Source organism: bacterium, from assembly GCA_026708055.1.
Classification (GTDB): Bacteria; Actinomycetota; Acidimicrobiia; order Acidimicrobiales; family CATQHL01; genus VXNF01.
Genome location: JAPOVS010000043.1, coordinates 1 through 57,671, shown reverse-complemented (window position 1 = coordinate 57,671; position 57,671 = coordinate 1). Strand labels below are relative to the sequence as shown.

Below are 57,671 nucleotides of genomic sequence, written 5' to 3'. Positions count from 1 at the left end.
CCGGTCCGCGGCCTCAGAGGACACGGACACCTCCGCTGAACAGGTGCGGCGCCGTCTGGTCGACCTGCAGGAGGCGTTCGCCCTCTGGCCGTGCCACCGGGAGCAGGACCTGCGCCCGAAGTTGCGCGCACAGTCGAAGCTGTACTTCTCCGACCCGATCTACACGCAGCTCGCGCCGGGCGCCGAACCCGACGCAACCGTCCTCTCCGAGCAGCAACTCGGCCTCGCCCTCCTCCGGAACCTGGAGGCCGTAACGCCCGGCGGCCATCTCGGCTTCGACCGTGTGCTGCACCACCGCAGCCGCACAGGCAGCGAGATCGACTTCGTGGGGCGGGACTTCGGCGAAGCCGCCATCGAATCGAAATACATGGACGGCCGCTGGTTCGGATCGGCCAAGACCCTGCGGGCCTCCCGCTGGCAGGGCATCATCGCCACCCGCAGCGAACTGAACCTCGACCACCCCGACGTCACCGCCGTGCCCACCTCAATGCTCGCTTGGCTCCTCGACACCTGACCGGAGCAACGGCCGTCGCGAGAACCAACCCGTCTGCGGCCGATGACGTTCTCCCGCAGCTCCCAAGCTCACCGCACCAGAGGCCCCGTGGGGCAGACGCCGAGATCGAAGGGTTCGGGGCCGCGGCCACCACCGAGCATCTCGTCGAGCAGGCTTCCCACCTGCTGGACCAATGGGGCGAACAGGTGGCGGACCTGCGAAGCGACCACACCGCGCGGGTCCTGATCGAGCACCTGCCCGCGACGCCGATCCTCAGCGCAACCAACGTGTCCTCGCTGCTCGGTGTCAGCGAGCGCAGCGGACGCACCGCGCTCAGGGCCCTCGCCGACCGCGGCATTCTCACACCCCTCGCCAGCGTGCCCGCCGGGCACCCCGGAAGAACCCGGCCCCCCCACTGGTTCGCCGCCACCGATCTGCTCGATCTCCCGAGACCCTGAGCCTCGCCCCGAAGGCCCCGCACAGCCACACTCGGTAGGATTCCGCCATGGCGGACAAGCGCGAGGCCCACCTGGCGATGATCCAAGGGGTCATCAACCGCCTTGCGCAGAACTCGTTCTTGCTGAAGGGATGGAGCGTCCTGCTGATTTCCGCTCTACTGGCCGTCGCAGCCAGCAGTTCCGAGGACTGGATCCTGTCCGTGGCGTTCCTGCCGGCAGTGGCATTCTGGGGTCTCGACGGGTATTACCTCCGCCAGGAGAGGCTCTTCCGGAGGCTCTACGACCACGCCCGCCAAGCCGACGACGCCGACATCGACTATGACATGGACACGGGCCCCTTCCAAGCCGAGGTGAAGTGGCGGAGCGTCGTCGTCTCCCGCACGCTCTCGGCCTTCCACGGCACGCTCGTCGCGGCAGTCGTGATCGTCACCGTCATCGCGTTCACGCAAGGCTGAGCCATGGCCCGGAGAGTCTTCTTCAGCTTCGAGTACAGCGACGTCTGGCGGGTCAACCAAGTCCGCAATAGCTGGGCGACTCGAGGGATCGAGTCAGCTGGCTTCCTGGACAAGGCCGAATTCGAGTCCATCGAGAAGCAGGGGGACGCTGCCATCGCGCGATGGATCGATCAGCAACTGCACGGAACTTCGGTCACCGTCGTCCTCGTCGGCGCGTACACCTGTGCAAGCAGGTGGGTGAATTACGAGATCGAGGCGAGCAAGGCGAAGGGCAATGGACTACTGGGGATCGACATCAGCATGCTCCAGGACCAGTACGGATACACAACTTCTTGCTGTGGGCCGATTCCCTGCGGTTACAACTTCTACAACTGGAGCACCGATGACGGCTACAACAACCTTGGGCGCTGGGCCGATAGCGCTTATCTGTTCGCCAACCCGGATCCGTGGCAGTCTCCGGTCCAGCAATGGCCTCGATAGCAGGTGTCGCGCCTAAGGCCCGCCGGGGAGAACAGCCATCCAGCAGACGACTCCGATGTCCTCTTCGGTGATCGGTTGGCGAGGTTCGGGGAGGTCGACCTTGGTGAGCCCGTAGAAGGCGACCGCGTCGATGATTCGCCGGGCCGCCTCCATGGGGTCGATGGCCTTGGCGTCGAGTTCCCGCTTGATCGCTCCGAGGGCCTGACGGACGGCGCCGCTGCGCTCGATGCTGAGCGCCTCGTAGGCCTCGGCGCCCGGCAAGAAGGTCGCCGCGTCGGGGTCGGCAAGCAGTCCCAGCGCCCAGCCCTGAACGGCCCCCAGTGAGGCCCCGCCTTGCCCGGTCGGAGGTGCGTTGTGTTCCTCGAGGATCGACGCCGCCGCCGCCGACCAGGCCTCCTCCAAGCGGATCACCGGTGAGTCGGTGCCGGGGGCGAACCCCGGATCGATGCGGCGCAGGATCGCCGCCTCGGCAGACGTGATGTCGCCGTCGTCGGCGACGTAGCGCCAGTAGCGCTCCCCGTGGCGCGTCCGGCAGGCGAAGAAGATCCCTGACGGACCGACCGACGGCACTCCCGGCCCTTGCGCGAAAGCGGCACCCACGCCCCATGGGAGCGCGGCGGCGCGGTCGATCTCGCCCTCGGAGGCGGCGCGCTGCAACTCGGCCCGCAGTACTTCGGCGCTGAGAACCCGGCCGTCGGAGGACGGGTCGATGTCGTCGAGCAGGGACGCGTCAGCCCCGGCGAGGCGGGCGGCGTAGGTGCGGATCTCCTCCTCCACGTCGCCCGCGATCACTTCGACTTCCATCCCGTAGGGGCGGGCGGCGGTGATCTTGCGGCGGATGGCGATCTCGAGTCGGAGTATCAGCTACAGAACCCGCCGAGCCCACGCCGATCAGGGAGTTGCCGACTACCACGTTGCGGCCGAGGTAGGCCAGCGAGAGGCCGGGAACGAAAGACGCCAACCAGAGCGACATCGTGGCGATCTCGGCGCCCATGGGGCTGAGGTCCACGCCGAACACGCAGTGCTTGAGGACCAACCGTCGCAACAGCGCCACGTCGGTGACCGCCGCGCCGCCCCGGGCCTGCGCCCGGAGGCGGTCGAGGGCCTCCCGGATGGCCGGCAGGGGCGTCTCCCCCAGGAACGCCACGGCGCGGTCGGCCAGCGCCTCGGTCACCTGCACCAAGAAGTGGGCGCTGCCGCACGCCGGGTCGAGCACCGAGAAGTCGAGCAGCTCGGCGGCGGCGCGCCGAGGATCGGTGCGCGCCGTCTCGCGCACCGCCTCCAGATGCCTCTCGTAGGCGGGCACGACGGCTCGGTCCACGAGGTGGCGCACCAGGGATACCGGGGTGTAGTAGACGCCGCCCGCCTTGCGGCCGCCCTCGTTGGTCTGCCAGAGGAGCGAACCCTCCGAGACGTCCGGGGCCGCCTGCCCGGTCGGGGTCCCGTGGGAGGGCACCTCGCCGGACGGCGCCTCGGCTGTCGCCGGCACGTATCGATCCGCGCCAGCGTCGTAGTTGAGCGGGCGGTCCGCCACCGAGAGCCGCAGGCTCAGCAGCACCTCGTAGATGTGGCCGAGGTGGCCGATCTCCAAGGAGGCGTAGTCCAAGCCGCTCCCTTCGGTCGCGTCGCGCCCCACCGCCAGCAGCACCCCGGCGAAGTCCTGGTCGTTGAACTCCAGGCGCTCCAGCAGCGCCGCCCCCTCGAAGTCGTCGGCGGAGAACAGCGCCCCGTTGTAGGCGGGCACCCCCCAGGCCGGGTTCCCGAATCGCAGCGCCCGGACCAAGGTGGCGAAATTGGATCAGAGCGCAGTCGACTCCTCGCTCAACTTGTGACGAGTGCTGTGCGCCTCATCGATGAGAGTCGAGAGCGACCGACGGCGGTAGGTCTCGTTGTCCACCGGCAGGAAGAGCGAACTCTCGGCGTACAGGGTGAACAGGAGGCGGAACAGCAGAGTCAGTGAGGCTCGCTCCAGTTCGACCCGCTGGGCGTCGTCGCGCACGTCGACGCCGTTGCGGCTCGCCCACCGTTCCAGGCCGGCGGCGAGGGCAGGCAGCGCATCGGTGCGGATGGTCTCGTCGAGGCGGCGGTGGAGGCGGGCGCCGAAGGTCCGGGCCTCGGCCTGCAGCTCGCCGAAGCCGCCGTCGGCCAGGTAGGCGGGGGCCAGCAGCGCCAGGTAGGGCCGCCGGTCCTCCCCCAGCAGCGCGGCGTCGAGGTCCAGCCACTCGGCGGTCGTGGCCGACGGGTCGCAGTCGAACAGCCGGTAGCGGTTCCGGCAGGCCATGACGCCGTAGCGCACGCCGTGCCGGCGGCAGTCCCCCGCCAGAACACCCTCGGCCGGCCGGCCGATCTCGTCGAGGCGCACGAAATCCTCCGGGTTGGCCCAGGGGTGCACCACCGCCACCGGCCGGCCGTCGTGGTGGGCCAGCCAGCCGCGCTGCGGGAGGCGCTCGACCTCGTAGCCGAGCCCCGCGAGAACCGAACGCCAGTCCCCCTTGATCTGCAACGAGGCCACCGCCCGCTGCGCCGCCGGCCAGCGGTGCGCGTCCCTGCCGAAGCGGTCCTCCAGGCTGTGGCGTGTCAGGAGCCCCGAGGTGACCAAGCCTCTGCCTGCCAGGCGAACGACCTCGCCGGCGAGATGGCGGACGGCCCCCAAGGCCGTCATTCCCGCGGTCGCCTCGATGACAGCCGCCAGCCCGGCGCAGTCCACCGACCTGATCGGCTCGTTATGGGTCCGCGGGCCGAGAGTGCGGACGCTGCCCGTGTGTTCGTGGTCGTCGACGACGAGCAGGTACGCAAGGCCCTTGTTCTCGGCACGTTCCCGCCAGCGCGCCCGCAGGCTCCGCTCGCGGCCGTCGACGGCGATGGCCACCTCGATCCGGTTGACGGCGACCGCGCGGCTGACCCCCGAGGGCACCGGAGCCTCCCGGCCGACCCCGTACGCCACCAGCCGCTCGAGCAGTTCAGCAGCGTTCACAGCCCGGAACCTGACCCGCCGCCGACCAACCGCCGCAACCGCAGACATGCTTTCCCCTCCAAGACAGACAAGATCTGGGAGAAGCTGACATATACTGTAACGAGCTGAACTTGCCTTGACAACCAACGGAGCTCGGGCGGGCTCAAGTAGCGACCGGCCCGCGCGGCAGCTGACAGCATCACAACTCGATTATTCCCCGACTCGCGACCGAGAACGCGGCAATACAACCAGGGAGGTCGGGGCGGCGGACAACGCATCGCCAAACGCCCGCCTCGCCCTCACACTCCCCCGGCAGACGGCCGAGCGCCGAGGCGCCCTGCAAGCCCCAGGCTCCGACTATCCGACCCGCAGCCAGCGGGACAACTCCAGCGCTCGCGTCGGTCCAGCAAGCCCAGCAGGCAACGGCCAGACAGACCGCCGCGCGCAGGCGGGGCAGCCCACAAGTTCCTGTCTGTGCCCGCCGATCACTGGTCAGACCGCCGCGCGCAGGCGGGGCAGCCCTGGCACCCGGTTGAAGGTCTGTACTTGATTCTGTACAGTACAGTTGCCGAATCGACCGACGCCCGGGAGCGGCCCGATGACCCCACTCACCGAAGCCCGCAGCCGCCTCAGCGAGATCGTTGATGACGTGACCTCCACAGGTTCGACGTTCGTGATCTCCCGCCACGGACGGCCCACCGCGGTGATCCTCGGCCACGAGGAGTACGAATCGCTGGTCGAGACGCTTAATATCCTCGCGGATGAGGGAACGATGGCAGCCCTCGCCGAGGCCGAGCGCGACATCGCCGCCGGCGACGTGACCCCGCTGGACTGAGTTCGCCGTGCCCCAGCTGACGCGGCGCGCCAGGAAGGACCTCGAAGGCCTCCCGCCGGCGCTGAGCAGCAAGGCGCAAGAAATCATCCGACGGCTCGACGACGAGCCGAGCCTGGGGCACAAGCTACTCGGCCCCATGCAGGGCAAACGCTCGGCCCGACTCGGCAGATCTCATCGCATCATCTACAGCGCAGCCGGAGGCTCCGTGATCGTCCACACGATCGCGCACAGACGGGACGCCTACCGCTGATGCACCCGGAGTTCGCCGATCTCCCACAAGACCCGCGCGAGCGGGCGATCTTTCTGCGGGCGCTGCGCGAGTACAGCGAGAACTGCGAGCCACGCGAACTCACCCCTGACTGCCCGTAATCGACGCGGATCAGGTCCGGCGAGTGGGGTTGTGGAGAAGAGTGCATGGATCTCTTGGCGCGGTACGACGCTCCGGCGCCGAGCGAGGGCATCGACATTGGGGAAGGTCTCGTGGCGAGGCGCGAGCGACGCCCGCGCGCCCGGCGCGTTCCCAATCGGCCCGCCAAGGCATATGACGTCAGAGAGATCTATCTCAGCGACAAGGCCGACGGACCGCCTTCCTTGTGGCGACTGGCCAGCGTGCTGACCGGCCTCATCGAACTCATTCAGGAGCCACCGCCAGTGGACGCGGCGCAGGCGAGAGTTCGACTGGAGCAGATCAAGGAACTGATCCGCTGTGCCGAGAGCAGGGGGCTTGACCTGAACAGCCATCTCTTGTTCCACCTGCGGTTCTACACCGCATCGGCGGTGTTCCATCAACTCGTCGCCCACCGTGAAAGGGAATCGGGGCCATTCGCCGGTTCCGACCTCCGAGGTTGGCTGACCCTGGCCGACGAGCATCTGGGTCGAACCAGTTCGACAGGATCCGTCGCACCACTCAGTAGCGCCTGTCACGAACTCTCAACAGCGGTGAACTCTTGGGCGCTGGATGCGCAGAAGGACGACTTGCTTGGCTGGATCGGACCAGCCGTGCCGGTTGTGGAGCAATCCACGACAGCTGCGACGCGGACGCTGCGAGGCCGGCGACTACATCTTCGCTCGCCTGTCACCCCGAGGGCGGCCACTGCCGTCGGCACGGTAAACCGTCGAAGAACGGCTCGTCCGGCCGCCTTAGGCGGGTGTTATTGCTGGGAGCGCAGCCAGGGACGCATCTGCAGGTAGCTGAACCGGATCTTGCCGCGGCCGGCAGGTTCGATGGCCCCGGCGTCGATGAGGCGGCGCCGGTAGGTCTGCGCGTAGTTGGGCGATCTTCCGATGCGCCGCGCGACGCGGTTGGTCTCTGAGTCGGTCTCGTCGAGCGACATGGCCGACAGGAAGGCGCGGTCCATGTCCGACAGGCCGCTCCAGATCGGCTTGACGATCTGCTCGAGCAGTGCGTGATCGGCTTCGAGAGCGCCGGCTGCTGCGTGGATGGCGTTGATGTGGGCGGCGGGGGCCGCCATTTCCCAGCTGTGGTAACCGAGGAGCTGGATGGTGAAGGGGTGGCCGCCCGAGGCGCTGACGAGGTGTTCGAGTGCGTCGTCGTCGATGTGCCCGCCGGCGCGGCGGATCGGCCAGCTGAGCGCTGCCGCCGTGTGGTCGGGGCGCAGCGGAGTGAGCCGGGCGCGGGCGCAGCGCTGGAAGAAGGTCATGCCGCGGTCGGCGAGCAGCGTCTCATCGACCTCGGGCAGGGCAGCGCCGATGAACGCGACCGGCAGCAGCTCGCGGCGGGTGACGTGCTGCACAGTGACGGCAAGGTCAGTGGCCTCCTCGAGCGCGACGGCCTGCAGCTCGTCGACGGTCACCAGCAGCCCCGTGTCGCTGTCGGCGGCCAAGGCGGCCAGCGATGTGAGCGCGGAGCGCAGGTCGACGTCCGCCTGCGGGCCGGGGGGTTGCGGCGCCCACTCGACGCCGATGCCCATCAGCGAGACCGACGAGATCCGCAGCGGCGGAGTGGCCTCGCCAGCGTGCGCGAGATGCTGCAAGGCCGCGTTGGTGATCAGGCGGCACAGGCCGCGAACCGACGCCGACATCGAGATCACACGCCATCCCAACCGCAGCGCCGCGTCCTCGGCCTCGTTGAGCAGCACCGTCTTGCCCGAGCCGCGCACCCCGGTGATCAGCATGGTGTAGTCCGGGTGTGTCGGCCCCCGCTCGAAGGCACGCCCGAATCGGGCGACGACGTCGTCGCGGCCGGCCAGCATCGGCGGCGAGGTCCCGAACGTCGGCAGGAACGGGTTGCCCGCAGCCTCGGCGGCCCCCTCGCCGTTCATGACGGCGGGTAGACGCCGCTCGGCGGGCGGGCGCTGGGCGCATCGCGAAAGGGCACGGGTGCGTTCGCCATTCAGACCCCCGCCTCTGCTCTCGCTTGAACCACACTCGACAGCCTATCACAAGTTCTCATTTTTTGTTTAGTTATCACTACCAGGTTTGTGCTCACATCGCTCGCTGCCCCACAAATCGGCTGGCGCCGAGGGCGGTCAGCCGATCTCGTCTGGCATTTCGGCTTTGCGGCGAGCGACGTAGTCGCGTAGTTCGGCGTCGATGGCGTCGTCGATGGGGGGCGGCTCGTAGTCGGCCAGCATCTGCTTCCAGCGGGTGTTGGCCCGTTGGGCGGCGCTCAGGGAGCCCTCCTCGGCCCACTGCTCGTAGCTGTTGTGGTCCGCCAGTTCGGAGCGCCAGAAGGCCGTCTCGAAGTTGGCCAGCGTGTGCGGGTTGCCCAGGAAGTGGTCGCCGTGCGTGTTGCTGCGGAACGCCTCGAGGGCCAGGCCATTGTCGGACGTGTCCACGCCGCGGGCGAGCACGGACATGGCCCCGAGCTGATCGGCGTCCATGATCAGCTTCTCGTAGGACAGCGCCAGCCCGCCCTCCAACCAGCCGGCGGCGTGCAGCACGAAGTTCACGCCCGCCTGCAGCGTGGGCAGCAGCGTGTGCGCCGACTCGTAGGCGGCCTGGGCGTCGGGCGCCTTGGAGGAGGTGAACTGACCACCCGAGCGGAACGGCACTCCCACCCTCCGGGCCAGCGCGGCCATCACGTAGATGGCCTGGCCGGCCTCGGGCGTGCCGAAGGTGGGCGCACCGCTGGCCATCGACATGGTGGAGGCGAAGGTGCCGAAGACGACCGGGGCGCCGGGGCGCACCAGCTGCAGGTAGGCCATCCCCGACAGGGCCTCGGCCAGGGCCTGGGCGGAGAGGCCCGCCACGGTCACCGGCGACATCGCCCCGGCCAGGATGAACGGGCTGATCACGCAGGCCTGGTTGGCCCGGGCGTATTCGGTTGCCGCGCCCAGCATCGTGGCGTCCCAGCGCATCGGCGAGGAGGCGTTGATCAGCGAGGTCATGACCGTGCGGTCGGCGAGGTCGCCGCCGAAGGCGATCCGAGCCATCTCGACGGAGTCGGCGGCCCGCTCGGCGGCGGTCACCGAGCCCATGAACGGCTTGTCGCTGTGACGCAGGTGGGCGTAGATCATGTCGAGGTGCCGCTTGTTGACCGGCACGTCCACTGGCTCGCACACGGTGCCGCCGCTGTGGTGCAGGTGCGGCAGGGCATAGGTGAGCTTCACGGTGTTCTCGAAGTCCTCGAGCGTGGCGTAGCGCCGGCCCCGGTCCAGGTCGGTCACGAAGGGGGAGCCGTAGTTGGGGACGAAGACGGTGGTGTTGCCGCCGATGCGCACGTTTCGGGCCGGGTTGCGGGCGTGCTGGACGTAGACGGCCGGAGCGTTCTCCTGCACGATCCGCCGGCAGAGCCCGTGCGGGAAGCGCACCAACTCTCCGTCGACGTCCGCGCCGGCCTCTCGCCACAGCTCCAGCGCCAGGGGGAACTCCTGGAAGGCGATGCCCACCTCCCCCAGCAGGGTCTCCGCCGCCTCCTCGATGCGTACGAGGCCCTCTTCGTCGAGGATCTCCACCGGCGGCCCGGTGCGTTCGAGGTAGGGCACCGTCACCTGCGCTGTGGCGGCCTGCGTCGCCTGTCGGGCGGCCCGCCCGCCGCCCCTGCGTCTTCGTGGTTCGCTCATGGGTTCACCTGTCTCGCTGTCTGACGTGAGGAGATTGCTGTCCGATTCCCGCAGCGCAGTCCCACAGCGGGGCACTGGATTCCGGCCTACGCCGGAATGACGGCAACGCTCACGGATTCCGGCCCCGGATCAAGTCCGGGGCAGGCTCTTCGCCGGAATGACGGCGGGGGCGGCGGCGCGCTCCGGTCACTCCGGCCGGTTCGGCGTCGCCGGCCGGCGGGAGGTCGACCACCTGCTCCAGATGCGTCGTCGGCGCCGTCTCGTGCGGGAAGGCCATCGCCGCCACGAACAGTTCCTGGAAGCGCGGCTCGGTGGCGGTCTCGATCTTGACGATGCGCTCGCTGAGCTGTTCGATCTCGCCGCGCTGGGAGCGGGACAGCAGCAGCCGCGCCGCACCCGCGCCGGAGGCGTTTCCCACCGAGCGCACTCCGGCCACCGGCGCGTCGGGGACCAGGCCCAGAACCAGCGCGCGAACCGGATCGATGTGCGCTCCGAAGGCACCCGCCAGGCGGATGTCGTGCACCTCGGCCACTCCGGCGTGCTCGGTGAGGAGGTCGATGCCGGCCCGCAGAGCCGCCTTGGCCAACTGGATCGCCCGCACGTCGTTCTGGGTGATCCGCAGGGACACGGGCTCGCTCTGCAGCTCGTAGGCGAAGGTGCGCCCGTCGGCGATGATCCGGCGGGTGCGCTCGGCCAGGCGCCCCTGTACGACACCGTGGCGATCGATGATGCCGGCCAGGAACATCTCGGCGACGGCGTCGATGATGCCCGAGCCGCACAGTCCCGAGACCTGCAGCGATCCCAGTGCCTCGGCGAAACCCGCGTCGTCGGACCAGACGTCGCAACCGATCACCTTGAAACGGGGTTCGAGGCTGACCGGGTCGATGCGGACCCGCTCGATGGCGCCGGCGACAGCGCGCTGACCGCAGCTGATCTGGGCGCCCTCGAAGGCCGGCCCGGTGGGACTGGAGGCGGCGAAGACCCGCTCCCCGTCACCGAGCACGATCTCTGCGTTGGTGCCCACGTCCACGAGCAACTGCGGGTGCGCAACCCTGTGCGGACCCTCGGCGAGCGTGGCGGCAGCCGAATCGGCTCCCACGTGGCCGGCGATGCACGGAGCCACGTAGAGCGACGCGTACCGCAGCCCCAGCCCGACATCGGCCGCGGCGGCGCGCACGCTGCGGCGCTCGGCCAAGGTGAACGGGGCGGTGCCGAGCGGCGTCGGATCGAGCCCCAGGACGAGGTGGTGCATGATCGGATTCCCGACGACGACCGTGTCGTGGACATGGTCGGGGGACGCCGCCGCCTGCTCGCACAACTCGCCGACCAACTCGTCGAGCGCGCCCCGGACCGCCTCGGTCAGCGCCGCCGCCCCGCCGGGGTTCATCATGACGTAGGACACCCGGCTCATCAGGTCCTCGCCGAAGCGGATCTGCGGGTTCATGCGACCGGCGGTGGTAACGACCTCCCCGGTGGTCAGATCCAGGAGATAGCCGGCCAAGGTCGTGGACCCCACGTCGATGGCGATGCCCCGCGCCTCGTCGGAATATCCGGGGCGAACCGCCAGCAGCGTCTTGCGGTCGGCGACGACCGCGGTGACCGCCCCGTCGCCGGCGCGGACGGTCGCCTGCAGGTCCGCCAGCACGACCGGCGGCACGGCCACGTCGTGCAGTCCCCAGTCGTCCCCGAGTCCTGCGACGACCCGCTCGGCGTCGCTCACCTCCTCGCCGAGGACCGGCGGCGGCAACTCCAGGTAGTGCAGAGTGACCACCGGGTCCAGCACCACGTCGCCCAGGTCTATGGCCTTGCGTACGACGGGCCGCCGCACGGCGCTGGCGGCGGGAACGTCTATGACCACGTCCGCGTTCACGAGAGCCTGGCAGCCCAGCCGGTTGTCCCCCGTCAGCGGTCTGCGCCCTCGATAGTCGGCTTCGACGCTGCCGGGCGGCGACAGCGCCCCCGCGCTGACGGAGATCCCCCACTTGGCGTGGTGGCCGAGTGCCGGCACCACCTGGCAGCGGCCGCACAGGCCGCGCCCCCCGCACACCGAGTCCAGATCCACACCGCCGGCACGGGCGGCGTCCAGCACGCTGGTGCCCGCCGCCGCCGGAACCTCGATGCCCGACGGGGTGAACACCACGCGGTGCTCGCCGGTGCTACGTCCGCCCGTCACAGGACGTTCGGTCGCTGGAAGGCGCGCCTGTGCTCTCCGGCAGTGGATTCCGCCCCCGGATCAAGTCCGGGGCAGGCTCTCCGCCGGAATGACGTAGGAGAGGCGCACGAAGCCGGCCCGGCCACAGAAGGCGCCGTCGCGGTGGATTCCGGCCTCCGCCGGAATGACGAGTGAGCAGACAGCCGGACATGCCCGACCCTCGATTCCGGTCCCGGAGCAAGTCCGGGACAGGCTCTTCGCCGGAATGACGAGTGAGCAGACAGCCGGACATGCCCAACCCTCGATTCCAGTACCGGAGCAAGTCCGGGGCAGGCTCTTCGCCGGAATGACGGGTCGGGAGACCGCCGGATGTCCCGGATCATCGTCTCCGCCACCGGAGCGGGAAGCTCAGGCCGCGCTGCGCCGCCGCCCGCCCCGGCGCCGGGAGATCCCCGCGCCGAGCGCGCCCATCTCCCGGTGCGCGCCGATCCAGGCCATGCAGTCGCGGTCGTGACCGGCCAGCACGTCGGCCGCCATGACGGCGTTCTTCACCTCGGGGTGGAGCGGGTTCATGATCGCCGATGTCATCCCCGCGCCGATCGCCATGGAGAGGAAGGTGCCGGTGATCACGTGGCGGTTGGGCAGCCCGAAGCTGACGTTGCTGGCTCCGCAGGTGGTGTTGACCCGCAGCTCTTCCCGGAGACGTCGCACGAGGTGCAGCACCTGCCGGCCCGCCGTCCCGACGGCGCCGATCGGCATGACGAGCGGATCCACCACCACGTCGGAGTGGTGAATGCCATGGTCGGCGGCCCGCTCGACGATCCGCCGGGCCACCTCGAAGCGAACGTCGGGGTCCTCGCTGATGCCGGTCTCGTCGTTGGAGATCGCCACGACGGCGGCGCCGTGCCGTTGCACCAGGGGCAAGACCCGCTCCATCACCTCCTCCTCGCCGGTGACCGAGTTGATGAGCGGCTTGCCGTCGTACACGGTGATGGCCGCCTCCAGTGCCTCCACGATCGAGGAGTCGATGGAGAGCGGCACGTCGGTCACCTCCTGCACCAGCTTGATGGCCCGCGTCAGTAGTGCCGGCTCGTCGGCCAGCGGGATCCCGGCGTTGACGTCCAGCACGTGGGCACCGGCAACCACCTGGGCGACGGCGTCGGCCTCCACGCGACTGAAGTCGCCGGCCTTCATCTCCTCGGTCAGCAGCTTGCGCCCGGTGGGATTGATCCGCTCGCCGATCATCACGAAGGGACGTTCGAACCCGATCACGACTTCTCTGGTGCGGGAACTGATCACAGTCTCGGTCACGTCACTTCCTCCTGGTGCTGCATTCCTGGGGCCGGTTCGGCGCCGCCGGCCGGAGGCTCGGCGCGCTCGGGGTCCCACCCGCCGGTCGCCACGAAGGTCTCGAGGCGCTCGCGGGGGAAGGCCGCCTCCAACTCCGCGGCCACACGCAGGGCCGCACCCTCGGGATCGTCGCCGTCGACCGAGCGGGAGCTCCGCCGCCACTCACCGATGTATTGCGACGCCGAGGACATCCCCGCCACCATTGCGGCGTTGTCGATGGCCCGCTGGAAGCGGCGAGGCAGGATGCGCTGGACCCTCTGCTCACCCGAGCCCGCGTTCACCTGGGCGGGTATGTCGCGCCAGCTGATGACGACGAGGTCGCCGGCACCGTCGCGCCGACGCCGGCGGCGGCCGGCGGCCCGCTCACCCTGGGCCACCACGATCAGGCTGCCCGGACGGCGAGACTGTGCCCGGACCGTAGCGGCGCGGCCAGTCCGTCACAGCCCACCACGATCCGCTCGTAGCGCAGACCAAGGCTTGCCGCGGCATTGCGCGCCGCGGCATCCAGGGCGGCGTCGGTGTCCTGCACGAGATGCACTGCCCGCGTGTAGTGGCCGAAGTAGATGTCGCGCAGTTCGGGGTGGTCCGCAATGCCGAGTCCCTCCAGGATCAGGCGGTCGAAGTGCCGCACCAGGTAGTCCGTCAGGTAGAAGGTGCCGGGCTCCGCCTCCTGCAGGGCGGCGAAGGTCTCCGAGCCCGCGTACAGTTCGTAGCAATGGGCGCCGGGGAGCCGTTCAACCCCCTCCTCGGTACAGACCCGGTCCAGGAGGCCGCCGGTCCCGCAGTCCATGTAGCCCACGAGGATCGTGTCGTATGCGCCACGGGCCGCCCGCACCCGCCGGCGCACGGCCTCGGGAATCTGCTCGGGGCGGTTGTGCAGGCGGGCGGGCAGGCACTCGAAGTCCAACCCGTCCAGTTCGGCCGTGACCGCCGCGAGTTCGCGGGCCAGTGCCCCGCAGGCGATGACCAGGACCCGATCCCTCGCCGGGGCCGGTGCCCCGAGCCGGGTCATCGTCGCTCCGTCACCCGGCGGCGCGGCGCGCCGTCACGAGGTTCGTGGCCGTCTCCGCGGCGATGGCCGCATCGCGGCAGTAGGCGTCGGCCCCGATGGCCGCGCCGAACTCCTCGTTGAGGGGCGCCCCGCCCACGAGGACGATGACCTCGTCCCGCCGACCTTTCTCGACGAGCGTGTCGATGACGACCTTCATGTACGGCATGGTCGTCGTGAGCAGGGCCGACATGCCCAGGATGTCGGGCTTGTGCTCGTCGAGCGCAGCCAGGAACTCCTCCACGTCGGTGTTGATGCCCAGGTTGAACACCTCGAATCCGGCACCTTCCAGCATCATGGCTACGAGGTTCTTGCCGATGTCGTGGATGTCCCCCTTGACCGTGCCGATGACGACGCTGCCGATTGGCTCTGCCCCGGTCTCGGCCAACAGCGGCCGCAGGATGGCCATGCCGGCCTTCATGGCGTTGGCAGCCAGCAGCACCTCGGGCACGAAGAGGATGCCGTCACGGAAATCGATGCCGACGATGCGCATCCCCTCCACGAGGGCGTCGTTCAGGACCTTGTCCGCCGACCAGCCGCGTTCGAGCAGGATGTTCGTGCCCTCGGCGATCTCGTCGGCCAAGCCGTCGTAGAGGTCGTCGTGCATCTGGGCGCAGAGTTCCTCGTCACCCAGCGCTGACAGGTCCAGGTCGTCGGCGTCGTCGAAGTCGGCGTTCGCGGGCACATCACTCATGAGCGTGTCCTTTCAGAGCCAACCGCGGCACCCGCTGCGACGCTCCCGGCAATCGGTCCCGCCGGCGAGGAGCCACTGCAGGTTCCACCCTTCGTCCGGCCCAACTTGCGGTGCCGCGCCACTTCGGCACGAGCCGTCTTGATTCCGCATCGTGGACCGGAACCGTAATGCGGAACAAATCTAGCACAGGATTCCAGTTGGTACCACGGCAACGGCAGGGGTCCCCACGAGGCCCTCGGACGACCTCCGAGCGCGGGCGACGGAATCGGGAAAGGGCGTCGCTCAGGTGAAACGCGAGGGCAGGCGGATGGGGAAGACCTCGCGAATGCGGATGTCCGTCTCGGCACTCACATGGTCGGGGTAGTGCTCGGCGAGCACCTGCCGGGCGCGGTCGTGGGCAACCTGCAGCGCGCTCAGCCCGCCGGCGTCGCTCCAGTTCTCGGGCGACTCGCGGTCGCCGATGATCGGGTAGACGTACTCGGTCTGCATCAGCGCCAGGGTCTGCGCCGAGCCCAGAAAGTGCCCGGGTCCCGCGATCACCTCGGCGATGACGCCGGCCGACAGCGTTCCCTCGTCCACCTCGATGCCGCGGACCGTGCGGTTGATGGAGCCCAGCATGTCGTTGTCGATGACCAGTTGCTCGGGCGAACACGCCAGCAGGCTGGCCAGCATGCCGGCCGACTCGAAGATCAGATTGGCGCCGGCGTTTCCGGCCAGCCCGACGGTCAGGCCCTTCTCATAGCCGGACTGGGCGTCGGGCAGTTTCGAGTCGGTCATGCCGGCCGGCACTCCCGACGGCAGGCCCATCCAGTTGACCAACTGCGCGGCGGCCGCGTTCACCACCGCCTCCTCACCCGAACCGCCGCTCATGGCGCCCGTACGCAGGTCCGAGACGAAGGGCCACATGCCCATGATGCAGGGATGGCCCGGCCGCATGAGGTTGACGTTGCACAGCCCGGCGAGGCACTCGGCGAGGGCCTGCACGAGCGCGCCGGCCAGGGCGGCCGGCGCGGTGGCGCCCGCCTGGCCCGCCGACAGCAGCAGCACGGGCATCCCCGTCTCGACCTGAGCCACCATGCACCGGTTGGCCTCCTCGGCGAAGCGCATGGGAGGGACCACGAACGTGTTGTAGCCAACGACGAACGGGCGCTTGGCGAACTCGCCCGGCCCACCCAGCGCAAGGTCGAACATCTCGACGGACTCGTGCACGTGCTGCGGGTCGAACCATGCCGACCCGGAGGGTTTGGACGTCCCGATCAGGACCGCATAAGCCGTGGAGAGGTCGAGGTCACGGGGATCCTCCAGATCGCGCGCCACGCAGGTGCGCCCGAAGAAGTGGACGTGATCGAAGGAGTCCACCAGGCGGGCGCAGTCATAGACGTCGCTGATGGTCGAGGGGCGGAACCGGTTGGTCTCGTAGTCGTGGATCAGCACCGCCGCGCCCGCAGTCCCGTAGTGCACCCGGTTGCCGCCGACGTGGATCGACTTGTCGTCGTCGAAGCCGTGCCAGATCCACTCCTTGGCGGACCGCCGGATGCCTTCCTCGATCAAGGACCGCGGGTAGTGCAGGCGACCGTCGGCGTCCAGCCAACCTCCCGCACCGGTCACGACCTCGGTGAACTCCGGAATCGGCGTCCCCATCCCCACATCTTCCAGCAGCCCCAGCGCCGTGTCGTAGATCTGCTGCATGTCACTGTCGCTGAGCGGCGCGTAGCGGCCACCCGGCAGCCCTGGGCGCACCGGGCGGGCGTCCGCCGCCGGCGCCGCCTGGCGCTCGGCGATTCGCCCGGCTCGACCGCCGCTCCGGCGGCGGGGAGCTTCCCGAGGCTGTTCGGCCATCCGGCCTCCTTTCGAGGCTCTCGAGCCTCTCGGCGTGACGACTACGTCGCGGCTCTCACCCTCAAGATCGTGGTGCCCTGTTCTCGGGGTCGTAGGCGGCGGCCCCCAGCACGGTGGCGGTGCGGCGCTCGCCCAGCATCTCCAACTCGAAGCTGGACCCTGGCGTCTCGAACTCCGGGGCCACATAGATGAAGGCCAGGCTGGTGCCCACGGAGTGCCCGTAGGCGCCGCTGGTGGCGATGCCCATGATCTCGTCGCTCCCGGGGGCGTAGGCGGGCTCGTTGCCCCAGACGTCGTTGTCGCCCTCGCCGACGGTGCAGTAGACGAGCGCCCACTGCAGCGGCTCGGGCCCGTCGCGGCGCGCCAGCGTGGCCCGCTTGCCGATGAAGTCCTTGGAGAAGTCCACAAAGCGCTCGATGCGCGCCTCGATGGGCGTGATCTCGGTGGTGAGCTCCGCGCCCCAGGCCTTGTAGGCCTTCTCGATGCGCATCACGTTCATGGCGTAGCTGCCGTAGTGGACCATGCCGTGACCTTCGCCCGCCTCCAGGAGCGCCTCGTAGACCTCGGCCATCCGATCGATGGGACAGTGCAACTCCCAGCCCAACTCCCCCACGTAGGACACCCGCAGCGCCTTGACGGGAACCCCCGCCACCTCGATCTCCTGGGCGGTCAGCCAGCGGAACGACTCGTTGCCGAGATCGGCCGCGGTGAGGGGCGCCAGGACGTCCCGGGCCCGCGGGCCGGAGAGGCCGAGCAACGCCGTCTCGTCGGTGACGTCGTTGACCGTCACATCCTCGCCCGCCGCGACGTGTTGGGTCAGCCAGTCCCGGTCGTGGCTCTGGCCCATGATGGCCGAGGAGAGGTAGAAGCGCTCAGGGCCCAACCCGGTGATGGTCATCTCGCACTCGATGCCGCCGAGCTCGGTGAGCATGTGCACGAGCCGGATACCGCCTTGGCGCGGCAGGCGGTTGGCTGACAGGCGGTCCAGCAGGGCGCCGGCGTCGGCGCCGGTGACCTCGAACTTGGCGAAGGCTGTGAGGTCGGCGATTCCCACGCGCTCCCGCACGCCGCGCACCTCCGCGCCGACGGGCTCGAAGGCGTTCGAGCGGCGGTAGGAGTGCACCTCGGGGCTGCCGTCGGGCGAGAAGTACTGCGGGCGCTCCCAGCCGTAGACCTCCTGCCACTGCGCACCCAGGGCGTCGAAGTGCTTGTAGATCGGGGTCGTCTTCTGTGGCCGGCCCGCCGCCCGGTACTCGCCCGGTGGGCGCGGCTGGTACATCTCGTGATACTCGTCCAGGGACCTGTCGATGGTGTAGTGGGTGCGCGCCCCGGCGTAGTCGCCGTAGCGGCGCGGATCCATGCCCCGCACGTTGATCTCGGTCTGGCCGTGCACCATCCACTGCGCCAGGTACTTGCCGGCGCCAGGCCCCTGGGTCACCCCGATGGAGGCGCCGTTGCAGTGCCAGTAGTTCCGCAGGCCCGGCGCCGGCCCCATCAGGTAGCCGGCGTCAGGGGTATGGGTGATCGGGCCCGATACGACCTTGCGGATGCCGGCATCGCCGAAGGCGGGGATGCGCACCGCCGCCCACTCCAGGCACTCCTCGAGGCGGTCCAGGTCGGGGGGCGTGAGGTAGAAGTGCAGGTCCCAGTCCACGCCGTCGACGCCGTAGGGCTGCGAGTCCGACATCTCGTACGGCCCCACGAGCATCCCGTCCAGCTCGCTGCGCACGTACATCGACGCCCGGGGATCGCGTATCGTGGGGGGTTCGTAGCCCAGGTCCACCAGGGGCTGGATGCGCTCGGTCACCAGGTACTGATGGATCACCGAGACGATCGGCACGTCGAGGCCCACCATGGCGCCGAGTTGCGGGGCGTAGTGGCCGGCGGCGTTCACGACGTGCTCGCAGATGATGCGGTCGTTGTCGCAGATCACCTCCCAGCGGCCGTCGGGCAGCTGGTTCATGTCGGTGACGCGGGTGTGGCGGCGGATCTCCGCGCCGAGCCGGCGGGCGCCGCGGGCCATGGAGTTGGTGCAGCTCGACGGGTCGGCCCAGCCGTCGTTGGGGGTGTAGGCGCCGGAGACCACGTCGTCCAGGTTCAGCAGCGGGTGCAGCTCGGCGATCTCGGAGGGACCGATGATGTGGCACTCCACGCCGGCTTGGTGCAGCAGCCCCTGGGTGTAGCGATGCCAGTCCGCCTCCTCGGGCCGTCCCTTGCGGCAGAGACGGACGGTGCCGGGCTCGTGCCAGCCTGTGGCAAGGCCCGTCTCGGCCTCGATGCTGCGGTACAGCGACACCCCCACCTCGTGCACCTTGGCCAGGTTGAAGTCACTGGTGAAGTTGGGGATCATCCCGGCTGCGTGCCAGGTGGAGCCCGAGTTCAGCTCGCCCTTCTCCACGAGGATGGTGTCGGTCCAGCCCTCGTGCGCCAGGAAGTACAGCAGGGCCGCGCCCATGGCGCCGCCGCCGACGATCACGACCCGGATCTCGGTAGTCATCTCACCTCCGGCGCGGGCGGTAGAAACTCCGCAGCTGCGCCGTGGCCGGGACCCGCCGCCCGCCCACGTCGATCTCGAAGGCGGCCGCCGCCAGCCAGTCGGCAGTCACCTGGTCGGTGTGGTGCACGTAACCCATGGCGAGGCAGCGGTCCTCGAGGTAGCTCCAGGCGCCCGAGGTCGTGCACCCCACCACCGCGCCGTCTCGCAGGACCGGCTCGTCGTGGTAGACGAGCAGCTCGGGATCCTCGAGCCGGAACTGCACGAGGCGCTTCGTGCGGGGTAGCCCGCGCTGGGCTTCCAGCGCGGCCCGGCCGCAGAAGTCCGCCTGCTTGTCCCAGCCCACCGCGAACCCCAGCCCGGCCTCCGGAGGGGTGTCCGCCGGGGAGATGTCGTGGCCCCAGTGGCGGTATCCGGACTCGAGGCGCAGCGTGTTCATGGCGTGGTAGCCCGCGAGCGCCAACCCGTGCGGCTCGCCGGCGGCCACGAGGGCGTCGTGGACAGCCCCCGCCTCGGCGTTGGCGACGTACAGCTCCCAACCCAACTCGCCCACGTAGCTCATGCGGATCGCCAGCACCTCGACGCCGGCCACGTCGATGAACCGGGCGGCGGAGAACGGGAAGTCCTCGTCCGCCAGCGAGGCGCCGGTGAGCGGCTCCAGCACGTCCCTCGCCCGCGGACCCATGAGCCCCAGCATGGCCTGGTCCTCGGTGATGTCCCGGATGTCCACGTCGAACCCCCGGCAGCCCCGGCGCAGCCGGGCCCAGTCACGAGTCTGGCTGGCCGCGGCGGTGACCACGAGGAACGACTCCTCGCCGAGTCGCGTGACGGTGAGATCGGCCTCGATACCGCCCCGGTCGTTGCACCACTGCGTGTAGACGGCCTGCCCCGGTGCCACGTCGACCTCGGCGGCACTCAGCCTGTTCAGCACAATGAGGGCGTCGGGCCCGGTGACGCTGAACTTCACGAACGACGTCTGGTCGAACAGACCCACGCGCTCGCGAACCGCCCGGCACTCGGCACCGGCGTTGGCCCACCAGTTCTGCTTGCCGTAGCTGTAGACGTAGGCCCTCTCCTGGCCGTCCGCGGCGTACCAGTTGGGGCGCTCCCAGCCGGCCGTCTCGCCGAAGACAGCGCGGGCGGCGTCGAGACGGTCGTGCAGCGGCGACAGGCGCCGGTTTCGGGCGCTCTCGTACTGGCGATGCGGCCAGTGCATGGCGTAGAGCAGGCCGAGGCTCTCGCCGATGCGGGCGCGCAGATACTCGGGGTCGGCCTGGAAGGGAAATGCCCGGCTGATGTCCACCGACGTCAGGTCGATCGGCGGATTGCGGTCGGCGACCCAGTCGGCCAGCACCCAACCCACGCCGCCGGAGGTCTGCACCCCGATGGAGTTGAATCCGGCCGCCACGAAGCAGCCGTCCACCTCGGGCGCCTCACCCATGTAGAAGACGCCGTCGGGTGTGAAGGCCTCGGGTCCGTTGAAGAAGAGCTGGATCCCGCACTCGCCCAGCGCCGGAACGCGGTGGATGGAGCGCTCGAAGATGGGGCCGATGTGCTCCCAGTCCTCGGGCAACTGCACGAACGAGCTGCCGGGGGGCACGCCTTCGAGGTGCCAGATCTTGCCGCGGGGCTCGAAGAAGCCGGCCATGACCTTGCCGGTCTCCTCCTTGAAGTAGGTGTAGTTGCCGGGGTCGCGCAGCACGGGCGTGGTGGCATCCACCCCCTCCAGCGGCTCGGTCACGACGTAGAAGTGCTCGCAGGCCTGGAGCGGCACGTTCACGCCGATGGTGGCGGCCAGTTGACGGGTCCACATGCCCGTGGCCAGCACGACCGTCTCGGTCTCGATGTCGCCCCGGTCGGTCCGCGCGGCGACGATCCGACCGTCGCGGGTGCGCAGGCCCGTGACGGCGACACCCTCGCGAACGGTGGCGCCCCGGTCGCGGGCCCCCTTCGCCAGGCCCATGGTCACATCCACCGGCGAGAGTTGGCCGTCGCGGACCACCAGCAGCGCACCCACCAGGTCGTCGGTGCGGATGAGCGGCCAGCGCTCCTTCAACTCGTCGAGGTCCAGGATGCGGGTCTCGACACCCACCATGGTTCCCATGGAGGCGCCGCGCCGCACCTCCTCCCAGCGCTCGGCGTTGTCGGCGACAGTGATCGACCCCTCGGTGCGGTAGCCGGGCGACTGGCCGGTCTCCTCCTCCAGCTGCTCGAACAGGCGGGCCGAGTAGGTGGCCAGCTGCGTGAGGCTGTACGTCGAGCGCAGTTGGGTCACCAGCCCCGCGGCATGCCAGGTGGTGCCGCAGGTGAGACTGCCCTGCTCGAGGACCAGAACGTCGCTGATGCCGCGGCGCGTGAGGTGGTAAGCCGTGCTGCAGCCGATCACGCCTCCGCCGACGATGACGACCTGGGCGCGGTCGGGAAGCTGTGGTGTGGCACTCACAGGGCGACATTCTGACAGGCCGGAACCCGTCACCGATGCGCGGGGGCAAACCCGACCGGCCTGTTCGCGGACCCGATGTCGGCGAGCCGCCGACAGATGCGGCCACATCAATCGGCCGAACCGCGCCTGGCGTGAACCGCCGGCGATCGGCCCGCTCCCGGTGGCGACATGCGACGCCCCAACGCCTAGGCTGCGGACGGTCCAGGCAGCGCCGGTACGAGTCGATGGACGCAGGAACGACGACGCAGACATCTGAGCCCACGGAATCGGTCGCCGTCGCCGCGGGCGACGAGGCGTACCACTCCACGGCAGAGCGAGCCGCACAGCGGGCCCGATTGCTGGGACCCCCGGCCGCCGTGGCCGCAGGCGTCATCGGCATCTGGTACCTGTTCACCTACTTCGTGCTGGATCGGGACCAGCAGTTCTTCCTGCCCCCGCTGCATCGGGTCGTGGATGTGGGGTTCCTGACCTGGGACAACCTCGAGCAGGTCCTGCTCGGTCTGTGGCGCACGACGCAGGTCACCCTGGTCGGTCTGGCCCTGGCAATCGTGGGCGGCATGGCCATCGCCGTGGTCATGAGCCAGGCCCGCTGGATCGAGCGGAGCGTCTTCCCCTACGCCGTGGCGGTGCAGGCCGTGCCCATCGTGGCGATCAGCCCGCTCATCGGCCTGTGGTGGGGATGGGACTTCCAGAGCCAGGTGGTGGTGACGATCATCATCTCGATCTTCCCGATCATCACCAACACCCTGTTCGGGCTGCGCTCGGTTGAGCCCAGCATGCACGACCTGCTCACACTCCACCGGGTAGGTCGCTGGACCCGCTTCCGCAAGCTCCAATTGCCCCATGCCCTGCCCGCCATCTTCACCGGGTTCCGCATCTCCGCGGGCCTGGCCGTGGTGGGCGCCATCGTGGGCGAATTCTTCTTCAAGGGCGGCACCTACGGAACCGAGGGGCTCGGGCAGCTGCTGTTCCTGTTCCAGAACCAGCTCTCCGGGTCGAAGCTGGTGGCCGGCATCATCTTCAGCTCGCTGCTCGGCGTGGTGCTGTTCTGGTTCTTCGGTTGGGCCGGCCGGCGCCTCACCAGCCACTGGTACTCCGCCTGAAGCACGAGGCGCCCGGGGCCTGAGACGCAAACCAGTTCGTCCGCGAGCCGTTGCCGAGCCCGGTCCTGACAAGCAATCGACTGGCACCCCGCGGTCCCGCCGATCGCCGGCGAGCACGACAGAGCGGCGAGCCACCAACCGGTTCGGATTTGACTACCCTGAGGCCCCGTCCGACCGCACCGGAGGGTAGATCTCTCAGGCAGTCGAAACGGAGGAGACAAACCGATGAACAAACGTGTCCTGATCGCACTTGTCGCGGCGCTGGCTGTCGTGGCAGTCGCTTGCGCCGCGGATGACTCGGCCTCGGAAGCCGCCGACGCGGCGCTTGCCGCAGCGCAGGCCGCCCAGGCGGACGCCTCCGCGGCGATGTCGGAGGCTGGCGCTGCCGCCGCAGCCGCACAAGGCGCCCAGGCGGACGCCGACACCGGCATCTCTGACGCCGCAGTGGCCGGCGCCGACGCCGCAGCCGCCGCAGCCGAGGCCACCGCAGCCGCAGCCGACGCCGCAGCCGCCGGCGCCGCAGCCGACGCGGCACTTGCCGCAGCCGAGGCCGCACAGGCCGGGGCCGACCTGGCGCAAGCCACCGCCGAAGGCAACGAGGAAGCCATGGCCGCAGCCGAGGACGCCCTGGCAAGCGCCCAAGCGGCGGCCGACGAAGCGCTGTCGGAGGCAGCAGCCGCGCAGCAAGAAGCGGCAGCCGCCCAGCAAGAAGCGGCAGCCGCCCAGGCCGAAGCCGACGATGCCCGAGCCGCCGCCGAGGCGGCGCAGGCCGCACAAGCCCAAGCCGAGGAGGCTCGTGCCGAGGCCCAGGCCGAGGCCGAGGCCGCCATGGCAGGTGTCCAGCTCACCGACGTGTGCCCGAACCCGCTCGTGATCCAGACGGACTGGTTCCCCGAGCCCGAGCACGCGCACACCTACCAGATGATCGGCACCGACGGGGTCGTGGACGCCGAGAACGGCACCTACTCCGGCGAGCTGGGTGACACGGGCCTCACCGTCGAGATCCGCGCCGGCGGTCCGTACATCGGCTTCTCGCCGCCGACGGCGCAGTTCTACGCCGACGACGACATCTTCATGGCCTACGTCGACACGGCCGCCGCCATCCGGAGCTGGGGCTTGACCCCGGTCACCGCCGTGTTCACCAGCTTCGAGGTGGGCCCGCAGATCCTCATGTGGGATCCGGACGACTACGACTTCGAGACGTTCGAGGACATCGGCGACTCCGGGGCCACCGTGCTGTACTTCCAGGGCGCCACGTACATGGACTTCCTGGTCGCCAACGACGTCCTCGACGCGGCGAACGTCGACGGCTCCTACGACGGCTCGCCGACCCGGTTCATCGCCGAGGACGGCCTCGTGCAGCAGGGCTTCGCCACCAACGAGCCGTATCGCTACGAGAACGAGATCGAGGGCTGGCTGAAGCCGGTGGACTTCCTGCTGATCCACGACGCCGGTGTCGAGCTCTACCAGTCGGCGGTCTCGGTGCGCTCCGGCGACATCGAGCGCTACCGGGAGTGCCTGGAGCTGATCGTGCCGATCATGCAGCAGGACCTGGTCGACTACTTCAACGACCCGCAGCCGATCAACGACAGGCTGGACGACATCGTCAAGGAGTTGGACAGCTTCTGGACCTCGTCGAAGGCGGGGCACGCCGCGGCCACCGTGGCCATGCGAGACCTCGGGCTGGTGACCGACGGAGGCAACGGCTTCATCGGCGACATGAACGGCGACCGCATCCAGGGTCTGATCGACATCCTGACGCCGATCTTCACCGAGCAGGGCGTCGAGGGCTTCGACCCGAACGTCACGCCGGGGGATCTCTACACCAACGAGTTCCTGGATCCGTCCGTCGGCCTCGGCTTCTAGCCGAAGGCGCCGAGGAGGTTTCCGCAAACACATGCCGCGGGACGACGGCCCGGTCCCTGGGGAGACTCAGGGGCCGGGCCGTGCCCGTTCCGACTCGGCTGGGCCTGCACCGGCGCGGCGGCCCGCCGAGGCGCTCCGGACGCGAATCCGAGGGCTGGCCACCAGGTTCGGCCTGCCGGTCGCATTCAGCCTGGCGATGGTGGGTCTCTGGTACCTGCTGTCGTACGTGATGCTGGCCGACGATCGCCGGTTCCTGCTCCCGCCGCTGCATCAGGTGTGGACCGCGGCGGTCTCCGACGCCGACGTGCGCGGCGAATTGCTCGACGGCCTGGGGGTCACCGCCAAGGAGTCGTTCACGGGGCTGGCCATAGCCACGGCGGCCGGGATGCTCTTCGCGGTGGCGATGAACTTCAGACGCTGGGTCGAGCGCTCGTTCTTCCCCTGGGCGGTGGTCCTGCAGACGATCCCCATCCTGGCGCTCGTGCCGCTCATCGGCGGGCTGTTCGGATTCGATTTCCAGGCCAGGGTGATCGTCACGGTTCTCATCGCCCTGTTCCCGATCATCACCAACACCCTGTTCGGCCTGCAGTCCGCAGAGCACAACCTGCACGAACTGCTGACCCTGCACAAAGCCTCCCGCGCCACCCGCTTCTGGAAGCTGGAATTCCCGGCCTCGCTGCCGGCCACGTTCACCGGCCTGCGCATCGCGGCCGGGCTGTCGGTGATCGGCGCCATCGTCGGCGAGTTCTTCTTCGGCCGGGGTGAGAAGGGCGTCGGGGTGCTGATCGACAAGTACCGCGGCCAGGCGGCGATCAAGGAGTTGATCGCCGCCCTCCTGGTTTCCTCACTGCTGGGGATCGTGGTCTTCTGGGGCTTCAGCTGGCTCGGACGAATCAGCACCCAGCGCTGGCACGCCTCCGCCGACGAGGCAGGCGTCTGAGCGAGAGTCCCGGTTCCCGCCGGCGGCCGGGGCGCCCGGCGGGCCTCGGGGCGACCGTGCCGCGCCGCTGCCGGACCGGAACCCCCAAGGCGTGGCGGCGATCCGCGACGTCCGTACCGGGGCCACCGCCCCCGGCGGCGAGCGGCGCCGGGTGTGTCCCCGGTCGATGAGTCGAGTTGGGATCGGACTGATGATGGCGAGGACGGCTGCAACGAGAGCCGCGACAGGACTGATCCTGCTCGTACTGGTCGCCGGGGCGTGCACGGTGAACATCGACGTCGATCCTGGCATCGATCTCGACTCGGGTGACGGGACGGATGGCTCGACCGGCGGGCTCCAGGATTCCGTCCTCGGCCCCAACGCCGCCGGATCCGGTAGCAGCGGATCCGGAACCTCCACGGCGGCACGCGACGCGGCGCCGGCGGTCCGGGTGCCGGACCGTGGCGACGAATCACCCGTGATCCTGATCAACCCGCCGCCGACAGCGACAACCGACCCCGTGGTGAGCGGCCCGGCGCCGGCGGATCCGGCGGGCGGATCGACGGTCGAGGCCGGGGACACGGAGGCGACCGCAACAGCCGGCGACACGACACCCACGACCGCAACGACCGCCGACGAGGCGTCGACACCCACCACCGCAACGGCTGCCGCCAAGGCTCCATCCGGCGACGAGGACCTGCCCGGCGAGCCCTACGAGTACGGGCCTGACAAGGGCACGTCGCTGGCAGTCGTGGGGGTGGATCACGACGACGTGCTGAATGTCCGGGACGTGCCGTTCGGTGCGATCATCGCCACCCTGGGCCTCGGGAACCCCATCGCCTACCTGCTGGAGGTCCGGGAGATGCCCTCCGGCGAGCCCATCGCCCACTTCGAGTCGTGGGACGGGGCGATCGTGGCCACCGGCCGCACCCGGAAGCTGCCCACGACCGTGTGGCACGAGGTGCAGGTGGCCGGGGTGACGGGCTGGGCGAGCGGCGCCTACCTCGCCCCGATCGGGTTGACCGACGACATCACCGCACATCTCATCGATCGTCTCGGCGAGCGGCCGGAGGCCCGCACCCTGACCGAGTTGGCCCTGATCGTCGGCGAGGTGTTCGCCTCCGGGGAACCCCCGTCGCGTGTCGTCGTGACGGTGGGGCCCAGCATCTTCGAGGCGCTCGGCGAGATGACGGTGGACGTGCTGAACCTCGGCGACGACTCACTGCGGGGCTACCGGCTGCACATCTTCGCCACCCCTGCCGGCGACTGGATGTCGGAGGATCCCGGGCCGTTCACGCTCCGCGCCGTGGAGCGCACCATCCTCTGCTACAGCCACCGCGGTGTCACAACCGACGGCCTCTGCGTCTGATCGGAGGCGCTTCCCAGATCCCGATCCGCCCGGGCGACTGTCCGCGGCGGTCGGCTCGCTCGAGCGATTCAGACTTCGACGACCCGCACCGGCGCGAGCAGCACGGAGAGGAGCCTCCTGATGTCGTCCGGATCCGAGGTGACGACCGCAACATCCTGGACCCCGGCGAGCCCTGCCGCCGTCACCGCGACGGACGCGTCGATCACGTCAGATTGTCCCGTACGTCCGCACAATGTCCCTGCAGCGCGAGCGGCGGCTCCATCGAGCGACACTTCGTCGCAATGGGCAAGAGCCCGGGCAAGCAGCACTTGCCGCCGACCGTCGCGCCAGGCCTGCCCGATGACGCCTGCGGGGACACGCAAACGATCTCCCTGGTTCACGGCCCGACGGAGCATCCCCCAGACATCCCGCTCGTCGCGATCGAGGGCGATCAGCGCTCCGGCGTCGAGAACGTACGCCGTCATCCGAATCGCTGACGGACGGCCTCGAGTTCCTCGTCGGTGAACGGCCCGTGGATTTCCTCCCAGTCGTCCACGACCTGACGAAGACCCCGTGACGCGAGTTGATGACGGGCGGCAACCCCGAGCCAGGCGGACAGGCTTTGGCCGTCCTCCTCCGCAGCCCGGCGCACGGCCGCCACCAACTCGGAATCGAGCGACACAGCGAGACGTTCGGTGGCCACGACACCGACAATACCAAACTCCTTGTCTATATCAACATAGCTATCTGAGATATTTAGATATTGTTCATTATCTTTAATTGATTCTACGCTCTTGGGACACCCGCGACGGCCGCGCGCTCCGCCGGGGGCGCTACTCGTTGCTCAGTTCCGGGTACTGCCGCCCCACCTCGTCGAGCGCCTCCTGCAACGCGTCGCTCCCGCCGATGGCCGCAAGTTGCACCTTCTGCTCGTCGGTCAGGCGAGGATCCCCCTGACCGGGCACGGAGCGTTGAATCGAAGGCCGGGCGCTCCCGCTGTGAACAGGTGGAACCATCCTTAGCGGTGGTACCCGGGCGCGGGCGAACACATTCACACTTCTAACTGTTAATCGTGTCAACCCGCGAGGGCAACTCAAGTAATTCTAGCCTTCGATTCCGTCATGTACTAGGCTAAAACTGATGGCGACCTTCCCGATCGCGCACGAGGTAACCCACGCGCTCGCTCGAATAGACCGTGGCGACTCTCCGGAGAGCCTCGAGGCGGAGACGCTCGAGTTCAAGTCGGATCACGGCCACCCCAAGAGGACTCTCGGCGACCTTGTCAACGCCGCGACCTGTCTGGCGAACGGTCAGGGCGGGACTGTGGTGGTGGGCGTGGAGAACTCCGTGGGCGGCCCCGGCGCGTACTCGGGAACGAGCCTCGATCCACTCGAAGTTCGTCGTTGCATCTTCGACACCGCTGATCCGGGGTTGACGGTGTCGGTGGCCGAGCACACGCATCGGGGGGCGCGACTCCTGCTCATCGGAGTTCCGCTCGGTGCAGCCGTGCACGCAGTGGCGGGGAGAGTCACACGGCGCATCGGGCGCAGTTGTCTCCCGCTCGCTCCCGATCAGGTCGCGGCGCTCCATTCCGAACGCAGCGGGCAGGACCCGTCCGAAGGCCGCAGCGGCCGATCGGTGGACGAACTCGATCCGGTGGCGGTGGACCTGGCGCGTCGCCACCTGCGACAACTCACTGATGATCGCGCGCGTTGGGCCGAACTCTCCGGCTCAGCACTCTGCCAGGCGATGGGCGTCGCTCTGCCCGACGGCGAACTGCTCGTGGCCGGCGAACAACTCTTCTGCGCGGCCGGCGGAGAGATCGTCAGCTATCAGCATCGCCGCACTGGGGGGAGCCCACCCGATGCGAGCGCGCGATTCAACCCTCCTCTGCTCGCCGCCTTGGACCGCACCCTGGAGCACATTGCCGCCAGGAATCTGTCGGATCCTCTGCTGCTGCCGGGCGGTCAACAACTCCAACTCCTGCGCTATCCCGAGGACGCCGTCCGAGAGGCGCTGGCCAACGCCTTTGTTCACCGCCGATTGGACCTCACCGATCCGATACACGTCGAGCACTTCGACGACTCTCTGTCGATTACCTCGATGGGCCCGCTGGTCAGCGGTGTGACGGTCGACAACATCCTGACGACGCCATCCAGGCCCCGGAACCGGCTGCTGGCTCGGGCATTCCGAAGCCTGGGGCTGATTGAGGAACTCGGCACCGGCGTGGCCCGGATGTACCGCTCGATGCTGCGACTCGGCAAGGAGCCACCCACTTTCGGAGCCTCGGCCGACTGCGTACGAGTGTCACTCGCGGGCGGGCCGGCCGACATGGCGTTCGCTCGCTTCGTCTCGTCGCTCGACGTGTCGAGCCGTGGCGACGTGGAGGTGCTGCTCGTCCTTCGACACCTCTGCGCCACCAGCAGCGCAACGCCTGCCGACATCGCGCCCATACTCCAACGCTCACCGTTGGAGACCGCCCGTGCCCTCGAGCGGATTGCCACCTCGTCCGCCCCGCTGATCGAATCCGTCGGCGCCTCGGCCAACGGGGCACTCGCTCGCTATCGCCTCTCGCGGGTCGCCGCTGCCGGACTCGGGATTGCCGTCGCGCATCGGAGGCACTCAAGCAGCGAGATCGAGGCAGCGGTGATAGCGCATCTTCTCGAGCACGGTCGAATCACGAACCGGGACGTGCGAGGTCTGTTCCGGGTCGGCTCACCACGGGCGTCTGTGGTCCTTCGCGAACTTGTGGAGCGGCAGATCCTCGAGCGGATCAGCGAATCCGATCGGGGCCCCGCCGTCGAGTACGGGCCCGGACCTCTCGCACCTGACCGAGATTCCGTCGGTGGCAACTGACTCGAACGACCCGGCAGTGGCTCGGAGTACCCGGAGTATGCGTGCACGGTTCTGTGGTTCCAGCGCACGGTTCTGGTTCTAGTTCACAGTTCTCTAGTTTTAGTGTTAGGAATATTACGACTAAGACTAGAACTAGTTCTAGTCTTTCAGAACTCCCGCGAGGTGCGACGAATGGCGAATCCCTGAGCGGTGCCGCGACGGCCGCAGTAGCTTTCGCGGCGTTGGGGGCGGCATCCGGGCAAGTCGCCCGGCCCGTACCCGTGCACGATTGCCGCACCCCACCGGCGGGCGAGAACAGAGGCGACCGGCCATGACCACGCCAGAATTTCCTGAGCTTGGCTTCTACGGGTTGGCCGGCCAGCCGGCCAGTTCGCGTGACCTGCTGGAGGAGGTGAGGGCTGGCGAGGCGCTGGGGCTCGGCACCGTGTTCATCTCCGAGCGCTACAACAAGAAGGAGGCGGGCGTGCTGTGCGGTGCGGCCGCGGCGGTCTCGGAGTCGATCACCGTCGCCACCGGCGCCACGCACAACAACACCCGCCATCCCCTGTTGACCGCCGGCTTCGCCTACACGATGCAGAGCCTCAGCGGCGGGCGGTTCGTGCTGGGCATCGGCAGGGGGATCCCCACCCTGCAGCAGCTGATGGGCATCCCGGAGATCACCACGGCCGAGATGGAGGACTTCGCCGGCATCATGCGGCGGCTCTTCCGGGGTGAGATGGTCCAGAACCACGACGGTCCGGCCGGGCGTTTCCCGCTCCTCCTCCTCGATCCGACCCTCGACGAGCACCTGCCGATGAACATCGCATGCTTCGGCGAGAACAGCCTGCGCCTCGGCGGCCGCTGCTTCGACGAGGTGATCCTGCACACGTACTTCGCGGATGAGACCGTGATCCGATGCGTGGAGACGGTCAAGTCAGCCGCGGAGCAAGCCGGCCGAGACCCCGGCGATGTCCGCGTCTGGTCGTGTCTGGCCACGATCTCCGACCTGATCCCCTATGAGAAGCGCCTGAGGGGAACCATCGGACGGCTGGCGAGCTACCTGCAGGCCTACGGCGAGCTCCTGGTGCGGACGAACCGCTGGGATCCTGCCGTGTTGGAGAGGTTCGAAGCCGACGAGGTGGTTGCCGAGCACCGCTGGACCGCGCTCGACGCCGCCGGCTCGACCGAGGTGCTCGAACACATCGCCACGATCATTCCCGACGAGTGGTTCGCCGCCAGCGCAACGGGGTCGCCCGCACAGTGCGCCGCGGCTGTCCGCCACCAACTCGACCTGGGGTGCGACGGCGTCATCATGCACGGCGCCACCCCGGCCGAACTCGCACCGGTCGTGGACGCCTACCGCCGCAGCGGACTGTGACCGGCCACGAATCCATCCCCACCCTCGACGAGGTGTCGGCCGAGTGGCTGAGCGAGGTGCTGCGCGGCGCCGGCCACGCCGACGCCGAGGTACTCGGCTTCAGCCATGCCCCCGTCGGTACCGGCCAGTTCGGCACCAGTGTGCGTTTCGTGCTCACCTACGCCCGGCCACGGCCCGAGTACCCGGCCACGATCGTCGGGAAGTTCCCGTCCAGCGACAAGATGACCCGGAACATGGCCGTCGTGGTGCGCGCCTACTCCCGAGAGGTCGGCTTCTACAACCGTCTGCGGTCGCGGCTGCAGATCCCGACGCCGCGCTGCTATCACGCGGCCGTCCGGGGCCACGGCCCGGAATTCGTGCTGCTGCTGGAGGACATGCACCCCGCTGTCCAGGGTGACCAGATCGCCGGCTGCGACCCGTCGCTGGCCCGACAGATCGTGCTGGCTCTGGTGGGGCTCCATGGCCCGACCTGGCGCGACGCCTCGCTCGCCGACGCCGACTGGCTGAACTACGACGACCCTGTGGAGCTGCACAACGCAATCCAGCGTTCTTCCAGAGCGTCCTCCCCGAATTCCTCGACAGGCACCACGACGAACTCTCCGCTGAGCAGAGGGATCTGTTCCAGCGCCTCGCCTACACCTCGGGATTCCCCATCAGCCCACCTGTCGGCGAGGTGTTCTGCGCCATCCACCAGGACTACCGGCTCGACAACCTGCTCCTGGACACGACGCGAACACCGGCAGCGGTCAGCGCCGTGGACTGGCAGTCCCTGGCGGTCGGCCACCCCCTCGCCGACGTCTCGTACTTCCTGGGGGGCAACCTGCGGATCGAGCACCGCCGCGCTGCCGAGGAGCGCATCGTGCGCGACTACTACGAAGCGCTCTGCGGCTTCGGTGCGGCGGGCCTCGGTTGGTCCGAGTGCTGGGAGGCGTACCGCCGGGCATCCTTCTTCGGCCTGGCAACCGTCGTCTTCGCCTCGATGGGAGTCGAGCGCACCGAGCGCGGCGACAAGCTGCTCGCCACGATGGCGCGCCGGCACACCACCCACGCCATCGATCTCGGCGCCGAGGAGTTCCTGGACTGACCGCTAGAGGGGCTCCTGCTGGGCGTCGTCGGCAACGGTGATCCACTCGCTCCAGGAGCCGTCGTAGACCGACACGCCGTCGCCGAGGCCGGCTACCTCGTAGGCGAGGGCGGTGCCGCAGGCACCCACCCCGCCCCGGCAGTAGAGGATCGTGCGGGGCGCCTGCTCGGTTGCCGCCAGGATCGCCTCCCGGCAGCCCTCCGGCGGGCGCATCAGGCCCTCATCGTCGAGGAATTCGATGCCGGGCAGGTAGGCGCTACCGGGAATCATCGCCCCGTCCTCGAGGCGGGCCGGCTCCATGCGGCAATCCACGAGGCCGGCCGACGGGTCGTCGAGGGCCTCGGCAACGTCGGTGTGTGTGGCGTAGGCAGCCGAGCGCGGCCGAGCGGCGAAATCACCCCGGGGCCACCGCGGCACCTCCGTCGCCAGCGGGCGACCCTCGGCGACCCAGCGGCCGATGCCCCCGTCGAGGACCGCCACGCTGCGGTGGCCGTAAACCCGCAGCGCCCACCAGAGCCGGGCGGCCACCGTGACATGTCCGTCGTCGTAGGCGACGATGGTCGTCCGCTCCCCGATGCCGGCGGCGGCCATCACCTCGGCGAACTCCTCCGGCTGGGCCAGCATCCCCGGGATGGGATGGCCGGCATCCGCCCAGTGCGTGTCCCAACGCAGGTGCACGGCGCCCGGGATGTGGCCGCGGGCGTACTCGACGTCTGGATCACGCATGTCGAACGGCTTCAGGTACCAGCGGCAGTCCACCACCCGCACCTCCGCTCCCGGATCGGCCAGGCGCTCCGCCAGCCAGGCGGTGCTGACGAGCGGGCCGACGCCGCCGGGCGAGTCCGCCCTCATGACGGTTCGGCCCTCACGGCCGGCAGCACGTCGGCCGCCAGCACCTCCACCGCCCAGGTGGGATCGGGCCCCAGGGTGTACCAGAACAGCGGCATCGCCATCCCGGCGGCACCGAAGGGCACCAGACGCTCGATCACCTCATCAGTGTCGCCCGTCACGGCGAACGTGTCGATGAGTTGCGCGCTCACCGTTGCGGTGCCGGCGGCAAGCCCGTCCCGGCGCACCGCGGCCCGGACCACCGCGACCGCTTCGGGATCGGCACCGGAGCGGTCGACGACCACGCCCTCCACCCGAGCCAGGTAGTACGCCAGGACCTCGCGCACCTCCCGGCGGGCGGCACCCCGGTCGCGGTCCAGGCTGGTGAGCACGTTGCCCGAGATCAGCACCTCGCTCGGATCGCGCCCCGCCGCACGGGCGCCATCGGCGATCCGCTCGGCGGCCCACGCCACATAGGCGGGGCTCGTGAGGGCGCCCAACTGCACGCCGTCGGCCCAGCACCCGGCCGCCTCGAGCATCCGGGCGTTGACGGCACCCACATCCACCGGCACCGGCGCGGGCGATGCCAGATCGAGAGACAGGTCGGCGTCGGCGGCGAAGGTCGCCGGCCGGAACCCCAGCGGCTCGCCTGCCAGCAACGACCGCATGGCCCGCACGGCCTCGACGGTGTTGCTGTACGGCAGCCAACCCTCCGGATCGCACCCGAAGGCCCGCATCGTCCATTCGCAGGCTCCCACACCGAACCGCACTCGACCCGGTCCGATGTCAGCGAGCGTGGCGGCCTCCAGGGCGAGCAACAGCGGATGGCGGGTCACGGGGTTGGCCACCCCGACGCGCACCGTCACGCGCCGCGTCCGCGCCAGGATCGCCGCCGCAACCGATGTCGTGGAGCGGTGCAACCGGCTCTCGGGAATCGACACCTCGTCGTAGCCCAGCGCATCGGCCTGCACACCCTGCGCCAGCGTGACAGCCGCCGGCTCCTCATTCGACAAGGACAACCCCACGCCGACGAACTGGCCGGGCGCCGATCCGCTCATGAGGCCAAGTCTGCCCCGCAACACAGGCGGATTCCGCCGAGATCCTGGCCCGAGCCACAACCGAGGGCGGGAGACGCCGGGGGCCGGCGCCGTAGCGCGATCGGCGAGCGGTTATACAAGCTTGCAATGATGCACTAGCCTCTAACTGGCCGGGCTGAACAGCGCCCGGGTGACCCTGGAGGCTCTGATGCCGGATTACCGGGACCCGGCACACCGTCATCTGTCACCTCATTTCACTCGGGGTGACGCTTGGAGGGCGGACGACCTCCTGGTAATCGAACGCGGCGAGGGCTGCTACGTCTGGGACACCGGCGGCGACAAGTATCTCGACGGTCTCGCAGGCTTGTTCTGCACCAACATCGGCCACGGCCGTAGCGATCTGGCCGCAGCCGCGGCGAAGCAGATGGACAAGCTGGCCTTCTTCCCGACCTGGGGGTTCGCGCACCCTTCGTCCGTCGAGGCCGCCTCGATGATCGCGGCGGTCGCGCCGGGTGGACTGGACCGGGTCTTCTTCGTCAGTTCCGGTTCCGAGGCGGTGGAGTCGGCGCTCAAGTTCGCCCGCAGCTACCACCTCGCCAACGGCGACGAGCAGCGCCACAAGGTGATCGCCCGGCACTGGGCATACCACGGCACCACGCTCGGCGCCCTCGCGCTGACGGGGATCCCGAACCTGCGAGACCCCTACCTGCCGATGCTCGCCGGCAGCGTGCGGCACGTGCCGAACACCTTGGGCGACGACCTCGAGCCGGGCCGGACTGCTCGGGACCTGCCCTGCGTGGCCGCCGTGGAGGAGGCGATCACCGCCGAGGGTCCCGAGAACGTCGCCATGGTGATCGCCGAGCCGGTCCAGAACGGCCGCGGCGCGCTCGTGCCGCCGGAGGGCTACTGGCTGGAGTTGCGCCGCATCTGCGACGACCACGGGGTGCTGCTGTGCGCCGACGAGGTGATCAACGCCTTCGGCCGCCTGGGCCACTGGTTCGGCAGCGAGCGCTTCGGCGCCCGGCCCGACATGATCACCTTCGCCAAGGGTGTCACCAGCGCCTACCAGCCCCTCGCCGGCCTGGTCGTCCGCGGCCCTCTGCTCGAGCGGGTGTGGGACTCGCCGGCAGGCATGTTCCTGCACGGGTCCACCTTCGGCGGCCATCCGGTGGCCACCGCGGTGGCGGTCGCCAACATGACGGCCCTGCGTGACGAGGACGTGTTCGCGAACGTGCTGCGCAACGAGGCCAGGCTCGGCGACGGCCTGCGGACGCTGATGCAGGCCCACCCCTGCGTGAAGGACGTCAGGGGTACCGGCTACTTCTACGCCCTGGAGTTGATGCGCGACCGCGACTCGGGGACCGATCTCAGCGACGCCGAGGTCGCCGAGCTGCTGCCGGGCGGTGTGCTGGACCGGCTGGCGCGCGAGGCGCGCGTGCTGGTGCGACCCGACGGCCGGGGCGGCGTGATGCTCTCGGTGTCGCCACCGCTCGTCGCCGATACCGGCGTGATCGACGACCTCCTGAACCGGATCGACCAGGTGCTCGACGGCGTTGACGATTGGCTGAGACGACGCTGAAGTTCCCGGGGGATGTGTTCTGACGGGCCCTTCGTCGACAGCGGGCCGCATCCCGGTCATCGAGTCGTGGCGGCGTCAGGCGCGTGCTGAGCGCCGGCGAGTGGTGCTGGCCGACGGCGACGACAAGCGGGCTGTCGCAGCCGCGCGACGGCTGGACGCCGAAGGACTGGCGACCGCGATCCTGCTTGATGACCCGGTCGCCCACGTCTCGCCGGCGGCGCAACAAGCGGCCGAGACCTCGCCGAATCACGCGAGCATCGATCTGGGTGACCCGCTCCACGTGGCGGCGCTCATGGTGGCCGCCGGCGAGGCTGACGCCTGCGTGGGCGGGGCGACCCGGCCGAGTGCCGATGTGGTGAGAGCGGCCCTCTACTGCATCGGGCCGGCTCCCGGTGTGAAGACCATCAGCAGTTGCTTCGTGCTTGTCCTGCCCGACGGGACGCCGATCACCTTCGCTGACTGCGGCGTGGTCCCCGAACCCGATCCTGCTCAACTCGCCTCGATCGCCGTGGCGAGCGCGGCCACGCACGAGTCACTCCTTGGCACCAGGGCACGGGTGGCCATGCTGTCGTACTCGACCAAGGGCAGCGCGACGGGCCCCCGGGTGGAGCGGGTCCGTCGCGCCACCGAGATCGTGCGACGCCGGGCACCGTCGCTCGCCGTGGACGGCGAGTTGCAGTTCGACGCGGCCTGGGCTCCCGCCGTGGCGCAGTCGAAGGCGCCGGGCTCGGAGGTGGCGGGCCAGGCCAACGTGTTCGTCTTCCCGGATCTGGATTCGGGGAATATCGCCTACAAGATCACCGAACGGCTGGGAGGTGCCCGGGCATACGGACCGTTGCTGCAGGGCACCGCAGGTGTCATGCACGACCTGTCGCGCGGTTGCGGTGTGGATGACATCGTCACCGTGGCCGCTATCGCCGCCTGCCAGGCCGCTCGCGCCACCAAATGGCGACTCTAACGAAACGGTTATAGCTGCTAGCTTCGGGGCCGTTCGCCCTCCAGGGTCGAGGCGGAGGTGAGAGGCGGCGGCCATGACACGACCACCGGACGGGATGCCACCGGCACGGCGGCCACTCGACCGCGAGAGGGTGGTCTCTGCGGCGGCGGCGATCTCCGATGCCGACGGCCTCGACAGGCTGACGCTGACCCGGGTCGCCGGCGCGCTCGGGGTGCGCCAGCCGGCGCTCTACCGCCACGTGAGCAGTTATGACGATCTGCTCCGCAGCCTCAGCCTCCGAGGTCGCGTGATCCTGGCCCAGCGTCTGACCGACGCCGCCGTCGGACTGTCCGGCGACGACGCCGTGGCCGCGGTGGGCCATGCCTGGCGACAGATGGTTCGCGACCACCCCGGCATCTATGCGGCCACCGACCGCTACCCGTGCGCCGGGGACGTCGAACTCGAGGCCGCGGTGGAGCGAGTCCTGGCCGTTCTGGGCCAAGCGCTGCGTGACTACGACCTCAGCGAGACAGACCGCGTCCATGCCGCACGCACCCTGCGCAGCGCTTTCCACGGCTTCAGCCACCTCGAGTCGGGGGACGGCCATCCGCTGCCCCACGACCCCGAGGACACGTTCGGGCATCTGGTGGAGTTGCTGTGCGCGGGGATTCACCGGCTTTCCGCCAACCCGGCTGTGAGCGCCGGAGACGTCCGGTGACCCGGCTCGGGTTCCTGCTCGACAGCGAGAGTTGCATCGGCTGCCACGCCTGCACCGTGGCGTGCAAGAGCGAGCACGACATCCCCCTCGGCGTGAACCGCACCTGGGTGAAGTACATCGAGACGGGCTCGTTCCCAGACACCGGCCGGCATTTCTCGGTGATGCGGTGCAACCACTGCGACGACGCCCCCTGCATCAGCATCTGCCCCACCAACGCCCTGTTCCGGGCGTCCAACGGCGTCGTGGACTTCGACGACGACAATTGCATCGGCTGCAAGGGCTGCATGAACGCCTGCCCCTACGACGCCATCTACATCAACCCGGACACGAACACCGCCAACAAGTGCAATTTCTGCAACCACCGCATCGAGCAAGGTCTCGAGCCGAGTTGCGTCGTGGTGTGCCCCACGCACGCCATCAAGGTGGCCGATCTCGACGACCCCGATGACGAGACCACCAGTCTCATCGCACGCAGCGACACCGCGGTGCGGGCTCCCGAGCAGGGGACCCTGCCCAAGGTCCACTACCTGGGCGCCAACCCGGCGTCGCTGGATCCGCTGCGCACAGCGATCGCCGGCGACGGGATGATCTGGGCCGACACCACCCCCCAGCACCCGACCCCCGATGCCCGCAGCGCCGGCGTAGAGGCCCGCACGACCTACACCACCGCGCACCAGATGACCTGGAGGGCGAAGGTGGCCGGCTACTTGGTGACCAAAGCGGTCGCCGCGGGCACGATGGCCGTGGCTGCGTTGCTGGTGCTGCTCGGCCACGGCGGCGAGCAGGCCGTGGCGGGCGTGGTGCCGGCGGTGGTCGCCGGCGTGTTCCTGGCGATCACGGGAGTCCTGCTGGTGTGGGACCTGCGCCGGCCCGACCGCTTCTACTACCTGATAACCCGGGCCAACCGCCGGTCCTGGCTGGTGAAGGGCGCCGTGGTCCTCGGGGCCTTCGCCGCGGTCTGCGCGGCCTGGTTCGGTGCCGGCGTGGTCGGCTCGGTCGGGGCGCTGCAGGCGCTCGCCGCCCCGGCTGCGCTGCTGGCCGCGGCCACGGCGGGCTACACCGCCTTCCTGTTCGCCCAGTGCGAGGGTCGCGACCTCTGGCAGTCGCACCTGGTGCTGCCGACGCTGCTGGCGCAGGCCGCGGTGGCGGGCAGCGCCGGCTACGCCGTGCTGGACCTGGCCGCGGAGGTGCCCAGCCCCGACACGGTGCAGTGGGTACTGCTGGCGGGGTTGGCAGCCACGGCGGTGCTCGTGGCGGTCGAGCTGGCTCCGCACCGCACGGCACACGTCTCCGCTGCGGTGGCGGCGATGACCCGCGGTCGCTACGCCCGCCGGTTCTGGGCCGGCGGGGTCGTGCTGGGCCTGGCCGTCCCGGCCGCACTCGTTTCTGCCGGCCTTGCAACCGGTACAGGCCCCTGGCCGGCCGCCGCCGGCGGGATCTGCGCCGTCGCCGGCATGTGGTTCTACGAGGACAGCTTCGTGCGGGCGGGCCAGTCCGTCCCGCTGTCCTAGACGGAGATCGCGCCGTGCCCGAGTTGTCCGGCTACCCCCCGCACGAGACCTGGCACGACGTCACCTCGCTCGACGCCAAGGCCTGGCCCACCCGGGTGGAGAACCGTCACACCCTGGTGCCCACCACCTGCTTCAACTGCGAGGCCGCTTGCGGCCTGCTGTGCCACGTCAATCAGGCCACCGGGCGCATCGACCGCATCGAGGGCAATCCCCTGCATCCGGCCAGCCGGGGGCGGAACTGCGCCAAGGGCCCGGCCACGCTCAACCAGATCGACGACCACGAGCGGATCCTCTACCCCCTGCGGCGGGCCGGGGAGCGGGGCTCGGGGCAATGGGAACGCGTGAGCTGGGACGAGGCCCTCAACGACATCGGCGGCCGCATCCGCACCGCCATCGCCGAGGGCCGCCGCAACGAGGTCATGTACCACGTGGGCCGTCCCGGCGAGGACGGTTACGCCGAGCGGGTGCTCCAGTGCTGGGGTGTGGACGGCCACAACAGTCACACCAACATCTGCAGCTCCAACGCCCGACTCGGTTACCAGAGCTGGATGGGCCACGACCGCCCCTCGTCGGACTTCGCCAACGCCGAGGTGATATTCCTCATCTCCTCACACCTGGAGTCGGGCCACTACTTCAACCCGCACGCCCAGCGGATCATCGAGGCGCAGGGCAAGGGGGCGACGGTCATCTGCGTCGACCCCCGTCTCTCCAACACCGGCGCCAAAGCCGACCACTGGCTGCCCGCGTGGCCCGGCACCGAGCCGTTCCTGCTGCTGGCCATCGCCCGGCTGCTCGTGCTCAACGGCACCTGGGAGCGCGACTTCGTGCGCCGCTGGACGAATTGGGAGGTCTACCTGCGACAGCGCCACCCGCAGAGGCCGGTGGAGTTCGACTCGGTGGGCCCCGCCCTGGCGGAGGACTACGCGGCGTACACGCCCGAGGAGGCCGAGCGAGTCTGCGGTGTGGCGGCGGACCAGATCACCGAGATCGCGGGGATCATCGGCGCACACCCCACCAGGTTCGCCTCCCACAACTGGCGCGCCGCCGGCGCCGGCAACCTGGGTGGCTGGCAGACGGCCCGATGCCTCTTCTTCCTCAACGTGCTCACCGGCTCGGTGGGCACCGTCGGGGGCACCACCGGCAACGGCTGGAACAAGTACAAGGCACCCCACCCACCGGGCGCCCCGCCCGTCGAGCAGTGGAACGAACTCAACTGGCCCCCGGAGTACCCGCTGGCGTACCACGAGATGTCGATCCTGCTGCCCCACTTGCTGGCCGAGGGTCGGGGCCGCCTGGAGGTGTACTTCAGCCGGGTCTACAACCCGGTGTGGACCAACCCCGACGGGTTCAGCTGGCTGGAGGCCCTCAGCGACCCCGACAAGGTCGCCTGCCACGTGGCCCTCACACCCACCTGGTCGGAGACCGCCGTCTTCGCCGACTACGTGCTGCCGATGGGAGTGGGCGCCGAGCGCCACGATGTGGCCAGCTTCGAGACGCATGCCGGGCGCTGGATCGGCTTCCGCCAGCCGGTGCTGCGCCGCTACGCCGAGATCCGCGGCGACGCCGTGACCCACGAGTCGCGCACGCACGAGTTCAACCCCGGCGAGGTGTGGGAGGAGAACGAGTTCTGGATCGAGCTGTCGTGGCGCATCGACCCCGACGGCTCCATGGGCATCCGGCGCTGGTTCGAGAGCCCCTCCGAACCCGGCACGCCGATGAGCGTGGACGAGTACTACGGAGTCATGTTCGCGGGCGTTCCCGGCCTGGCCGAAGACGCCGCCGCGGCGGATCAGACGCCTCTGGAGTTCATGCGCGACCGCGGCGCCTACGCGCTCGAGGGCGACATGTACCTGCCGCACGAGCGCCAGGTCGATCCGTCCGAGTTGCAGGACTGCGAGATCGATGACGCCGGCGTCTTCCGGCGCTCCGGCACGCCCGGTGCCTGGTCGGGCTCACCGGAGGACCTGGCCGGTTTGCACGTGCCGGGCCTCGGCGACGGCTCACCGGCGGTGCGGGTGGACGGCACGCCCCGGGAGGGCTTCCCCACTCCCTCGCGCAAATTGGAGTTGTACTCCGAGACGCTGGCGGACTGGGGCTGGCCCGAGTACGCCACGCCGACCTGGATCCCGTCGCACGTGCACTGGGAGGACCTGGACCTGGCCGGCGACGAGCGGATCCTGCTGCCGACGTTCCGCATCCCGACGCTGATCCATACCCGCTCGGCCAACAGCAAGTGGCTGTCGGAACTGAGCCACCGCCACCCGTTGTGGATCCACCCCTCCGACGCCGAGGCGCTCGGCATCGAGGTGGGCGGCCTGGTGCGGATCACCACCCGCATCGGCCACTTCGTGATCGGCGCCTGGCGCACCGAGGGGATCCGCCCCGGCGTGGTGGCGGCGTCGCACCACATGGGCCGCTGGCGCCTGGATCCGTCGACCGGCGGGTCCTGGGCGGGCGGCGACGCCGACATCAGCAACGACGGCACGGTCTGGCGGCTGAGGCGCCGGGGCCGCCCCCAGAGCCACGCCAGCGCCGACGACGACACCGAACGGATCTGGTGGAGCGACACCGGCGTGCACCAGAACCTCACCTTCTGCGTGCAGCCCGACCCTGTCTCGGGCATGCAGTGCTGGCACCAGCGGGTGCGGGTTTCGCCCGCCCAGCCCGGCGACGACTACGGCGACGTGGTCGTGGACACCGCCGAGGCCAGGGCGGCCTACCGGGAGTGGCTGGCGATGACCCGCCCCGCCCCGGGCCCCGGCGGCCTGCGCCGGCCCCTGTGGTACGCCCGACCGCTCAAGCCCGCCCCCGCCGCCTACGCGCTGTGATTCTGTGCAACGGAGGATGAGGACATGACCCGCATGACCCCCAGCGAGGCGTTCGTGGAGACGATGGTCGCCCACGGCGTCGACACCATCTTCGGCATCATGGGCAGCGCCTTCATGGACGCCATGGACATCTTCGAGCCGGCCGGCATCGAGCTGGTGCCGGTGGTGCACGAGCAGGGCGCGGCCCACATGGCAGACGGCTTCAGCCGCGTGAGCGGCCGCCACGGCGTCGTGATCGGCCAGAACGGCCCGGGCATCTCCAACTGCGTGACCGCCGTCGCCGCGGCGTTCTGGGCCCACAGCCCCGTCGTGATCGTCACGCCCGAGGCGGGGACGATGGGCATCGGTCTCGGCGGGTTCCAGGAGGCCAACCAGCTGCCGATGTTCCAGGAGTTCACCAAGTACCAGGGCCACGTCAACAACGAGCGCCGCATGGCCGAGCTGACGGCCCGCTGCTTCGACCGGGCGCTGTCGGAGATGGGGCCCACGCAGCTCAACATTCCCCGCGACCGCTTCTACGGCGACATCGACGTGGCCATCCCGGCGCCGCAGCGCCTCGACCGCGGCCCGGGAGGCGACCGCAGCCTGGACGCGGCCGCCGACCTCCTGGCCGGGGCAACCTTGCCGGTGATGATCGCCGGCGGCGGGGTGGTGATGGGCGACGCCATGACCGAGACGGTTGCGCTGGCCGAGCGGCTCGGCTGCCCGGTCGTGAACAGCTACCTGCACAACGATTCCTTCCCCGCGTCCCATCCGCTGTGGTGCGGGCCGCTGGGCTACCAGGGCTCCAAGGCGGCGATGCGCCTGATCTCACGGGCCGACGTGGTGCTGGCGCTGGGCACCCGGCTCGGCCCGTTCGGCACCCTGCCCCAGCACGGCCTGGACTATTGGCCCACTGAGGCCAAGGTCATCCAGGTGGACGCCGACTCCAAGATGCTCGGCCTGGTCAAGCGCATCGACGTGGGCATCTGCGGCGACGCCGGCGCGGCGGCGACGGCGCTTCTGGGGCGGTTGGCGGGGCGGGAACTGGCCTGCGATGCCACGAAGGCGCAGCGGGCCGCCGGCATCGCCGCCGACAAGGCCGACTGGGAGGCCGAACTGGACGATTGGACCGAGGAGACCGACGACTTCAGTGTGGACATGATCAAGCAGGCCGCCGCCGAGCACGACGACTGGATGCATCCCCGCCAGGTTCTGCGTGAACTCGAGCGGGCCATGCCGGCGCGGGTGATGGTGTCAACCGACATCGGCAACATCAACTCGGTTTCCAACAGCTACCTGCGCTTCGAGGAGCCTCGGTCGTTCTTCGCCGCCATGAGCTGGGGCAACTGCGGGTATGCGCTGCCCACCATCATCGGGGCCAAGAAGGCCGCGCCGGATCGCCCGGCGGTGGCCTACGCCGGTGACGGGGCGTGGGCCATGAGCATGGTGGAGACCATGACCGCAGTGCGCCACAACATCCCGGTCACCGCGGTGGTGTTCCACAACCGCCAGTGGGGCGCGGAGAAGAAGAACCAGGTGGACTTCTACGGCCGCCGGTTCGTGGCCGGCGAGCTCGGCGGCGGCGAGGACTGGTCCGAGGTGGCCCGCGCCATGGGCGCCGACGGCATGCGGGTCCGCCACCTCGAGGACGTCGGCCCGGCGCTGACCGCCGCCATCGACGCCCAGATGAACGCCGGCCGCACCACTGTCCTGGAGATCATGTGCACCAAGGAACTCGGCGACCCGTTCCGCAAGGACGCCCTCAGCCGCCCGGTCCGCCACCTGGAGAAGTACGCCGACTTCACCTGATGGGTCTCCGATTGGGCGCGCCGGACGGCGAGTGCTATCCCTCGACTGCCGAATCCTGATCGAGCGACGGTTCACCGACCAGGGAGACCATTGCCAGTCTCGCCCGGTCCGCCACCGACGGCTCGAGGTGCGACCAGACCTCGTGGGCAGGATCGGTCATTCCGACCACCCCCTGGAGGCGCGAGCGATCCTTGCGCGTCAGTTGCCGGGCCATCGCCGCTGGATCGGTGACGAGGCTCAACAGCACAGCGAGATCAAGCCGCTGCGCGTTCGGTGCATCGTCCACCGCGACAGCGGCAGCCTTGCAGATGATCGCGCCGAGCAACGAGGGACGGGGAACGAACCCGCTGGTGCCGGCGTACTCCACCGGTAGGAGCTCGGTGCGGGCCAGCGCCTGGGTACCTGCGGGGACTTGGATCGTCCGCCCTGGTGGTGTGGTCGTCAGATCGGCCCGCCGACCGAGTCCTTCAGGAGCCAGCACATCGACGCTCGCCCTGCCCCGCTCGTAGCGGTGAGCAATGACGTCGGGTGACGACCCAGCGAGGCTGAAGCCGAGCGACTCCAGCGTTCTCACGAAGTCTCTGACGGCACCGGCGACAACGCGGGCGTTCACGAGAATGTCAAGGTCTGTGGACAGGCGAGTCGGTTCGGCGTCATGTTCGAGTGCGTGCAGGAGGACCATCTGCCCGCCGATCAGGGTCCAGTCTCGAGACTTCGCGTCGGCGAGTTCGAGGAGAGTCCCCCAGATTTCGTCGCCGTAACCGGGGAGATCGGGAAGCTGCAACGGTGGGCGATCAAGCCGCAGGGCGCTCACGGGCGTACCAACAGTTCGGCGCCGGCGCGGCGCGCGCGCTCGTCGTCGGACTCCAACAAGTCGACCGCCACGGCCGGGCGAGGCGCTACCTCAGCACCTTGGCCGAAGGGCCAGATCCGATCCTCAACGACGCGCAGGAGCAGGTTGAACCGTTCTGTTCGCTCTTCCATCGCTTCCTCATCGAGGATCACTTCGAGGTCACTCTGTCGGAGGTAGGCCTCCAGTGGCCAGGAGCCGACGAGGCCGAGGTGGAATTCAGGCGATGCGCTCGCCGCCGTCCGGACAACGCCCGAACGCGCCGCCAAGCGCGAGACCGCCGACGGGTGCGCGTAGAACCATCGACTGTGCGCCCGGGAGGCGAGAGGCCCGACGAGGTTCTCCAATCCAGCGGCCAGACGCCGGCGCGCGCGCGAGCGCTGCGCGGGCGTGCATGCGGGCTCGACGCCATCCGCCAGAGCTAGAACCGCCCACGAAGACGAGGGGCTCCACGGTCTGTGCGCAGCGCGTCGCCGCTGAGCAGCGAGCCGCAGCGCCCGCTCATCGATCACCCAGACAGCACCGACCCGCTGTCCCTCGAGTGTCCCGTCCGCAAGCATCTGCCGGACGCGCCGAGAGGTCACCTCGAGTTCCTCGGCCGCCTGTTCCACGCTCCTCAAGCCCACAATCAGAAGTCTACTGATAACGGAAGAGTTCAGTATCACGCGTGATCAGGGGCAACTGGCGCTGACCGCAGCGATCGACGCCCAGATGAACGCCGGCCGCACCACCGTGCTGGAAGTCATGTGCACCAAGGAGCTGGGCGACCCGTTCCGCAAGGACGCCCTCAGCCGCCCAGTCCGCCACCTCGAGAAGTACGCCGACTACACCTGATCGCTCGGCGCCCCACGGGCTTCTCCGGATGTGGCCGGCGGTTCATCGGTCGGCTTCACACTTGATTTGGGGTCGGCCGTTCCCGGGCGCCGCGGTCGTGGCGGCGTCGAGGAGGTCCTGTGTGACCGCGGCGCCGGGGTCGGGCTGATCGGCCGGCTTGTTGAAGTGCGACAGGACGTTGATGCCGAGGTGCGCGTATTCGGCGGCGAGGTCGCTGCACAGCGGCTCGAAGTGCGCCTTCCAAGTCGCCCACGTGTCGCCTGGTCGCAACCTCGCCGCCGCGTCGGCGATCGCCCGCGCGGCGAGGCGGAAGTCCTCGATGCTCGGCAGAGGGGGCGGCGCTTCGACTACGACCGCTCCGTCGGGTTCATCGACGTTGCACCGCACCTGCGGCACGGACCCCGTGGGGGGCGCCTCGGTTGCCGAGACGAGGCCCGCCTCGCTGATCGGATCGGCCCCCACGGCCGCCGTCGGCCACGCGAACGCCGCGTCCACCTCCACGGCGACGTCGGCGTAGAGGATCGCCAGCCGCGCGCACCGCGCGGAGAAGTAGCTCTCCCAGTCCGCCCACGTCGCTGTGCGCGGACTCGCCGCAGTCGCCGCACGGGCCTGGCGCTCGACCTCCAGAGCCGCCACCGCAGCCGCGGTCCGCCGCGCCGGCGAGGCGCTGACCTGCTCGGCGGTGTCGTCGGCGACACGCTGCACCAGAACCACCGCCAACGCCGCGAGGCCCCCCAGAGCCGCCACAACCAGCAGCCACTCCAACGCCACCAACCCCGCCTCGCCGGCGCGACCCCCACGCCGCGCCCTCATCTCGATCCGCAAGCCGACCCGCAGCAACCCCCGAACGTACTACCCATTTCCTATAAGAATATATCGTAGTTCTGCCGCCACTGATGGCTCAAGGGTCCCCGGCTGGCCTGACCTGTTCGCTTCGCGGCATGGCGGGTGCCTGCCGACGAGCAACGCGACCGCGGCGGCCTTGAACATCGCCCTGAACCGCCGCGTGCTCCGACCCAACAACGCGCTTTCCTCGATCACTGATCTGGACGATCTCCAGAGCAAGCAGACAGCGCGAGACCCGGCACAAACCAGACCGCGAAGCATGCGGGGCAGGCCATCTCAGACTCGTGTCAGCGTGCGAGGCCGTGCCGTTGCGCGGACCCGACGGCGCCCCAGCAGGTGACGGTGCCGTCGCCGCGCAGGCCACACGAGTGCTCTCCGCCAGCTGCCACGGCCTCGAACCGGCCACCAGGGGGGTCGCCTTGGCCATACGAGTTGTCCCCCCAACACCGCAGCGAACCGTCCAAGCGCACCCCACAAGCGTGGTCCCAGCCGATGGACACGTCGGTGAACCGTCCCGGTCTCAGTACGTTCACGAAGTAGCCGGTACACATGGCGGTGCCGTCGGCGCGGAAACCACACGCTGCCGAACCGCCGGCACCCAGTGTGTCGAAACGCCCAACTGGCGGCGTCTCCACGGATGTACGGCCCTGAACGCCCCAGCACTTGATGATGCCGTCGGCGCGCACGCCGCACGAGTGGGCGGCGCCGAGATCGATCGCGGCAAACCGCCACGGAGGCGGCTCGATGCTTCCGAAGCTGTCTTCGCCCCAGCAGTCGACGTATCCGTCGGGTCGCAGCGCGCACGCATGGGCCACCCCGCCGGCGACGGCGCTGTACCGGCCCTCCGGCGGGTCGCTCTCGCCCCTGAAGTTGCTGCCCCAGCAGGCGATCGACGCGTCCTCGCGGACCGCGCAACTGAAATAGTTGCCCACCGAGACGGCGCTGTAGCGCCCCGGCGGGGCGTCGAGTTGGCCTTGACTGTTGTCGCCCCAACAGGCGATCGTCGCGTCATCGCGCAGCCCACAGGAATGGCGAAAACCCGCCGAGACCTCCACGAAGACCCCCGGCACATCCACCACACGCCCGACCGGTTGCGTCGGTTCGCCACCCCCACACGCCCCCGCCACGAACACCGTTACAAAGGTCGCCACCCACACGGCCCGCCCGCCGCTACCGCAGAACAGCCGACGCGCCACCCGACTGACAATTCCAGACGCGCAACCCCCAGACATGGGTCCAGTGGGTTGGTGGTTGTGTGTCAGCCCAGTCTGCATGAAGCTCTCCGAGGATCGCGCAAACTTTGGCGCGGTGTTAGGTGTTGGGTGTGGTGGTCTGTTTCAGTCTGCAGATGTACTCGGTTTCTTGACCGTTGATTGTCTTTTCGAGCCTATAGTCTGTGGGACACGAATAAGTTCTGGTGATGAGGGCGGCGGTGGTGATGGTGCGCTCGCAGGTGTGTTTGGTCCTGCCGGCGACGCGGTCTTCGTAGAGTCGGAATGGGGGTTCGACTTTTGGACAACTGGCCGGTGTCGTGGTGACGGTGGCGTTGATGATGTCGATCTTTGTACAGGTGGGCGGGTTAGTGGGGTCGGTTGGCTCGTTGCGGGTGTAGGTGGCGGGACAGGTGTAGATCGTGGGCCGGGTGGCGATTTTGATGGTGACCCTGGTGCAGTTCTGGTCTGAGAGCCTGTAGCCGTCGGGCGCGTCGTCGCAGTCGTAGGTGACGGTGGGCGTGTTGGTGAGGATGCAGTTCGAGCCCGACAGGCGCCCCGAGGTGCACGAATACATCGTCTCCGGTGTCGGCGTCGCCGTGAAGATGCAGCTTGAGACCGACAGGGTTCCCGAGGTGCACGAATACGTCGTCGTCGACGTCGGTGTCGCTGTCACCACACAGTTCGAACCCGACAGTGTCCCCGAACTGCACGAATACGTCGTCATCGACGTCGGCGTGGCTGTGAGGATGCAGTTCGAACCGGACAGGGTCCCCGAACTGCACGAGTAGGTGACCGTGGCGGCGGTGGTGAGTTTCTTGCGGCACGTCACAACCAGTCCGGTGTAGATCGGCGAGTAGCCCGCCGGACAACTGCGCCCGCTCGGGCTGGTGTAGGTGTACTTGTGACAGGTCGCGCCGCTGCGCGTGTAACCCGTCGGGCACGAATACGTCGCCGTCGCCGCCGTTGACTTGCGGCAGTACTGGCCACCCATTGGGATCGTCACCAGCGAATAATCCTCCGAACACGAATACGTCGTCTTCGCCGTCGCCAGCACCGACTTCTCACACCGATACCCCACCACGCCCGGCTGCACGAAGAACGTCTTCAGCGAATAATCCCCCGAACACGAACGCTTCGTCTTCGCCGTCGCCGGCACCGACTTGCGGCACTCCTGACCACGCATCGGGATCGTCACCAGCGAATAATCCCCCGAACACGAATACGTCGTCTTCGCCGTCGCCGGCACCGACTTCTCACGCTGATGCCCGGCCACGCCCGGCTGCACGTAGAGCCTCGCCGACATAATCCGCCGAGCACGAAGGCGTCGCGGTCGCCGCCTCTCGGTCGGGGTCGGAGGCTCACCGCGGCGCAGCATGGCGAGGCGAGGGTCAGTTGTTGTTGCTTTGGAGGTCGAGTGCGGTTGCGCCCCAGGCTGTGATGGTGCCGTCGCTGCGCAACGCTTCCGAATGCCCCAGGCTGGCGGCGACGGCGACGAAGGTGCCGCCCGGCGCGTCGGCTTGACCGTACTCGTTGGCGCCCCAGCACGAAACGGTGCCGTCGCTGCGCAGCCCGCACGCATGGTTAGCGCCGGCGGAGATGGCTGTGAAGGCGCCGCCCGGGCCGAATGTGCCGCCCGGGCCGTAGGTGGCGCCCGGGCCGAAGGCGGCGCCCGGCGCGGCGGCTTGGCCGTAGTCGGCGCCCCAGCACACCACGGTGGCGTCGCTGCGCAGCCCGCACGAGTGATCCCAGCCGGCGGCGACGGCTGTGAAGGTCCCGGCGGGCGCGCCGGTTTGGCCGTGCTCGTTGGCGCCCCAGCACACCACGGCGGCGTCGCTGCGCAGCCCGCACGAGTGATCCCAGCCGGCGGCGACGGCTGTGAAGGTCCCGGCGGGCGCGCCGGTTTGGCCGTGCTCGTTGGCGCCCCAGCACACCACGGCGGCGTCACTGCGCAGCCCGCACGAGTGATCCCAGCCGGCGGAGACGGCGACGAAGGTGCCGCCCGGCGCGTCGATTCGGATTTCCGCGCTTAGGAATTGCTCTGTGCTGCCCCAGCAGGCAACGGTGGCGTCGCTGCGCAGCCCGCACACGTGCTCGCCGCCGGCGGAGACGGCTAAGAAGGTGCCCGCCGAGGCGGACGTTCTCCCCGGCAGGGTCATGCCGCCACAGGAGGCGGTGCCGTCGCTGCGCACCAGACACGGGTACCTCCGTACGGAGATGGCGACGTAGGAGTCGCTCGGCGGCACGGACCACCCAATCGTCTTGCCGTGATGGGGCTGGCCCCAGCAGGAAACGGTGGCGTCGCTGCGCAACCCACACGACTCCTCGGTGCCGGTGGAGACGGCGACGAACTCGCCCGCCGGCGCGTCCCGCTCGGCTTGGCCGTCGTCGCCCCAGCAGGAAACGGTGGCGTCGCTGCGCAACCCGCACGAATGCCGGAAGCTCGCGGAGACGGCCGTGAAGGTGCCCGCCGGCGCATCGGTCTGGCCGTGCTCGTTGTCGCCCCAGCACACCACGGCGGCGTCGCTGCGCAACCCACACGAATGCGACCTGCCGGCAGACACCGCCGCGAAGGTGCCGGGGGGCGCGTCCGCCTGGCCGTCTCCGTTGTAACCCCAGCAGGCGACGGTGGCGTCGCTGCGCAACCCGCACGAATGCGAACCGCCGGCGGACACCGCCGCGAAGGAGCCCGCGGGCGCGTCCGCCTGGCTGGCCCCGTACCCTCCCCAGCAGGCGACGGTGGCGTCGCTGCGCAACCCGCACGAATGCGAACCGCCGGCGGACACCGCCGCGAAGGAGCCCGCGGGCGCGTCGGCTTCGCCGTTCTCGTTGTACCCCCAGCACACCACGGTGGCGTCGCTGCGCAACCCGCACGAATACAAGCTGCCGCCCGAGACGGCCGCGAAAGGCCCGCCCGGCGGTTGGGCCTGGCCGTAGCGGTTCTGTCCCCAACACGTGATGGCGGCGTCGCTCAGCAACCCGCACGCATGCGAGTTGCCCACAGAAACCGCAACGAACACGTAATCGACCGGCCCCGCGGCCAGCACCGGCAGCGACGGAACCTCAAGGGACACCACCGGCGGCGACGGCACCGCGGGGGCCGCGCCCGGCGGCGGACTCTCGGCCACCACGACCGGCGGCGGACTCTCGGCGCCGGGCCACAGCGCGACCGCCACCCCGACCGCCGCCGCCAACACCCCGACCACCACACCCACACCGCCACGGCGCGCCGCCGCGCCGAGCGCCGGCGCGCCGTTCGAGTCGGACCGCCGAACCATCACCCCAACCGACCCGCACGCCGCATCACGAACCCCCCGACCGTTCTCCTGACCCGAAGCCGGACCGCCAGATGATCCTAGGATCCCTGACAGACCCGGTCACGGGTCCAGTCGGTTGGTGGTTGCGTCTCAGTCCAGCCCACATGACGTGCGGGCGATCCGGTACTCGCCGACGGTGAGGACCGGCTTGTAGCCGGCTGGGCAACTGCGGGGGGTGGTTGCGGGGATGGTGATGGTGCGTGTGCAGGTTGTGATGGTGGTCGTTGCGGTGGTTGCGGTGGTGAGTTTGTAGAGGGGTTCGCCTGTTGGGACGCTCGGGCAGCCGTCGACGGTGATTTCGGTGGGGGTTGTGGTGATTGTTCGGCTGCAGGTGTTGTCCTCGCCGGTGTTGAGTATGTAGCCGGCGTCGCAGTAGTAGATGGTCGGCCGCGTCGGTGATTTCGTGGTTTTCTTGACGCAGTCCTGGCCCGAGAGGGTGTAACCGGCGGGCGCGTCGTCGCAGTCGTAGGTGACCGTGGATGTGGGTGGGACCGAAAGGACGCACTGCGAGCCCGACAACCTCCCCGCGCGGCACGAATACACCGTCTCCGTCGTCGGCGAAGCGGTGAACACGCACTGCGAGCCCGACAACCTCCCCGCGCGGCACGAGTACACCGTCTCCGTCGTCGGCGTCGCGGTAGAGATGCAGTTCGTGCCCGACAGCCTCCCCGCGCGGCACGAATACACCGTCTCCGTCGTCGGCGAAGCGGTGAACACGCACTGCGAGCCCGACAGCCTCCCCGCGCGGCACGAATAGGTGGCCGTGGCGGCGGCGGTGATCTTCTTGCGGCACAGAAAGTAGAGGCCGTTGTAGATGACCGAGTAGCCCGCCGGGCACGTCGCGCCCGTCAGGCTCGTGTAGACGTACCTGTGACAGGTCGCGGCGCTGCGCGTGTAACCCGACGGGCACGAATACGTCGCCGACGCCGGCACCGACTTGCGGCAGTACCGGCCGCCCAACGGGATCCTCACCAACGAATACCCCTCCGAGCACACATACTTCAACGTCGACGTCGCCGCCACCGACTTCTTGCACTGGCGCAAAGGCGTGCCGAACGGCACCGGCGTAACCACCAGCGAATACCCCGCCGAGCACGAATACTTCGCCGACGCCGCCGCCGGCACCGACTTGCGGCAGTACCGGCCGCCCAACGGGATCCTCACCAACGAATACCCCTCCGAGCACACATACTTCAACGTCGACGTCGCCGCCACCGACTTCTTGCACTGGCGCAAAGGCGTGCCGAACGGCACCGGCGTAACCACCAGCGAATACCCCGCCGAGCACGAATACTTCGCCGACGCCGCCGCCGGCAGGCTGGCGGTCCGCGAACACGTCCGCGACGCCGGCACCCACGCGTACCCCGCCGCACACTTCGGCGGACCCGGACGCGACCGCAACGTCCCCAGCACCTCCCGCGCGCACACCCGCGCACCATCAGCCCCGACATGCAGCACGTCTCCAGCCACGTCACACTGTTCCACTGTCGTCGACACCACATCGGCGGACTCCGCCCGATCGCACCACCAATCACCACCAACATCAGCCCGCAACACCCACGAATAACCATCATCCCTCGGACAATAGGGATCCCCCTCGACCGGGTCGACCTCCGCAGGGGGAGTGCACGGATCCGCCGACTCGGCCGATGACGCCGACGCCGACTTACCCACTCCCCCAGAGTGTCCCGCGGACGACCCGGGCGGGCCCACAGCTAACGGTCGCCCCGACACCTCCGCGGAAAGGCGGCTGCCAAGGTCGACGCCATCGCGATTCGCGCGGACACGGAAATAGTATGTGCTGCGATTCTCCAGTCCATCGAACGTGACGCGCATACCGCAACTCGTCCGCGTCGACGCTCGAACGTTCCGCTTCTCGCGGTAACTCTCAGGATGCCCGCCCGTCGTCGTCGGCTCCTCGATCATCTTCGCAGTGTCGTGGCGGTACACGTCGTAATCGGTCGCGCCTGCAACATGAGGCCAGACGACGTCTACTTCGCGGCTCCTAGTCTCTGTCCGCACACTCACTGGCCTCGCCGGTGGGCCGTAGACCGTCGCGCCATGACCGAGCGTCCAGTCACATGTACCCGGTGCACCAGTTAGTGACCCGAGATCAAACGGCAGAGTGGCGTGCACTTCCAGGTATGTGCTGGTGCTTTGCTCGATATCGCCACCGGTGACGCCGAAGACATAGAACACCTGGCCCTCGATCACACCACGATCAGGGCCCAATTCACTGAGCTGTCCGACGGGTAACACCCTCGACGCCGAGCGGCCGAACTTGCCCACAAGGGTATACGCGCCCGTTGAACCGAAGGCGCGCCGGAACACCACGTACGCTGCCGCGTTACTCACATACCTGTACTCCCTTACACTGAATCTCCCTTCTTTGATCACCTCTCTTCCCATGTCCCGTGGCGGATCACCAGGGTCCAACTCCCATCCACTCGCACCAACCGCTTCGAAGCGCATGCCCGTACGCGCGTACGGATGATAGACTAGGTGCAGATCAGCCAAGTCCCGCGGTTGGACCGAACCCTCATAGCAGTCTCCGCCCGCCATGACTGACGCGAAATAGGGACGCCGCGGGTCGACTTGGTCGCTGGGGTCTTTGTCGCACTTGTCTTCGTTGGCATCAGAGTAGTCGCCGAGGCCCAAGAAGTGCCCGAGTTCGTGGATCATCGTGCCGCGGTTTTTCGCATTCTCGCTCTTGACGATGATCTCCGACCCCCCGATCATCGGCGGGTTCGTGCCGGTCGCGGCGATTCTCGCACATGCTCCCACGTTGTTTCCGCAGTACTTGGCCTGCTTGATAACTGCGTTTCCATCTTCATCTTCATCTTCGACTCTCAGGACTGTGAGGTCGGCATTGAGTTCGGGATCGGTCGTACTAGTGCAGTCCTCTAGAAACTTGAACAGCTCCCTCGCGAAACTCGGATTCCAATCTCTAGTGGGGTCAGTGGGATCCTTGATGCTGTCGTTCCAAGCTTTCGCGCTCGCCTCGACGTTGTCCTTGAACGCCTGGTCATCTGCCGCATTCCCGGAATTGACAGGCTCGGCGCAGACTCGTATCGGCTCGCCAATGAGCATCCTCTGATGGACCGCGACCTGCGGAGTAAACGGCCTAAACTTACCGTCCGGGAACCTAATACGGTAAGAGTTAGGGAGGTTCGCGTAGGGGCGCCATTCTGTTGAATCGGCTCCGTATGTGAGGCCGAGAGAGTTGGTGATTGCTAGCCGTCTGAGGGTCGCCGCAGTGCTGAGTGTAGAGGTTGTGCTTGTCTGTTCGGTACTTGTTGTTGGTGTGATGGTGTCGCTGCGGGTGGTGCGGCCTAGTTCGGTGCCGGTCGTCCAGTCTAGGAGGATCTCGGTTCCGGTGCTGGGTTCGGTGAAGTGGGCCACGTTGTGTTCGCTGAGGCCAGAGAATTGGAGGGTGAGGCCTTCGGGCAGGGTGGCGAGGACCCACTGGTCCGGCGTGCCGAGGACGTAGGTCTTGCCGGGATGCATTTGGCCGCCGTTGTATTCGGTGGTGTAGGCGTTCTCGGCGATTTCGATTTGGATGTCGGCGGTGGTGGTGGTGCCGGTGTTGTCGGTTGCGGTGAGGGTGAGGGTGCGGGGGCCGGCTTCGACGACGTTGGTGGTGGGGTCGGCGGTGGCGGGGTCGATGCCGCGTCGGGCGCAGGGGATGGTGAGGGTGCCGGTGGGTTCGGTGTGGGTGGTGTCGGGGGCGTCGGGGCTGGTGACGGCGTAGGGGCCGGCGCCGCCGGTGATGTGGTAGGTGAGGTCGATGTAGCCGACGCCTCGGCGTCCGCCGCCGGGGGCCCGTGTGCCCTCGGAACCCAAGCAGTGGGAGGGCGCGGCGAGCGCCACGGCGAACTTGGCCGCCTTGGTGACAGTGGCCGTGAAGGTCTGAGTGGCGGTCCCGGCGGTGTTGGCGGCGGTGAGGGTGACGGTGGCGGTTCCGGGGGCGGTGCCGACCAGGGTGACGGTGGGGCCGTCGGCGGCGGTGGTGAGTACAGCGGTGTTGTTGCTGGTGGCGGTGTAGGTGTGGACGATGCCGGTGAAGGCGTCGGCGACGTGGAGGGGGAGTTCTTCGCCGGCGGCGATGGTGCGGGCCAGGGGTGTGCCGGCGGTCTGCGGGGCGGCGAGCGCTTTGATCGTGACCGCGAAGGACCGGGCGGCGCGTCCGGCGGCGTTGATGGCAGTCACGGTGACCGTCGTGGATCCCGCCGCCACGCCGCGGAGGGAGACTGCTGAGCCGTCGACGGTGACGGTGAGTTTGTCGGTGTTTCCGGAGACGGCGGTGTAGGTGTCGATCTGCCCGCTGAAGCCAGCGGCGACGTCCACAGCGAGGGTCTCGGTGACTTGCAGGGTCTGCGCGGCGAGTGTGGCGCCGAGGGTCGGCGCGGGGGGGAGGTTCACGGTCACGGCGATGGTCTGGGTGGCGCTGCCGGTCCGGTTGGCGGCGGCAACGGTGACGGTGGCGGTGCCGGCGGCGACGCCGGTGAGCGTCACCACGGATCCCGCCAGGGCGATGTCCAGGACGGCGGCGTTGCTGGAGGTCACCAGATAGGAGTCGACGGCGCCGGTGAAGGCTCCCGCTACGTCCACGGTGGCGCCGGCGCCGGCGGTGAGGGTCCGCGCGGCGAGGGCGCCGGCCGCTCGGGGCGCGGGCGGGTTGACGGTGACGGCGATGGTCTGTGCGGCGCTGCCGGCGGTGTTGGCGGCGGTGACGGTGACGGTGGCGGTGCCGGCGGCGACGCCGGTGAGGGTGAGGGCCGAACCCGTCGTGGACACCGACACCACAGTGGTGTCGCTGCTGGTGGCGGTGTAGGTGTCTATGTTGCCGGTGAACGCCGCGGCCACGTCGACGGTGGCGGTTCCGCCGGCGGTGAGGGTCTGGGCGGCGGGGGCGCCGGCCGCTCGGGGCGCGGCGGCGGTGACGGTCACCGCGAAGGTCTGGGCGGCGCTGCCGGCGGCGTTGGCGGCGGTGACGGTGACGGTGGCGGTGCCGGCGGTCACGCCGTTGAGCGTGAGGACCGAACCCGCCGTGGTCACGGTCAGCACCGACGTGTCGCTGCTCGCGGCGGTGTAGGTGTCGATGTTGCCGTTGAACGCCGCGGCCATGTCGATTCGCGCGGCGGCGCGGCGCGCGGGGATCTGCTGGGGCGCGGGCGCGTCGCCCCTCGTGGGCGCCGAGACCGCCAGGGAGACGCTGAGGGTGTAGTCGGCTTCGGTCCTCGGGGAGCGGGCGGCGGTCTCCACGGTGTAGGCGCCGGGCTGCAGGACCTGCCGGATCGTGGGGTTCGACGCGGCGCGGTCGTGGCCCACCGAGGCGAGCAGGCGCCCGCCGGTCCCGGCGCCGCCCAGCAGGTACAGGCGCGCCGGGGAGCCGCCGGCGAGGGCGATGCGCGCCTCGCCCGCCGCGGGCACCGTGAAGGTCGCGTAGTCGGCGTAGTAGCGGACCGCCCGGCTGGAGGTGGCGTGCAGGGACCGGCAGCCGTCGCCGCGCGCCCAGGCGCCGCTGCGGGCGACGGTCGACCCCGCCGCCAGCGTCCCCAGCGACGTCACGCACGCCGCGGGCGGGGTGAGCGCCATCGAGTCGATCGACAGCGAGAAGTCCGCCTCGCGGCCCGGGTAGTACGTCGCGGCCGCGACGGTGTAGGCGCCCGGCGCCAGCGCCGCCCACCCCGACGCCGCCGCGGCCGCGCTGGGGGCGCCCCGGCGGGCGATGACGCGCCCGGCGGTCCCGGCGCCGGCGAGGAGGTGCAGGTACTTGCCCTCGGCGCCGGACAGGCGGAACCGCGCCTCCAGCGCCTCGGCCACCGTGAAGGTGTAGTACCGGGCGTAGTAGCGCTGCGACTGGCTGTTCGTGAGGTGCACCGACCGGCAGCCGTCGCCGCGCGCCCACGAGCCGGCCTGGGTGGTGACCGACCCCGCGGCGAGGGCCCCCAGCGAGGCCGTGCACGCCGCCGGGGGCGACAGCGCCATCGAGTCGATGCTCACGCTGAAGCCCCCCTCCCTGCCCGGGTGGTACGTCGTCGCCTCCAGGGTGTAGTCGCCGGGCTGCAAGGCCTCCCACAGCGACGCCGACGCCGCCCGGGGGGTGCCCGCCGAGTCCAGGACGCGCCCCCCCGTGCCGGCGCCCTCCAGGAGGTACAGGCGCCTGCTCTGGGGACTCGACAACCGGAACCACGCCTCCAGCGGCTCGGCGACCGTGAACGAATAGTACCGCGCCGCGTAGCGCGCCGACAGGGCGCCCGCGCGGTGCGCCGACCGGCACCCCCCGCCGCGCGCCCACGACCCGGACTTGGCCACGACCGACCCCGCCGCCAGGGTCCCCAGCGCCACCACGCAGCCCGCCGGCAGCACCTTCACGGCGAAAGCCTGCGCGGCGCTGCCCGCGGCGTTCGCGGCGGTGACCGTGACAGTCGTGGACCCCGCGCCGACGGGCGAAACGGTGACCGCCGAACCCGACACCGACACCGACACCACCGCCGCGTCGGCGCTGCTGGCGCTGTAGGAAGCGACGGCGCCGGTGAAATAGCCCCCCGCGGCGACGGCGCGCGCCGCGCCGCCCACGGACAACTCCACACCCGGCACGCTCCCGGTCGCCGCAGGCGCCGCGACCTCCGCGGCCGCCGCGGGCGGAAGCACCGCGCCGCCCAACGCGCCAGCGAACAACGCCACTGCGACCACCCACCACACGAAAGCCCGCCGACCGCCCACACCAACGCTGCCCATGACCCGCTCCTCCACGCCGCCTGCCCGGGTGCCGGCCACGGCCGGCACGGTATTCCTAGCACACTTTGAGCAGATAATCTATATTTATTGACTATATTCCGATACTCGTGCGAGAGGGAGGAGTGGCCGAGTCCCTCGTCTGGGCGGCGGTGGCTGTGTGGGCGGCCCTGGGCGTTCATGCCTCGGCGACCGATCTGCGCTACGGCATCATCCGGCGGCGCGCCGTCTGGAGCGCGGGCACGGGCGTGGCGGCTCTGCTGGGCGCCGCGGCGGGCGTCGGCGGGGTTCCTGGCCGTTTCGGCTGGGCCGTCGCCGCCGCGGCGATCGTCGGCTTGGTGCTCGAGGTGTGCTACCGGCTGGCGCCCGGCAGGCTCGGGTTCGGCGACGT

General features: G+C 69.5%; 48 protein-coding genes (1 of these 48 running past the window's edge). 22 read left to right on the top strand and 26 right to left on the bottom strand.

All coding sequences use genetic code 11. From position 1 onward, the window contains the following. The 4 genes from OXG55_09205 to OXG55_09190 form a co-directional block, all read left to right on the top strand. A protein-coding gene (locus OXG55_09205) for a hypothetical protein (protein MCY4103422.1) crosses the window boundary here: on the top strand, positions 1-514 show its final stretch. The gene continues 620 nt to the left of window position 1, outside the view; only the last 514 of its 1,134 coding nucleotides appear in the window; its start codon lies off the left edge, out of view; its stop codon occupies positions 512-514. A 185-nt stretch (positions 515-699) separates the two neighbouring features. Next, positions 700-951, top strand: a complete 252-nt coding sequence (locus OXG55_09200; protein MCY4103421.1) for a hypothetical protein — start codon at positions 700-702, stop codon at positions 949-951. 47 nt (positions 952-998) lie between these two features. Continuing rightward, on the top strand, positions 999-1,406 hold the full coding sequence (locus tag OXG55_09195) for a hypothetical protein (protein ID MCY4103420.1): 408 nt from the start codon (positions 999-1,001) through the stop codon (positions 1,404-1,406). A gap of 3 nt (positions 1,407-1,409) precedes the next feature. Beyond that, positions 1,410-1,886 (top strand): TIR domain-containing protein, encoded by a 477-nt coding sequence (locus OXG55_09190; GenBank protein MCY4103419.1) that lies wholly within the window; start codon positions 1,410-1,412, stop codon positions 1,884-1,886. 12 nt (positions 1,887-1,898) lie between these two features. Here the strand turns inward: OXG55_09190 and OXG55_09185 are convergent, their stop codons facing one another. From OXG55_09185 to OXG55_09175, 3 genes are read right to left on the bottom strand one after another with little or no spacing between them, the layout of a single operon-like run. Further along, entirely contained in the window at positions 1,899-2,678 is a 780-nt protein-coding gene (locus OXG55_09185; GenBank protein MCY4103418.1) for a hypothetical protein, read from the bottom strand. Then, the gene (locus OXG55_09180) at positions 2,617-3,669 is read right to left on the bottom strand and encodes an N-6 DNA methylase (protein ID MCY4103417.1); all 1,053 of its coding nucleotides are present in this window, start codon (positions 3,667-3,669) and stop codon (positions 2,617-2,619) included. Before OXG55_09180 ends, OXG55_09185 begins: the two co-directional genes overlap by 62 nt. A 15-nt stretch (positions 3,670-3,684) precedes the next feature. Beyond that, positions 3,685-4,860 carry a hypothetical protein gene (locus OXG55_09175; GenBank protein ID MCY4103416.1) on the bottom strand — a complete coding sequence of 392 codons (1,176 nt, stop codon included), beginning with the start codon at positions 4,858-4,860 and terminating at the stop codon, positions 3,685-3,687. Positions 4,861-5,437: 577 nt separating this feature from the next. Between OXG55_09175 and OXG55_09170 the strand changes: the two genes are divergently transcribed. From OXG55_09170 to OXG55_09160, 3 genes are all read left to right on the top strand, one after another. Continuing rightward, positions 5,438-5,674 carry a type II toxin-antitoxin system Phd/YefM family antitoxin gene (locus OXG55_09170; GenBank protein ID MCY4103415.1) on the top strand — a complete coding sequence of 79 codons (237 nt, stop codon included), beginning with the start codon at positions 5,438-5,440 and terminating at the stop codon, positions 5,672-5,674. A gap of 7 nt (positions 5,675-5,681) precedes the next feature. Continuing rightward, the gene (locus OXG55_09165; GenBank protein ID MCY4103414.1) at positions 5,682-5,924 is read left to right on the top strand and encodes a type II toxin-antitoxin system RelE/ParE family toxin; all 243 of its coding nucleotides are present in this window, start codon (positions 5,682-5,684) and stop codon (positions 5,922-5,924) included. Positions 5,925-6,088: 164 nt separating this feature from the next. Continuing rightward, positions 6,089-6,865, top strand: a complete 777-nt coding sequence (locus tag OXG55_09160; GenBank protein ID MCY4103413.1) for a hypothetical protein — start codon at positions 6,089-6,091, stop codon at positions 6,863-6,865. Here OXG55_09160 and OXG55_09155 read toward each other — a convergent pair. The 10 genes from OXG55_09155 to OXG55_09110 all read right to left on the bottom strand — a co-directional run bounded on the left by OXG55_09155 (position 6,826) and on the right by OXG55_09110 (position 21,719). Then, positions 6,826-7,956, bottom strand: coding sequence for an ATP-binding protein (locus OXG55_09155; GenBank protein MCY4103412.1), 1,131 nt, complete (start codon positions 7,954-7,956; stop codon positions 6,826-6,828). The two genes, OXG55_09160 and OXG55_09155, sit on opposite strands and share 40 nt — an antisense overlap. A 207-nt stretch (positions 7,957-8,163) precedes the next feature. Further along, positions 8,164-9,699 carry a trimethylamine methyltransferase family protein gene (locus OXG55_09150; protein ID MCY4103411.1) on the bottom strand — a complete coding sequence of 512 codons (1,536 nt, stop codon included), beginning with the start codon at positions 9,697-9,699 and terminating at the stop codon, positions 8,164-8,166. A gap of 109 nt (positions 9,700-9,808) precedes the next feature. Continuing rightward, positions 9,809-11,872, bottom strand: coding sequence for an ASKHA domain-containing protein (locus OXG55_09145; GenBank protein MCY4103410.1), 2,064 nt, complete (start codon positions 11,870-11,872; stop codon positions 9,809-9,811). A 387-nt stretch (positions 11,873-12,259) separates the two neighbouring features. Next, on the bottom strand, positions 12,260-13,162 hold the full coding sequence (locus OXG55_09140) for a dihydropteroate synthase (GenBank protein MCY4103409.1): 903 nt from the start codon (positions 13,160-13,162) through the stop codon (positions 12,260-12,262). Continuing rightward, on the bottom strand, positions 13,159-13,581 hold the full coding sequence (locus tag OXG55_09135) for a virulence factor (GenBank protein MCY4103408.1): 423 nt from the start codon (positions 13,579-13,581) through the stop codon (positions 13,159-13,161). The genes OXG55_09140 and OXG55_09135 overlap by 4 nt, the downstream gene beginning before the upstream one ends. A 2-nt stretch (positions 13,582-13,583) precedes the next feature. After that, positions 13,584-14,213: a DUF1638 domain-containing protein gene (locus tag OXG55_09130; GenBank protein MCY4103407.1), complete on the bottom strand. Its 630-nt coding sequence runs from the start codon at positions 14,211-14,213 to the stop codon at positions 13,584-13,586. Between the two features lie 10 nt (positions 14,214-14,223). Next, positions 14,224-14,943, bottom strand: a complete 720-nt coding sequence (locus tag OXG55_09125) for a B12-binding domain-containing protein (protein ID MCY4103406.1) — start codon at positions 14,941-14,943, stop codon at positions 14,224-14,226. Between the two features lie 282 nt (positions 14,944-15,225). Continuing rightward, positions 15,226-16,782, bottom strand: coding sequence for a trimethylamine methyltransferase family protein (locus tag OXG55_09120; protein ID MCY4103405.1), 1,557 nt, complete (start codon positions 16,780-16,782; stop codon positions 15,226-15,228). 61 nt (positions 16,783-16,843) lie between these two features. Next, positions 16,844-19,279 carry an FAD-dependent oxidoreductase gene (locus OXG55_09115; protein MCY4103404.1) on the bottom strand — a complete coding sequence of 812 codons (2,436 nt, stop codon included), beginning with the start codon at positions 19,277-19,279 and terminating at the stop codon, positions 16,844-16,846. 1 nt (position 19,280) lies between these two features. After that, positions 19,281-21,719: an FAD-dependent oxidoreductase gene (locus OXG55_09110; protein ID MCY4103403.1), complete on the bottom strand. Its 2,439-nt coding sequence runs from the start codon at positions 21,717-21,719 to the stop codon at positions 19,281-19,283. A gap of 224 nt (positions 21,720-21,943) precedes the next feature. On the opposite strand from OXG55_09110, the gene OXG55_09105 reads away from it, so the two are divergent. From OXG55_09105 to OXG55_09090, 4 genes are all read left to right on the top strand, one after another. Continuing rightward, positions 21,944-22,822 (top strand): ABC transporter permease, encoded by an 879-nt coding sequence (locus tag OXG55_09105; protein ID MCY4103402.1) that lies wholly within the window; start codon positions 21,944-21,946, stop codon positions 22,820-22,822. A gap of 225 nt (positions 22,823-23,047) precedes the next feature. Next, on the top strand, positions 23,048-24,688 hold the full coding sequence (locus tag OXG55_09100; protein ID MCY4103401.1) for a hypothetical protein: 1,641 nt from the start codon (positions 23,048-23,050) through the stop codon (positions 24,686-24,688). 196 nt (positions 24,689-24,884) lie between these two features. Continuing rightward, positions 24,885-25,628, top strand: coding sequence for an ABC transporter permease (locus OXG55_09095; GenBank protein ID MCY4103400.1), 744 nt, complete (start codon positions 24,885-24,887; stop codon positions 25,626-25,628). A gap of 190 nt (positions 25,629-25,818) precedes the next feature. Next, on the top strand, positions 25,819-26,976 hold the full coding sequence (locus OXG55_09090; protein MCY4103399.1) for a hypothetical protein: 1,158 nt from the start codon (positions 25,819-25,821) through the stop codon (positions 26,974-26,976). 68 nt (positions 26,977-27,044) lie between these two features. Here the strand turns inward: OXG55_09090 and OXG55_09085 are convergent, their stop codons facing one another. From OXG55_09085 to OXG55_09075, 3 genes are all read right to left on the bottom strand, one after another. After that, positions 27,045-27,440 carry a twitching motility protein PilT gene (locus OXG55_09085; protein MCY4103398.1) on the bottom strand — a complete coding sequence of 132 codons (396 nt, stop codon included), beginning with the start codon at positions 27,438-27,440 and terminating at the stop codon, positions 27,045-27,047. Further along, entirely contained in the window at positions 27,437-27,658 is a 222-nt protein-coding gene (locus tag OXG55_09080; GenBank protein MCY4103397.1) for a hypothetical protein, read from the bottom strand. The genes OXG55_09085 and OXG55_09080 overlap by 4 nt, the downstream gene beginning before the upstream one ends. 130 nt (positions 27,659-27,788) lie before the next feature. After that, on the bottom strand, positions 27,789-27,920 hold the full coding sequence (locus OXG55_09075; protein ID MCY4103396.1) for a hypothetical protein: 132 nt from the start codon (positions 27,918-27,920) through the stop codon (positions 27,789-27,791). A 175-nt stretch (positions 27,921-28,095) separates the two neighbouring features. Between OXG55_09075 and OXG55_09070 the strand changes: the two genes are divergently transcribed. Next, positions 28,096-29,811, top strand: coding sequence for a transcriptional regulator (locus OXG55_09070; protein ID MCY4103395.1), 1,716 nt, complete (start codon positions 28,096-28,098; stop codon positions 29,809-29,811). A 310-nt stretch (positions 29,812-30,121) separates the two neighbouring features. Next, positions 30,122-31,168: a TIGR03857 family LLM class F420-dependent oxidoreductase gene (locus tag OXG55_09065; GenBank protein MCY4103394.1), complete on the top strand. Its 1,047-nt coding sequence runs from the start codon at positions 30,122-30,124 to the stop codon at positions 31,166-31,168. Here the strand turns inward: OXG55_09065 and OXG55_09060 are convergent. After that, positions 31,147-31,629, bottom strand: a complete 483-nt coding sequence (locus tag OXG55_09060) for a hypothetical protein (GenBank protein ID MCY4103393.1) — start codon at positions 31,627-31,629, stop codon at positions 31,147-31,149. The two genes, OXG55_09065 and OXG55_09060, sit on opposite strands and share 22 nt — an antisense overlap. A 38-nt stretch (positions 31,630-31,667) precedes the next feature. On the opposite strand from OXG55_09060, the gene OXG55_09055 reads away from it, so the two are divergent. Then, positions 31,668-32,252: a phosphotransferase gene (locus OXG55_09055; protein MCY4103392.1), complete on the top strand. Its 585-nt coding sequence runs from the start codon at positions 31,668-31,670 to the stop codon at positions 32,250-32,252. Between the two features lie 3 nt (positions 32,253-32,255). On the opposite strand, the gene OXG55_09050 is transcribed toward OXG55_09055, so the two are convergent. Both OXG55_09050 and OXG55_09045 read right to left on the bottom strand, forming a co-directional pair. After that, entirely contained in the window at positions 32,256-33,104 is an 849-nt protein-coding gene (locus OXG55_09050) for a sulfurtransferase (protein ID MCY4103391.1), read from the bottom strand. Beyond that, a complete protein-coding gene (locus tag OXG55_09045; GenBank protein MCY4103390.1) occupies positions 33,101-34,138 on the bottom strand; it encodes an LLM class flavin-dependent oxidoreductase in 1,038 nt (345 codons plus the stop codon). Before OXG55_09045 ends, OXG55_09050 begins: the two co-directional genes overlap by 4 nt. A 187-nt stretch (positions 34,139-34,325) precedes the next feature. Here OXG55_09045 and OXG55_09040 point away from each other — a divergent pair, with 187 nt between their 5' ends. From OXG55_09040 to xsc, 6 genes are all read left to right on the top strand, one after another. Beyond that, positions 34,326-35,696 carry an aminotransferase class III-fold pyridoxal phosphate-dependent enzyme gene (locus OXG55_09040; protein MCY4103389.1) on the top strand — a complete coding sequence of 457 codons (1,371 nt, stop codon included), beginning with the start codon at positions 34,326-34,328 and terminating at the stop codon, positions 35,694-35,696. A gap of 49 nt (positions 35,697-35,745) precedes the next feature. After that, entirely contained in the window at positions 35,746-36,654 is a 909-nt protein-coding gene (locus OXG55_09035) for a phosphate acyltransferase (GenBank protein MCY4103388.1), read from the top strand. 73 nt (positions 36,655-36,727) lie between these two features. Then, positions 36,728-37,351: a WHG domain-containing protein gene (locus OXG55_09030; protein MCY4103387.1), complete on the top strand. Its 624-nt coding sequence runs from the start codon at positions 36,728-36,730 to the stop codon at positions 37,349-37,351. Further along, positions 37,348-38,862 carry a polysulfide reductase NrfD gene (gene nrfD / locus OXG55_09025; protein ID MCY4103386.1) on the top strand — a complete coding sequence of 505 codons (1,515 nt, stop codon included), beginning with the start codon at positions 37,348-37,350 and terminating at the stop codon, positions 38,860-38,862. Before OXG55_09030 ends, nrfD begins: the two co-directional genes overlap by 4 nt. A gap of 14 nt (positions 38,863-38,876) precedes the next feature. Further along, positions 38,877-41,690 carry a molybdopterin-dependent oxidoreductase gene (locus OXG55_09020; protein MCY4103385.1) on the top strand — a complete coding sequence of 938 codons (2,814 nt, stop codon included), beginning with the start codon at positions 38,877-38,879 and terminating at the stop codon, positions 41,688-41,690. A 33-nt stretch (positions 41,691-41,723) separates the two neighbouring features. Further along, on the top strand, positions 41,724-43,481 hold the full coding sequence (gene xsc / locus OXG55_09015) for a sulfoacetaldehyde acetyltransferase (protein ID MCY4103384.1): 1,758 nt from the start codon (positions 41,724-41,726) through the stop codon (positions 43,479-43,481). A 34-nt stretch (positions 43,482-43,515) separates the two neighbouring features. On the opposite strand, the gene OXG55_09010 is transcribed toward xsc, so the two are convergent. Together OXG55_09010 and OXG55_09005 are read right to left on the bottom strand one after the other, a co-directional pair. Further along, the gene (locus OXG55_09010) at positions 43,516-44,295 is read right to left on the bottom strand and encodes a hypothetical protein (protein ID MCY4103383.1); all 780 of its coding nucleotides are present in this window, start codon (positions 44,293-44,295) and stop codon (positions 43,516-43,518) included. Next, entirely contained in the window at positions 44,292-44,996 is a 705-nt protein-coding gene (locus OXG55_09005) for a hypothetical protein (GenBank protein MCY4103382.1), read from the bottom strand. The genes OXG55_09010 and OXG55_09005 overlap by 4 nt, the downstream gene beginning before the upstream one ends. Positions 44,997-45,042: 46 nt before the next feature. On the opposite strand from OXG55_09005, the gene OXG55_09000 reads away from it, so the two are divergent. Further along, positions 45,043-45,165 (top strand): hypothetical protein, encoded by a 123-nt coding sequence (locus tag OXG55_09000; protein MCY4103381.1) that lies wholly within the window; start codon positions 45,043-45,045, stop codon positions 45,163-45,165. Between the two features lie 42 nt (positions 45,166-45,207). Here OXG55_09000 and OXG55_08995 read toward each other — a convergent pair whose 3' ends face one another. The 5 genes from OXG55_08995 to OXG55_08975 all read right to left on the bottom strand — a co-directional run bounded on the left by OXG55_08995 (position 45,208) and on the right by OXG55_08975 (position 57,331). Further along, positions 45,208-45,978, bottom strand: a complete 771-nt coding sequence (locus OXG55_08995; GenBank protein ID MCY4103380.1) for a hypothetical protein — start codon at positions 45,976-45,978, stop codon at positions 45,208-45,210. A 320-nt stretch (positions 45,979-46,298) separates the two neighbouring features. Then, complete coding sequence (locus OXG55_08990) at positions 46,299-47,162, bottom strand: hypothetical protein (protein ID MCY4103379.1); 864 nt, start codon at positions 47,160-47,162, stop codon at positions 46,299-46,301. Between the two features lie 160 nt (positions 47,163-47,322). Further along, positions 47,323-48,528: a hypothetical protein gene (locus tag OXG55_08985; GenBank protein ID MCY4103378.1), complete on the bottom strand. Its 1,206-nt coding sequence runs from the start codon at positions 48,526-48,528 to the stop codon at positions 47,323-47,325. A gap of 85 nt (positions 48,529-48,613) precedes the next feature. After that, the gene (locus OXG55_08980) at positions 48,614-50,500 is read right to left on the bottom strand and encodes a hypothetical protein (protein MCY4103377.1); all 1,887 of its coding nucleotides are present in this window, start codon (positions 50,498-50,500) and stop codon (positions 48,614-48,616) included. A gap of 129 nt (positions 50,501-50,629) precedes the next feature. Then, positions 50,630-57,331, bottom strand: a complete 6,702-nt coding sequence (locus OXG55_08975) for a hypothetical protein (protein ID MCY4103376.1) — start codon at positions 57,329-57,331, stop codon at positions 50,630-50,632. Positions 57,332-57,405: 74 nt separating this feature from the next. Here OXG55_08975 and OXG55_08970 point away from each other — a divergent pair. Further along, the coding region (locus OXG55_08970) for a hypothetical protein (GenBank protein ID MCY4103375.1) at positions 57,406-57,671 on the top strand (266 nt) is incomplete at its 3' end.

What these genes read in the sequence shown, in the direction of transcription:
- OXG55_09195 (MCY4103420.1), top strand. Translation starts at nt 999, where the DNA reads ATGGCGGACAAGCGCGAGGCCCACCTGGCGATGATCCAAGGGGTCATC.
- OXG55_09190 (MCY4103419.1), top strand. Translation starts at nt 1,410, where the DNA reads ATGGCCCGGAGAGTCTTCTTCAGCTTCGAGTACAGCGACGTCTGGCGG.
- OXG55_09170 (MCY4103415.1), top strand. Translation starts at nt 5,438, where the DNA reads ATGACCCCACTCACCGAAGCCCGCAGCCGCCTCAGCGAGATCGTTGAT.
- OXG55_09160 (MCY4103413.1), top strand. Translation starts at nt 6,089, where the DNA reads ATGGATCTCTTGGCGCGGTACGACGCTCCGGCGCCGAGCGAGGGCATC.
- OXG55_09155 (MCY4103412.1), bottom strand. Translation starts at nt 7,956, where the DNA reads ATGAACGGCGAGGGGGCCGCCGAGGCTGCGGGCAACCCGTTCCTGCCG.
- OXG55_09150 (MCY4103411.1), bottom strand. Translation starts at nt 9,699, where the DNA reads ATGAGCGAACCACGAAGACGCAGGGGCGGCGGGCGGGCCGCCCGACAG.
- OXG55_09130 (MCY4103407.1), bottom strand. Translation starts at nt 14,213, where the DNA reads ATGACCCGGCTCGGGGCACCGGCCCCGGCGAGGGATCGGGTCCTGGTC.
- OXG55_09125 (MCY4103406.1), bottom strand. Translation starts at nt 14,943, where the DNA reads ATGAGTGATGTGCCCGCGAACGCCGACTTCGACGACGCCGACGACCTG.
- OXG55_09120 (MCY4103405.1), bottom strand. Translation starts at nt 16,782, where the DNA reads ATGGCCGAACAGCCTCGGGAAGCTCCCCGCCGCCGGAGCGGCGGTCGA.
- OXG55_09115 (MCY4103404.1), bottom strand. Translation starts at nt 19,279, where the DNA reads ATGACTACCGAGATCCGGGTCGTGATCGTCGGCGGCGGCGCCATGGGC.
- OXG55_09105 (MCY4103402.1), top strand. Translation starts at nt 21,944, where the DNA reads ATGGACGCAGGAACGACGACGCAGACATCTGAGCCCACGGAATCGGTC.
- OXG55_09100 (MCY4103401.1), top strand. Translation starts at nt 23,048, where the DNA reads ATGAACAAACGTGTCCTGATCGCACTTGTCGCGGCGCTGGCTGTCGTG.
- OXG55_09095 (MCY4103400.1), top strand. Translation starts at nt 24,885, where the DNA reads ATGGTGGGTCTCTGGTACCTGCTGTCGTACGTGATGCTGGCCGACGAT.
- OXG55_09090 (MCY4103399.1), top strand. Translation starts at nt 25,819, where the DNA reads ATGATGGCGAGGACGGCTGCAACGAGAGCCGCGACAGGACTGATCCTG.
- OXG55_09085 (MCY4103398.1), bottom strand. Translation starts at nt 27,440, where the DNA reads ATGACGGCGTACGTTCTCGACGCCGGAGCGCTGATCGCCCTCGATCGC.
- OXG55_09070 (MCY4103395.1), top strand. Translation starts at nt 28,096, where the DNA reads ATGGCGACCTTCCCGATCGCGCACGAGGTAACCCACGCGCTCGCTCGA.
- OXG55_09065 (MCY4103394.1), top strand. Translation starts at nt 30,122, where the DNA reads ATGACCACGCCAGAATTTCCTGAGCTTGGCTTCTACGGGTTGGCCGGC.
- OXG55_09060 (MCY4103393.1), bottom strand. Translation starts at nt 31,629, where the DNA reads ATGGAGCCCCACCAGAGCCAGCACGATCTGTCGGGCCAGCGACGGGTC.
- OXG55_09050 (MCY4103391.1), bottom strand. Translation starts at nt 33,104, where the DNA reads ATGAGGGCGGACTCGCCCGGCGGCGTCGGCCCGCTCGTCAGCACCGCC.
- OXG55_09045 (MCY4103390.1), bottom strand. Translation starts at nt 34,138, where the DNA reads ATGAGCGGATCGGCGCCCGGCCAGTTCGTCGGCGTGGGGTTGTCCTTG.
- OXG55_09040 (MCY4103389.1), top strand. Translation starts at nt 34,326, where the DNA reads ATGCCGGATTACCGGGACCCGGCACACCGTCATCTGTCACCTCATTTC.
- OXG55_09030 (MCY4103387.1), top strand. Translation starts at nt 36,728, where the DNA reads ATGACACGACCACCGGACGGGATGCCACCGGCACGGCGGCCACTCGAC.
- xsc (MCY4103384.1), top strand. Translation starts at nt 41,724, where the DNA reads ATGACCCCCAGCGAGGCGTTCGTGGAGACGATGGTCGCCCACGGCGTC.
- OXG55_09000 (MCY4103381.1), top strand. Translation starts at nt 45,043, where the DNA reads ATGAACGCCGGCCGCACCACCGTGCTGGAAGTCATGTGCACCAAGGAG.
- OXG55_08995 (MCY4103380.1), bottom strand. Translation starts at nt 45,978, where the DNA reads ATGAGGGCGCGGCGTGGGGGTCGCGCCGGCGAGGCGGGGTTGGTGGCG.
- OXG55_08985 (MCY4103378.1), bottom strand. Translation starts at nt 48,528, where the DNA reads ATGTCGGCGAGGCTCTACGTGCAGCCGGGCGTGGCCGGGCATCAGCGT.
- OXG55_08980 (MCY4103377.1), bottom strand. Translation starts at nt 50,500, where the DNA reads ATGGTTCGGCGGTCCGACTCGAACGGCGCGCCGGCGCTCGGCGCGGCG.